The sequence below is a fragment of the Chryseolinea sp. H1M3-3 genome, from assembly GCF_029360725.1.
Classification (GTDB): domain Bacteria; phylum Bacteroidota; class Bacteroidia; order Cytophagales; family Cyclobacteriaceae; genus Chryseolinea.
Genome location: NZ_JARKMY010000009.1, coordinates 288,358 through 346,028, shown reverse-complemented (window position 1 = coordinate 346,028; position 57,671 = coordinate 288,358). Strand labels below are relative to the sequence as shown.

40 protein-coding genes and 1 tRNA gene (2 of these 41 only partly in view) are annotated in these 57,671 nt (G+C 42.4%); 30 read left to right on the top strand and 11 right to left on the bottom strand.

The features are described from left to right. The 11 genes from P2W71_RS16075 to P2W71_RS16025 form a co-directional block, all read left to right on the top strand. Positions 1 to 2,576: the 3' portion of a ThuA domain-containing protein gene (locus tag P2W71_RS16075; protein WP_276372300.1), read on the top strand. 739 nt of this gene lie to the left of the window's left edge; only the last 2,576 of its 3,315 coding nucleotides appear in the window; the start codon falls outside the window, past its left edge; the stop codon is at positions 2,574 to 2,576. 26 nt (positions 2,577 to 2,602) lie between these two features. After that, positions 2,603 to 3,451 carry a TIM barrel protein gene (locus P2W71_RS16070; RefSeq protein ID WP_276372299.1) on the top strand — a complete coding sequence of 283 codons (849 nt, stop codon included), beginning with the start codon at positions 2,603 to 2,605 and terminating at the stop codon, positions 3,449 to 3,451. A gap of 156 nt (positions 3,452 to 3,607) precedes the next feature. Further along, positions 3,608 to 3,976 carry a transmembrane 220 family protein gene (locus P2W71_RS16065; protein ID WP_276372298.1) on the top strand — a complete coding sequence of 123 codons (369 nt, stop codon included), beginning with the start codon at positions 3,608 to 3,610 and terminating at the stop codon, positions 3,974 to 3,976. 76 nt (positions 3,977 to 4,052) lie between these two features. Then, the gene (locus P2W71_RS16060; protein WP_276372297.1) at positions 4,053 to 5,852 is read left to right on the top strand and encodes an alpha-amylase family glycosyl hydrolase; all 1,800 of its coding nucleotides are present in this window, start codon (positions 4,053 to 4,055) and stop codon (positions 5,850 to 5,852) included. 130 nt (positions 5,853 to 5,982) lie between these two features. After that, complete coding sequence (locus P2W71_RS16055; protein ID WP_276372295.1) at positions 5,983 to 7,449, top strand: alpha-amylase family glycosyl hydrolase; 1,467 nt, start codon at positions 5,983 to 5,985, stop codon at positions 7,447 to 7,449. Then, complete coding sequence (locus P2W71_RS16050; protein ID WP_276372294.1) at positions 7,450 to 9,390, top strand: alpha-1,4-glucan--maltose-1-phosphate maltosyltransferase; 1,941 nt, start codon at positions 7,450 to 7,452, stop codon at positions 9,388 to 9,390. It abuts the gene before it with no gap. Next, positions 9,390 to 12,719, top strand: coding sequence for a maltose alpha-D-glucosyltransferase (treS, locus tag P2W71_RS16045; RefSeq protein ID WP_276372293.1), 3,330 nt, complete (start codon positions 9,390 to 9,392; stop codon positions 12,717 to 12,719). The genes P2W71_RS16050 and treS overlap by 1 nt, the downstream gene beginning before the upstream one ends. A 60-nt stretch (positions 12,720 to 12,779) precedes the next feature. Next, positions 12,780 to 14,756 (top strand): 1,4-alpha-glucan branching protein GlgB, encoded by a 1,977-nt coding sequence (glgB, locus tag P2W71_RS16040; RefSeq protein ID WP_276372292.1) that lies wholly within the window; start codon positions 12,780 to 12,782, stop codon positions 14,754 to 14,756. 168 nt (positions 14,757 to 14,924) lie between these two features. Then, positions 14,925 to 17,336: a DUF3536 domain-containing protein gene (locus P2W71_RS16035; protein WP_276372291.1), complete on the top strand. Its 2,412-nt coding sequence runs from the start codon at positions 14,925 to 14,927 to the stop codon at positions 17,334 to 17,336. A gap of 16 nt (positions 17,337 to 17,352) precedes the next feature. Then, the gene (locus P2W71_RS16030) at positions 17,353 to 17,913 is read left to right on the top strand and encodes a hypothetical protein (protein WP_276372290.1); all 561 of its coding nucleotides are present in this window, start codon (positions 17,353 to 17,355) and stop codon (positions 17,911 to 17,913) included. A gap of 88 nt (positions 17,914 to 18,001) precedes the next feature. Next, positions 18,002 to 18,778 carry an HTTM domain-containing protein gene (locus P2W71_RS16025; protein ID WP_276372289.1) on the top strand — a complete coding sequence of 259 codons (777 nt, stop codon included), beginning with the start codon at positions 18,002 to 18,004 and terminating at the stop codon, positions 18,776 to 18,778. Between the two features lie 3 nt (positions 18,779 to 18,781). Here the strand turns inward: P2W71_RS16025 and P2W71_RS16020 are convergent, their stop codons facing one another. The 3 genes from P2W71_RS16020 to pgi are packed head-to-tail and all read right to left on the bottom strand — an operon-like array spanning position 18,782 to position 22,483. Further along, positions 18,782 to 19,780: an ROK family protein gene (locus P2W71_RS16020; protein WP_276372288.1), complete on the bottom strand. Its 999-nt coding sequence runs from the start codon at positions 19,778 to 19,780 to the stop codon at positions 18,782 to 18,784. Positions 19,781 to 19,787: 7 nt separating this feature from the next. Then, positions 19,788 to 20,771 carry a 6-phosphofructokinase gene (gene pfkA, locus P2W71_RS16015; RefSeq protein ID WP_276372287.1) on the bottom strand — a complete coding sequence of 328 codons (984 nt, stop codon included), beginning with the start codon at positions 20,769 to 20,771 and terminating at the stop codon, positions 19,788 to 19,790. A 59-nt stretch (positions 20,772 to 20,830) separates the two neighbouring features. Further along, entirely contained in the window at positions 20,831 to 22,483 is a 1,653-nt protein-coding gene (pgi, locus tag P2W71_RS16010) for a glucose-6-phosphate isomerase (RefSeq protein ID WP_276372286.1), read from the bottom strand. 247 nt (positions 22,484 to 22,730) lie between these two features. On the opposite strand from pgi, the gene P2W71_RS16005 reads away from it, so the two are divergent. Beyond that, entirely contained in the window at positions 22,731 to 26,621 is a 3,891-nt protein-coding gene (locus P2W71_RS16005) for a gliding motility-associated C-terminal domain-containing protein (protein ID WP_276372285.1), read from the top strand. Between the two features lies 1 nt (position 26,622). After that, positions 26,623 to 27,747, top strand: coding sequence for a PorP/SprF family type IX secretion system membrane protein (locus P2W71_RS16000; protein ID WP_276372284.1), 1,125 nt, complete (start codon positions 26,623 to 26,625; stop codon positions 27,745 to 27,747). Positions 27,748 to 27,767: 20 nt separating this feature from the next. Here P2W71_RS16000 and P2W71_RS15995 read toward each other — a convergent pair whose 3' ends face one another. Next, positions 27,768 to 30,077: a Tex family protein gene (locus P2W71_RS15995; RefSeq protein ID WP_276372283.1), complete on the bottom strand. Its 2,310-nt coding sequence runs from the start codon at positions 30,075 to 30,077 to the stop codon at positions 27,768 to 27,770. Between the two features lie 84 nt (positions 30,078 to 30,161). Here P2W71_RS15995 and P2W71_RS15990 point away from each other — a divergent pair, with 84 nt between their 5' ends. Then, positions 30,162 to 30,596, top strand: coding sequence for a methylglyoxal synthase (locus P2W71_RS15990; protein WP_276372282.1), 435 nt, complete (start codon positions 30,162 to 30,164; stop codon positions 30,594 to 30,596). Positions 30,597 to 30,703: 107 nt separating this feature from the next. Next, positions 30,704 to 30,777, top strand: a tRNA-Met gene (locus tag P2W71_RS15985). 19 nt (positions 30,778 to 30,796) lie between these two features. Here P2W71_RS15985 and P2W71_RS15980 read toward each other — a convergent pair. Further along, positions 30,797 to 31,390 carry a hypothetical protein gene (locus P2W71_RS15980; protein WP_276372281.1) on the bottom strand — a complete coding sequence of 198 codons (594 nt, stop codon included), beginning with the start codon at positions 31,388 to 31,390 and terminating at the stop codon, positions 30,797 to 30,799. Positions 31,391 to 31,778: 388 nt separating this feature from the next. Between P2W71_RS15980 and P2W71_RS15975 the strand changes: the two genes are divergently transcribed. The 3 genes from P2W71_RS15975 to P2W71_RS15965 all read left to right on the top strand — a co-directional run bounded on the left by P2W71_RS15975 (position 31,779) and on the right by P2W71_RS15965 (position 36,258). Beyond that, positions 31,779 to 32,477 (top strand): sigma-70 family RNA polymerase sigma factor, encoded by a 699-nt coding sequence (locus P2W71_RS15975; RefSeq protein WP_276372280.1) that lies wholly within the window; start codon positions 31,779 to 31,781, stop codon positions 32,475 to 32,477. 457 nt (positions 32,478 to 32,934) lie between these two features. Next, positions 32,935 to 33,288: a TerB family tellurite resistance protein gene (locus tag P2W71_RS15970; protein WP_276372279.1), complete on the top strand. Its 354-nt coding sequence runs from the start codon at positions 32,935 to 32,937 to the stop codon at positions 33,286 to 33,288. A gap of 327 nt (positions 33,289 to 33,615) precedes the next feature. Then, positions 33,616 to 36,258 carry a DUF5916 domain-containing protein gene (locus P2W71_RS15965; protein WP_276372278.1) on the top strand — a complete coding sequence of 881 codons (2,643 nt, stop codon included), beginning with the start codon at positions 33,616 to 33,618 and terminating at the stop codon, positions 36,256 to 36,258. 146 nt (positions 36,259 to 36,404) lie between these two features. Here P2W71_RS15965 and P2W71_RS15960 read toward each other — a convergent pair whose 3' ends face one another. Both P2W71_RS15960 and proB read right to left on the bottom strand, forming a co-directional pair. Further along, positions 36,405 to 37,658 carry a glutamate-5-semialdehyde dehydrogenase gene (locus tag P2W71_RS15960; RefSeq protein ID WP_276372469.1) on the bottom strand — a complete coding sequence of 418 codons (1,254 nt, stop codon included), beginning with the start codon at positions 37,656 to 37,658 and terminating at the stop codon, positions 36,405 to 36,407. 13 nt (positions 37,659 to 37,671) lie between these two features. Continuing rightward, entirely contained in the window at positions 37,672 to 38,754 is a 1,083-nt protein-coding gene (gene proB, locus P2W71_RS15955) for a glutamate 5-kinase (protein ID WP_276372277.1), read from the bottom strand. A gap of 230 nt (positions 38,755 to 38,984) precedes the next feature. Here proB and P2W71_RS15950 point away from each other — a divergent pair, with 230 nt between their 5' ends. The 3 genes from P2W71_RS15950 (at position 38,985) to P2W71_RS15940 (ending at position 43,856) form a co-directional block, all read left to right on the top strand. Beyond that, positions 38,985 to 41,471, top strand: coding sequence for a PIG-L family deacetylase (locus P2W71_RS15950; protein ID WP_276372276.1), 2,487 nt, complete (start codon positions 38,985 to 38,987; stop codon positions 41,469 to 41,471). A 168-nt stretch (positions 41,472 to 41,639) separates the two neighbouring features. Further along, positions 41,640 to 43,340 carry a sodium:solute symporter gene (locus P2W71_RS15945; protein ID WP_276372275.1) on the top strand — a complete coding sequence of 567 codons (1,701 nt, stop codon included), beginning with the start codon at positions 41,640 to 41,642 and terminating at the stop codon, positions 43,338 to 43,340. Positions 43,341 to 43,577: 237 nt separating this feature from the next. After that, the gene (locus P2W71_RS15940) at positions 43,578 to 43,856 is read left to right on the top strand and encodes a hypothetical protein (protein WP_276372274.1); all 279 of its coding nucleotides are present in this window, start codon (positions 43,578 to 43,580) and stop codon (positions 43,854 to 43,856) included. A 34-nt stretch (positions 43,857 to 43,890) separates the two neighbouring features. Here P2W71_RS15940 and P2W71_RS15935 read toward each other — a convergent pair whose 3' ends face one another. Further along, positions 43,891 to 44,586: an NUDIX domain-containing protein gene (locus P2W71_RS15935; protein WP_276372273.1), complete on the bottom strand. Its 696-nt coding sequence runs from the start codon at positions 44,584 to 44,586 to the stop codon at positions 43,891 to 43,893. A gap of 290 nt (positions 44,587 to 44,876) precedes the next feature. Here P2W71_RS15935 and P2W71_RS15930 point away from each other — a divergent pair, with 290 nt between their 5' ends. The 8 genes from P2W71_RS15930 to P2W71_RS15895 all read left to right on the top strand — a co-directional run bounded on the left by P2W71_RS15930 (position 44,877) and on the right by P2W71_RS15895 (position 53,891). Further along, the gene (locus P2W71_RS15930; protein ID WP_276372272.1) at positions 44,877 to 46,394 is read left to right on the top strand and encodes an FGGY family carbohydrate kinase; all 1,518 of its coding nucleotides are present in this window, start codon (positions 44,877 to 44,879) and stop codon (positions 46,392 to 46,394) included. Positions 46,395 to 46,437: 43 nt separating this feature from the next. Next, entirely contained in the window at positions 46,438 to 47,766 is a 1,329-nt protein-coding gene (gene xylA, locus P2W71_RS15925) for a xylose isomerase (RefSeq protein ID WP_276372271.1), read from the top strand. Positions 47,767 to 47,945: 179 nt separating this feature from the next. Next, entirely contained in the window at positions 47,946 to 48,491 is a 546-nt protein-coding gene (locus P2W71_RS15920; RefSeq protein ID WP_276372270.1) for a hypothetical protein, read from the top strand. A 108-nt stretch (positions 48,492 to 48,599) separates the two neighbouring features. Beyond that, a complete protein-coding gene (locus P2W71_RS15915) occupies positions 48,600 to 49,283 on the top strand; it encodes an HAD family hydrolase (protein WP_276372269.1) in 684 nt (227 codons plus the stop codon). Positions 49,284 to 49,510: 227 nt separating this feature from the next. After that, positions 49,511 to 49,921 (top strand): DoxX family protein, encoded by a 411-nt coding sequence (locus P2W71_RS15910; protein WP_276372268.1) that lies wholly within the window; start codon positions 49,511 to 49,513, stop codon positions 49,919 to 49,921. Between the two features lie 465 nt (positions 49,922 to 50,386). Beyond that, the gene (locus P2W71_RS15905; protein ID WP_276372468.1) at positions 50,387 to 51,712 is read left to right on the top strand and encodes a cytochrome ubiquinol oxidase subunit I; all 1,326 of its coding nucleotides are present in this window, start codon (positions 50,387 to 50,389) and stop codon (positions 51,710 to 51,712) included. A gap of 2 nt (positions 51,713 to 51,714) precedes the next feature. Then, positions 51,715 to 52,722, top strand: a complete 1,008-nt coding sequence (locus tag P2W71_RS15900) for a cytochrome d ubiquinol oxidase subunit II (protein WP_276372267.1) — start codon at positions 51,715 to 51,717, stop codon at positions 52,720 to 52,722. Positions 52,723 to 53,078: 356 nt separating this feature from the next. Then, complete coding sequence (locus P2W71_RS15895) at positions 53,079 to 53,891, top strand: DUF1206 domain-containing protein (protein ID WP_276372266.1); 813 nt, start codon at positions 53,079 to 53,081, stop codon at positions 53,889 to 53,891. Between the two features lie 342 nt (positions 53,892 to 54,233). Here the strand turns inward: P2W71_RS15895 and P2W71_RS15890 are convergent, their stop codons facing one another. Together P2W71_RS15890 and P2W71_RS15885 are read right to left on the bottom strand one after the other, a co-directional pair. After that, positions 54,234 to 54,545: a hypothetical protein gene (locus tag P2W71_RS15890; protein ID WP_276372265.1), complete on the bottom strand. Its 312-nt coding sequence runs from the start codon at positions 54,543 to 54,545 to the stop codon at positions 54,234 to 54,236. A gap of 404 nt (positions 54,546 to 54,949) precedes the next feature. Then, the gene (locus P2W71_RS15885) at positions 54,950 to 56,095 is read right to left on the bottom strand and encodes a phosphatase domain-containing protein (RefSeq protein WP_276372264.1); all 1,146 of its coding nucleotides are present in this window, start codon (positions 56,093 to 56,095) and stop codon (positions 54,950 to 54,952) included. Positions 56,096 to 56,253: 158 nt separating this feature from the next. On the opposite strand from P2W71_RS15885, the gene P2W71_RS15880 reads away from it, so the two are divergent. Further along, positions 56,254 to 57,063, top strand: a complete 810-nt coding sequence (locus tag P2W71_RS15880; RefSeq protein ID WP_276372263.1) for a DUF1206 domain-containing protein — start codon at positions 56,254 to 56,256, stop codon at positions 57,061 to 57,063. A 237-nt stretch (positions 57,064 to 57,300) separates the two neighbouring features. Here P2W71_RS15880 and P2W71_RS15875 read toward each other — a convergent pair whose 3' ends face one another. Then, a protein-coding gene (locus P2W71_RS15875; RefSeq protein WP_276372262.1) for a hypothetical protein crosses the window boundary here: on the bottom strand, positions 57,301 to 57,671 show its 3' end. 385 nt of this gene lie beyond the right edge of the window; 371 of the gene's 756 nt are visible here — the last part of the coding sequence; its start codon lies beyond the right edge, outside the window; its stop codon occupies positions 57,301 to 57,303.

Sequence of the window (57,671 nt, the reverse complement as noted above, 5' to 3'; positions counted from 1 at the left end):
TACGTGCGCCCGAAGAAAACCGCTTTACAAAAACGGTTTTGGATTTTAACCTGGATGAGCCAACAGAAATGGCCATTATGCCAGATGGCAAAATAATCTTCGTCGAGCGAAAAGGCGCTGTCAAACTTTACACACCGTCGGATGGCAAGGTTAATCTCATCAATACCTTTAGTGTAGGAACAAAGTTCGAAGACGGGGTAATTGGTTTAACCTTGGATCCAAACTTCGAGAAAAATAATTGGGTGTACGTTTTCTATTCACATCCACAACGTTCAGCGAACATCGTGTCGCGCTTTGTTTTTAAAGATGGTAAAATCGATCAAAGCTCCGAGAAAGAAATTCTGGAAGTAGCTACCCAACGTGAGACCTGTTGTCATACAGGGGGATCGTTGGCTTTCGGCCCCAACGGTAATCTATTTATTTCAACAGGTGATAACACCAGCCCGTTCGAGTCCGATGGCTATAGTCCTTCTGATGAGACCCCCGGACGTTCACCCTTCGATGCACAGAAATCATCCGGAAACACGAATGACCTTCGGGGAAAAATATTGCGTATCCATCCTGAACCCGATGGAAGTTATACCATTCCCGAGGGAAATCTTTTTCCGAAAGGCGAACCTAACACCAGACCTGAAATTTATGTTATGGGATGTCGTAATCCGTACCGCATTTCCGTTGATCAAAAGACAGGTTTTGTATACTGGGGCGATGTTGGACCCGACGCCGGACAAAATGATTCCCTTCGTGGGCCAAGAGGTTACGACGAACTAAACCAGGCGCAAAAGCCCGGATTTTTTGGATGGCCGTATTTTGTGGGTAATAATTATCCCTATGGAAAATATGATTTCGCTACGAAACAAGTTTCCAAGAAATGGGACGCGAAGGCTCCTCTCAATGAATCACCAAACAATACGGGTAAAAAAGAATTGCCACCTGTCAGTCCACCGTTTATCTTCTATCCTTACGACCGATCAGATGAATTTCCAATGGCGAAAGTCGGTGGAAGAAATGCCATGGCCGGACCAATTTACTATTCTGAAAATTATAAAGGAGTTGAAACAGCCTTCCCCGAATATTTTGATGGCAAGCTGATGTTTTTTGATTGGATGCGGAACTGGATTTACCTCGCAACGATGAATGACAAAGGGGCCATCACCGACATCGAACCGTTCATGCCGAATACAACATTTAACAACATTAGTGATATGGCATACGGCCCTGACGGAAAGCTTTATATGCTTGAGTACGGCACGAAATGGTTTTCCAGAAATCTTGACGCAAGGCTTGTTAGAATTGATTTCAATAAAGGTAATCGTCCTCCGGTAGCTGATTTGAAAGCAGATAAAACTTCCGGTTCAACGCCTGTAGTCGTTAACTTTTCAGCCAAAGGTTCTATTGACCCCGATGGGGATAAAGTAACGTATGAGCTTGAGGCAGGGGGTAAAAAACATTCTTCTGCTGACGGAAATTTCTCGATAACATTTGATAAGCCGGAAGTGATCAACGCCGTACTCACGGTAAAAGATGACAAGGGATCAAGTCATACGGCGTCAGCCAGAGTAGTTGTAGGTAACGAGGCACCTGTAGTTAAAACAGAGATCTCAGAAGGAAATAAAACCTTCTTCTTCCCTGGTACACCGGTAAAATACAAAGTAACGGTAAGCGATAAGGAAGACGGGTCAACAGAACAAGGAAAGATAAAGCCTGAAGAAGTAACTGTCACTTTTGATTACATGAAGGGCTTTGACATGACGCATATTGCACAGGGTCATCAGGCTGCACCTGTAGAATTGCCCGGCAAAGCGCTGATTGAAAAAAGTGATTGCAAATCCTGTCACTTGATCGACCAGAAATCTGCCGGTCCGAGTTACAAGGATGTAGCAGCAAAATACAATACGCAAAAGGGCGCGGTAGAATTGCTGGCGACAAAAGTTATCAAAGGTGGTTCCGGCGTATGGGGCACTACTGAGATGGCGGCGCATCCGCAGATCAGCGATGCCGACGCATCGAAAATGGTAGAATATATTTTGTCCTTAGCTGACTCCAAAGCGGCAAAGAAATTACCGCTAGCTGGTTCAGCTACTCCTGGAAAAGAACAAGATGGCGTGTATGTATTGACCTCTACGTATATGGATAAGGCGGTTAATAATGTTCCGTCTTTAACGTCAACAGATGCCCTTGTTCTAAGGAGTTCATTCTTACGTCCTAATGAAGCTGATGCCATCCGGATAGCAAGAAAGGCAAGCTGGCAGGGTAATCATTCGCTCCAGAACCTGTTAAACGGTGCCTTCGCTATGTATAAAAACCTTGATCTTACCGGCGTTAAAAAAGCAACGCTGATGGCGTTCATTGATCCGAGGGAATTTTCCGGTGGTGGAACTGCTGAAATTCACCTGGATAAAATCGATGGTCCTTTGTTAGGTTCTGCAACGGTTGTTGCGCCTGGAGTATCGGCGATAACAACACCAATCCAGTCAACTACCGGTCATCACGATTTATACATTGTATTTAAAAATTCTGCCGTGAAGGACCGACCTATGTTTACCTTTACGGGGATGCGATTAGAAAATAAATAGCCAGCTAAACCCTAACCACTAGAACCATGAAAAGAAGAGAATTTGTTCAAACTGCATCATTTGCCGCAGTCGGGATGCTCTCATTGCCTTCCTTTTTGGCTGCAGGAAAAGGAATGAAAAATATGGGATTGCAACTTTACACCCTGCGTGATACTGTTGGCAAAGATCCTAAAGGCGTATTAGACAAAGTAGCAAGCTTCGGCTATAAAGAGTTGGAGACTTTCAGTTATGCCGACGGAAAAATATTTGGAATGGATTTCACGGAATTTTGCAAGTATGCAAAAGGGCTGGGAATGAAGGTTACCAGTGGTCACTATGGTTTGGATAAAATCAAAGGTGACACCTGGCAAAAGGCGGTAGAGGATGCGAAAAAGAATGGCCAGAAGTTCATGGTGATGCCATACATCGCAGAACCTCAGCGCAAAACCATTGACGACTATAAAAGAATCTGTGCTGATTTGAATGCGGCCGGTGAGGTCTGTAATAAAAACGGTATCCGTTTTCAATATCACAACCATGCTTTTGAATTCGAGACTCTTGATGGTCAAATTCCATTTGATGTAATGATGAAAGAGCTCGATTCTAAAAAAGTTGGCATTGAACTGGATATTTTTTGGTTGATCAATGCTGGTCACGATCCGATAAAATACTTTGAAAAGTATCCGGGGATGTTCGAACAATGGCACGTAAAAGGAATGGACAAAAATGATCGTAACAAAAATGCAGATATCGGGACTGGTTCAATCGACTACAAACCAATATTTGAAAAAGCAAAACTTTCAGGAATGAAGCATTGGTATGTTGAGTATGACAATTTTCCGGGAACGCCTATTGATAGCGTGGCGGCCAGCGCTAAATTTTTAAAGAGTCTTTAAGATTTTTCTACAGGTTTATTTTCAAAAATGTCGGGTGAAAGCCCGACATTTTTTTTGCTCTACTTTAAGCAATGCCGTCTTCGGACGGTAACCGATAAGCCCTTGCTGCTTCCTATATAGTTTTTTTGCATATTGCAAACACTCAATTTCTCCTCTATGCGAATCGTAAATTTTATCCTGGCCATCATGTTCCTGGCTTTTGCTTTTGTTCAGATCAACGATCCTGATCCAGTGATTTGGATATTGATTTATGGCGCAATGGCAGTATTAAGTGTTATGGCGATCTTCGAATTTTATCCGAAAAAATTCATTATAGGACTTCTTGTGTTATATATCATTTACAGCTTTGTGTTTATGCCGGGCGTCGCCGAGTGGCTAAGGCAAGATGATAAAGCGTTGTTGTTTGATAACATAGCAAAAATGCAATTTCCTTATATCGAGGAAGCGCGGGAATTCTTAGGTCTGCTGATATGCATTATTGTGCTCGTTGTTTTTTTAGTCCGTTCAAGGAGCGCAACCCGCTGAGTCTAAACAGTTGCCGCAAACGATAATGTCTCGGAGCTTAACAAAAAGCTGCCTTTTCTTTTTAAATTCAGCCATTATGAGGAAAATTTTGGTGTTATTCATGGCAGGTTTACTGACTTCTTGTAGTAAGCCAATGGAAAAAATCCCTCCGGTAGCTATGGTGGAAAAATCATCAGGAAAAATTGTGATTTATCAATTGTTGCCAAGACTCTTTGGAAATAAAAAATCAGATAATACTCCTTATGGCACGCGAGACGAAAACGGCGTTGGGAAGTTTAACGACATAAACTCGAAGGCGCTAAAGTCCATTAAGGAGATGGGAGTTTCTCATATCTGGTATACAGGTATCATCGAACATGCCACGCTCACTGATTATACTTCTTACGGAATTCCATTGGACGATGCAGATGTTGTCAAAGGAAGAGCAGGATCTCCTTATGCTATCAAAGACTACTATGATGTAGATCCGGATTTAGCCATGAGTGTCACGGCCCGAATGAAAGAATTTCAACAGCTGATCAGCCGCACCCATGCGGAAGATATGAAGGTCATTATTGATTTTGTGCCCAACCATGTAGCGCGCAAATATAAATCAGATGCCAAACCTGCGGGCATTAAAGATCTTGGAGAAAATGATGACGACTCTTTATCCTTCAGTCCTAACAACAACTTTTATTATTTACTCGGTCAATCATTTCAAGTACCTCGTGGCTATGAATCACTGGGGCGGGGAAATAGTTTTCCAACAAAAGATGGAAAGTTTGAAGAAACTCCCGCGAAGGCTACCGGCAACAACGTCTTTGATGGCAGTCCCAAAATAACAGACTGGTTTGAAACAGTGAAGCTGAACTATGGGGTTGACGTTTTAAACGGGAACAAAAAAAATTTTGATCCTATTCCTGATACCTGGACAAAAATGAAAGACATCCTTGTATTTTGGACAAATAAAAAAGTAGATGGCTTTAGATGCGACATGGCCGAAATGGTGCCCGTTGAGTTTTGGAATTGGGTCATTCCCCAGATAAAAGAAATTAATCCTGAGATTCTTTTTATTGCAGAGATTTATAACCCTGGTGAATATAAGAATTACATCACCAACGGAAAGTTTGATTTTCTGTATGATAAAGTTCAGCTATATGATACACTTCGGTTGTTAATAAATGGTGAACGAAGTACAACGGATATCCATGATATTTATCAAAGCCTTTCCGGCATCAATGACAACATGCTCCATTTCCTGGAGAACCACGATGAGCAACGTATCGCGTCGAAATTCTTTGCAGGCGACATGTGGAAAGCTGCACCCGCCATGGTGATCAGCGCGACGATAGACCGAGGGCCAGTGATGATTTATTGTGGACAGGAAGTGGGTGAGCCAGGCGCTGGAGCTGAAGGGTTTCAAAGTGATGATGGACGTACCACGATCTTCGATTATTGGGGCATGCCGGAACACCAGAAGTGGATGAATGGTGGTGCCTTCAACGGTGATTCCTTGAGCATGGAGCAGAAACAACTTCGCCAGTTTTATAGTGACTTGTTAAATTTAGCAAGTAAAAATCCAGCGATCAATCAGGGAGGTTATCTTGATTTGACCGCATTCAATATTGCCGCAGGTAACTTCGATAATAAAGTACATGCATTCATTCGTTTTGCCGGCGAAGAGCGATTGCTCATTGTCAATAGTTTCAACGCAAAAAACCAGCCTATTAAAGTTCAACTTTCACAGGATGCCATCGCCACCCTGGGCCTCGATCCATCCGGCGCCTATATCGCCCGTGATTTATTATGGAGGGAAGCAGAAGTAGGATTCAACAAGGATTTTTTATTCGAGTTGAATTGCAAACCTTACAGTTCATATATCTTTAAAATCAAATAACCTTGTGCATTTGAAGCCGACAACTTTCATAAGCGCCTTACTGATTTGCGCGGCAACCTTTTCCTGTAAAAGAACAAATCAATCGACTGTAGCAGAATGGCCTTACGGTGTAAAATATGAAATCTTCGTTATGTCTTTTGCAGACGGCGACGGCAATGGCAAAGGAGATTTCCGGGGACTTACAAGCAAGTTGGATTATCTGAAAGAGCTTGGGATAAACGGAATATGGCTGATGCCTATCATGCCTTCAGATACTTATCACAAGTACCACGTTATCGACTATAAAAATATTGACCCTGATTACGGAACGTTGGCAGATTTCAAAATATTTATTGATGAAGCGCATAAGCGTGGTATAAAGGTTATAACTGATTTTGTAATCAATCACACTGGGAATTTGCACCCGTGGTTTCTCGAAGCACAAAAAGGAAAGGACAATCCTTACCGGGATTATTATGTATGGGCAAATAAAGATTCCATCAGAAATCAGATTTTTAAAAAACCTGTTTCATTTGATTCGGATAACATACGCAAGTGGCACCCGGTTAATGGAGATACATTAAGCGAGCATTATTACGGATACTTCAATGGTCTTTGCCCCGATTTGAACCTGGATAATCCGAAGGTGAAAGAAGAAATTCTAGACATCGCAAGATTCTGGCTCAACGATGTTAAGGTTGATGGCTTTCGCATTGATGCTGCCCGCCACATTTTCATGGATGAAAGAGCAAAAGACAATCATGATTTTTGGGTCTGGTTTCAGGAGGAGATGGAAAAAATAAAACCGGATGTGTACCTGGTAGGAGAGGTATGGTCGGATGCGAAGACCGTGGCGCCTTATCTCAAAGGTCTTCCTTCCTTATTCAATTTTGATCTTGGTTACGCTATAACAAATGTGGCAAATGCTCAAAGAGATACCATCGGACTGGTTAAAACTTACAAAGACATCAGCGATTACTACAAATCGATTACCTCAGAATATTTGGACGCCACTTTTGTCAAGAACCATGATCAGACTCGTTTGTTAACTGAGTTGAAGGGTGATCAAAACAAGGCGCGGATGGCTGCTTCGCTTTTACTGACTTTACCTGGAACACCTTATTTGTATTACGGCGAAGAAATTGGCATGCTGGGAGACAAGTTAAAAACATACGAAGATTTTTTTGGCCCTGATGCATACGTGCGAGAGCCTTTTATTTGGGATATGGATCAAAAGGACCCAGCTCAAACCTCGTGGGAGAAACCGGCGTTCAGCACGGATGAAACAGTAGTGCCCGCAAAACTGCAAGAGGATGATCCAAATTCCCTGTTAAATTTTTATAAACGAATGATCCGGTATCGGAATGCAAGTCTGCCGCTGACACGTGGAGACATCGAATATTCCGGAATCGATGTTTCTGAAATTGTAAGTTTTAAAAGAATATTTAACGACCAGACAGAATTTGTAATGCACAATGTTTCTGATGTTGAAGTAACGATTAATCTCAAAGAAAAGAACATCGATCTCAAAGAGGTTGCTTTTGCCACCAGCGAGAACTACATATTAAAGGAGGGAATATTAGAACTTCCTGCTCACACTACAGTAATTTTAAAATAGATGGAGTTAAAAGGACAATCACGTGTAATCATAGAAAATGTTCAACCGCAGGTAGACGAGGGGTTATATCCAGCAAAAAGGACGATAGGAGAACGTGTTGATGTCTCAGCGGATATTTTTACAGACGGGCATGATCACATTCGTGCCCGACTGTTGTACAAAAAAGAAGGCGAGGCGAAATGGCACGAAAAGGAAATGCAACACGTCATGAATGATGAATGGCGTGCGTCTTTTTATGTAGAAGAAAAAGGTTTGTACCGATTCACCCTGCAAGCCTGGATTGATCACTTTGATACGTGGTACGACGGATTCAAGAAGAAGGTAAATGCACACGTAGACGTTCACCTTGAGTTAGAGGAAGGTGCGCATTTTTTGCAAAACCTTGCCAATAATAATGCTGGCCTCAAGACTATTTCAAAAAAACTCAAAGCTGAGTATGCTTCGGCGGTCGACTATGTGATGACTCAGGAGTTTGCTGCAGTTGTTCATAACAATCCACTAATACAACATGCGCATACCTATCATAAGCAGTTAAAAGTAATTGCTGAACATGATAAAGCAAATTTCAGCGCATGGTATGAACTTTTTCCGAGATCAGCCTCTCTCCATGGTGAACATGGGAATTTCAATGATGTAATCCGGCTACTACCACGGGTGGCTTCCATGGGGTTTGATGTGCTGTATCTTCCGCCTATTCATCCCATCGGAAAAGTGAATCGTAAAGGAAAGAATAACAACGTGACGGCTGAAGCTGGCGAGCCTGGATCTCCCTGGGCGATTGGAAGTGATGAGGGGGGCCATGAATCTGTTCTCCCGGCGCTGGGCACCCTTGATGATTACCGGCGGTTGATTTTGGAAGCTAAGAAACACAACATCGATATAGCACTTGATATCGCTTTCCAGTGCGCACCCGATCATCCTTATGTAAAGGATCATCCGGAATGGTTTAAACAACGCCCCGATGGATCGATCCAGTACGCAGAAAACCCACCCAAGAAGTATCAGGACATTTATCCTTTTAATTTTGAAACAGAGAATTGGCTTTCTCTATGGAATGAATTAAAATCCGTGATCACTTTTTGGATTGAACAAGGCGTTAAGATTTTTCGCGTCGATAATCCACATACTAAACCTATTCCTTTTTGGGAGTGGGCAATACATGAGGTGAACAAAGAATATCCCGATATAATTTTTTTGGCAGAAGCTTTTACGCGTCCTAAAGTTATGGCATCGCTGGCCAAGATCGGGTTCACGCAATCGTATACTTATTTCACGTGGCGTGTAACAAAACAAGAGCTGACAGAATACATGAATGAATTGGTGTTCGGTCCGTCACGAAATTATTTCAGGCCAAATTTCTGGCCAAATACGCCTGATATTCTGCCATATCATTTACAATATCAGGGAGAAAATATTTTTATCATTCGACTGGCGCTGGCGGCAACGCTTGCTTCCAATTATGGAATCTATGGACCTGCGTATGAATGGCATGATAACATTCCCGTGCAGGGTAAAGAAGAATATTATAATTCAGAGAAATACGAAGTCAAACACCATGATTGGAAAAAGACCAATCGGATGACTGACATCATCGCCCTTGTTAATGCGGCAAGAAAAAATAATAAGGCATTGCAGTCAACCTGGAATCTTCAGTTTTGTTTTATAGAGAATGAGAATCTGCTGGCTTATCTTAAAGCAACCGATGATTTATCAAATATCATGTTGGTTGTTGTCAACCTCGACCCCAATACAAGACAATCCGGATACCTGCAGCTTCCATTAGGCACGCTGCGAATTAATGGTGGAGTTAATGTAAAAGTTCATGATGTTATTACCGATGAACAATACACCTGGACTCAGGAATGGAATTATATTGAGCTTGATCCCTATAAGATGCCATTCCACCTATTTAAATTAGAAGTACACGAATCATTCATGTGATGACTACACCACCTAAAAGCAACGACGCACTTTGGTTTAAAGATGCTATTATCTATGAAGTATCGGTGCGGGCTTTTTTTGACAGCAACGCTGATGGAATTGGAGATTTTCAGGGCTTGATTCAGAAACTCGACTACCTGGAAGACCTGGGCATCAACACTATTTGGCTGCTGCCTTTTTACCCATCGCCCTTAAAAGATGACGGCTTTGATGTTGTGGATCATATGGATGTTCATCCTGATTACGGCACATTATCGGATCTAAAGCAATTCTTGAAAGAGGCTCATCGCAGGGGCCTGCGCGTTATTACCGAATTGATTTTAAATCACACGTCTGATCAACATCCATGGTTTAAGCGATCTCGCAAAGCAAAACCAGGAACCCGTTATCGCGATTTTTATGTTTGGAGTGATACGCCTGAAAAATACAAAGAAGCACGCGTCATTTTCACATCTGAAGAAAATAGCAATTGGACATGGGATGCAGATGCGAAAGCTTATTACTGGCACAGGTTTTTCCGTCACCAGCCTGAATTGAATTTCGACAACGCCGAAGTTCAACTGGAACTGATCAAAGTTGTTGATTTCTGGATGAAGCTCGGAGTCGACGGCTTTCGGCTTTCTTCTGTGCCCTACCTGTATGAAGCGGAGGGAACGAGTTGTGAAAATCTTCCTCAGACACACGTGTTCCTGAAACGGCTGCGTGCCCACATCGATAAAAATTATAAAAACAGAATACTCATTGCAGAGGCAAATTTATGGCCGGAAGACGCTGCCGATTATTTTGGTGAAGGACATGAATGCCACATGAACTTTAACTATCCTTTAATGCCGCGTATGTTCCTGGCGTTGCGTACAGAAGATAGTTATCCAATCATCGACATCATGGAGCAGACGCCGGAAACGCCTCCGAATAGTCAGTGGGCACTCTTCTTACGCAATCATGATGAGCTTGGTCTTGAAATGGTAACGGAAGAGGAAAAGGACTACCTCTTTAAAGCCTATGCCAATGATGCCAATACAAAATTCAACATGGGTATTCGCCGCCGGCTGGCACCATTGATGAACAATGACAGGAGAAAAGCAGAGTTGCTCCATGCGATCCTTTTTTCATTGCCCGGCTCTCCGGTGTTATACTATGGCGATGAAATCGGAATGGGAGACAATGTGTACCTCGGCGACAGATATGGCGTGCGTACACCCATGCAGTGGGATATGAATTTAAATGCAGGATTCTCAACAGCGAATCCGCAGCGCCTGTATTTACCCATCATTACAGATCCAGCCTATCGACATGAAACTGTAAACGTCGCTGCCCAGGAGGAAAACCCCTCTTCATTTTTATGGTGGATGAAGAACATCATTTCAATGCGCAACCGACTAAACATATTTGGGCGCGGAGAGATGAAGTTTTTAGAAAGTACAAACGCCAAAGTACTGGCGTTTGTAAGAACCTATGAAAAGCAACGCATCATTGTTGTTGCTAACTTATCTCAGTTTTCTCAATCTACCATCATCAATCTTTCGGAATACAAGGGATGCGACATTACTGAAGTTTTTAGCCAAAACCGTTTCCTGAATGTCGAGAATGGAGATTACCCGATAACCATCGGACCTTATGGATACTTCTGGTTCCAGGCCGATGTGCCTGAGAAAAAAGAAAAAGAAGCCAGTGGGGAATTACATTTATTAAAAACTGAAGTATCGTGGGAAAAATTATTTGACAACTACAATGAACTGCGTTTTCTCGAAAGAAAAATTCTGGTGCCATTCATGAAGAAATGCCGCTGGTTTGGAGGAAAGGCAAAAGTGGTAAGTAAAGTAAGTATCCAGAAAGCCGTTTCCCTTAAGGTCGACGGTGATACACACTTCCTTTCCGTCATTGAAGTGCACTATGCACAAGGCTTGCCGGAGTTATATTTTCTCCCCCTTGCTTTTCTTCCATCCGACAGCATCATGGAGCGTGTAGAGTATACGGTACAAAGTGTGGTCTGCCGCGCAGAAATTCAAGGCAAGGCCGGGTTTATCATGGATAGCAGTTATGATAAACATTTCCGTGACTTCCTGTTTATAAGTATGGGTAAGGAGTTGAAATTGAGAGATGATGAAGGCGGCACGTTGTTATTTAATAGTGGTGTATTTGCCAAGATTGATGTTAATAAAATAATCGACTCTAAAATTCTAAAGGCAGATCAGAGTAATACGGCTATCATATTCAACGATCAATACTTTTTCAAATTCTATAGGAAACTGGAGCATGAAATCAATCCTGAACTTGAGATTGTTAGATTTTTGTCTGAGCATACGACCTTCAGAAACTCGCCCCGGTATGCGGGCAGTGTGGAATACCATCAGGACGGCAAGGTTATCGTTTTTGGTCTTTTGCAGGAGCGTGTTGAAAACCAAGGTGAAGCATGGACCATGTCTGTGGATTCTGTTGGAAGATTCTACGAACGTGTAATGGCTAAGGCAAAGACAATTAAACTCCCTAAGCTGATCAACAAAGCATCTATCAGGTTTGAAGACGCGCCGGATGTCATCCAGGAATTCATTGGCCGCGGGTTTTATGAACGAATGGTACGCCTGGGTACCCGTACCGCAGAAATGCATTTAGCATTAGCATCCAATTCAGCAGATCCGTCATTTGCGCCCGAAAACTTTACAGCGAACTACCAGCGTTCACTATACTCATCGTTGCGAAGATTGGTGAAGGACAGATTTAATTTGTTGAACAGTACCCTATCTAAGCTTCCACCCGAAGTGCAGGAGTTTGCTAAAAAAGTTCTGGACCTCGAGGATGATATTCTGGAGTGTTTCAGTGAAGTATACCAATTGAAGATCAAAGCTAGTAAGATCAGAATTCACGGCGATTACCATCTCGGACAAGTTTTGTTTACTGGAAAAGATTTTGTTATCATCGATTTTGAAGGCGAACCAGGCTTATCTTTTAGCGAAAGAAGGTTGAAGAAAAGTGCACTTAAAGACGTGGCCGGAATGATGCGTTCAATTCATTATGCCGCCTTCGGTAAAATTTTACTGAATGAAAATTACCGCGAACGTGATCGCGAATTCTTAGAAAATTGGGCCGAACAATGGCAACATTATGTAAGCCGTTTTTACCTGGGCGCCTACATGGAGCGAATGAATATGGGTGTGTCATTGTCGGCGGAGGATGACGTGCTCATTCGTACCTTCCTGCTTGAAAAAGCAATCTATGAATTGGGATATGAACTTAATGGAAGGCCTGACTGGACAATCATTCCTTTAAGGGGAATTCATTATATTATGAAACGGTATCACGAGGAGAAAGAGGAGCGAAAGAAAAAATAACGTTTTAAATAGCGTGGCATGAAATTTAAACACGCTATGTGTACCATCAACTACTGAACTATGGCAAAGAAAGCATCTTCAACATCCACACCATCAATTTCTGAAGGCTTCAGTTTGCTAACAGAGTTTGATATTTATTTATTCAAATCGGGCAAGCATTATAAGCTCTATGAAAAACTTGGTGCCCACGTAATCAATACCAATGAGTATGCGGGTACATATTTTGCGGTATGGGCGCCAAATGCCAAAGAAATTTCTATCCTGGGTAATTTCAATCACTGGCAAGACAAGCAACATCGGTTAAATCCCCGATGGGATGGCTCTGGAATTTGGGAAGGTTTCTTCTCCGACATAAACCATGGAGAAGTATATAAATATGCCATTCATTCGAACACGGGTGAATACATGGTTAAATCAGATCCTTTTGCTTCCTATTGCGAAACACCTCCTAAAACCGCTTCCATTGTGTGGGATTCAAAGTATGATTGGAAAGACGACGCATGGCTTGAAGAAAGGAAAAAAGTCAGTGGGAAGCCCAAACCATATTCTGTTTACGAAGTGCATTATGGCTCATGGAAACGAAAACTGGAAGATGGAAATCGTTCACTGACATATCCGGAAATGGCCAACGAGTTGGTGCAATATGTTAGCGATATGGGTTTTACGCATGTAGAATTTCTTCCGTTAATGGAGCATCCGTTCTACGGCTCATGGGGATATCAGCTCACGGGATATTTCGCGCCTACCAGCAGATATGGAAGCCCGGAAGACTTTAAATATTTAATAGATTGTTTTCATCGAGCCGGAATTGGTGTACTGTTAGATTGGGTGCCCTCGCATTTTCCAGGCGATGAGCACGGCCTTTTCAAATTCGATGGGACATACTTATATGAACATGAGGATTCCCGTAAAGGATTTCATCCTGATTGGAAGAGCTATATTTTTAATTATGGGCGTAATGAGGTAAGATCATTTCTTATTAGCAATGCTTTATTCTGGTTAGAAAAATATCACATCGACGGTTTGCGTGTAGACGCCGTTGCATCTATGCTTTACCTGGATTATTCCCGCAACGCTGGCGAATGGATTCCAAATGAATATGGTGGCAACGAAAACATCGAGGCGATCACCTTCCTGAAAGAAATGAATGAGGTAGTGTATAAACAATTTCCCGATGCAATTACGATCGCAGAAGAATCGACATCCTGGAGTGGTGTCTCCCGGCCGACGTACCTCGGTGGACTCGGGTTTGGACAAAAATGGATGATGGGTTGGATGCACGATACGCTGAAATATTTTAAGCTGGATCCGGTATTCAGGAAGTATCACCAAAATGCAATCACCTTCAGCATTATGTACGCCTTTACCGAAAACTTCATGCTCCCGTTATCTCACGATGAAGTCGTGCATGGCAAAGGATCACTGCTGGGACGAATGCCTGGCGATGAGTGGCGCAAGTTTGCCAATCTGAGGCTTATGTTCGGCTATATGTTCATGCATCCGGGATCCAAACTTTTGTTTATGGGAGGTGAATTCGGCCAATCCTCCGAATGGAATCACGATGGAAGCCTGGAATGGCATTTACTTCAATATAACTATCATTCCGGGGTTCAAAAATTGGTAAGGGATCTAAACACCTTCTATAAGTCGCACCCCGCGTTATATAAGCACCAGTTCGAACACCGGGGTTTTGAATGGATTGACTATGCCGATCATGAAAATAGTGTCATCGCCTTCCAACGTCAAGGAGAAACAAAAGATGATCTGCTCATTGTCGTGTGCAATTTTACCCCTGAAACCCGCCAACACTATCGCATAGGTGTTCCGTACCGGGGCACCTGGATGGAAGTATTTAATTCAGATGACCAAAAGTACGGTGGCAGCGGACTCGTGAATATGGCGTCGGTCATGACGTCTCCCGTAAAATATCATGGCAGGGATTTCTCCATTTCATTAACTTTACCGCCGTTAGGAATATCCGTATTTAAACTCGAGAAAGAGATCAATGAATTTGACTTAAATGAATTAAGCACATAGAAGTGATTATCAGTTATCCATTAACCGTATCCGTAGGCGTAGCTGATAATGAAATGTAAAATTCTTATTGGTCACAGTTAAAAGGTATGGAGCGATAAGCAACATTGAATATAACTGAGGCCTTTAGGAACTGCGGATTGCGGACCACGAACAACGGCAAAAGCTACTTTGGAAAAATATATTTGTATTCATGGGCATTTTTATCAGCCCCCACGTGAAAATGCCTGGCTTGAAGTGATAGAAGTCCAGGATTCAGCACATCCCTATCACGATTGGAACGAACGAATTTCCGCTGAATGCTACGCGCCCAATACGGCCTCCCGCATTTTGAATGAGAAGTCCGTCATAAAAAACATCATCAGCAATTACACAAAAATCAGTTTTAATTTCGGGCCAACACTTCTTTCATGGATGGAAGGGCACGACCCGGAAACCTATCAGGCTATCCTTCAGGCAGACGTTGAAAGTGTAAAAAATTTTAACGGCCACGGTTCGGCTATGGCACAGGTATACAATCACATGATTATGCCTTTGGCCAACGCCCGTGATAAGGAGACGCAGATCATCTGGGGCATTGCTGACTTTGAAAGCAGGTTTAAGCGAAAGCCAGAGGGCATGTGGCTTTCCGAAACAGCAGTCGACGTGGAGTCACTTGAATTGTTGGCGAAGCATGGAATTAAATTTACAGTTTTAGCACCACGCCAGGCAAAGGCATTCCGTTTAAAAGGTAGCGCTGCATGGACACCAGTAAATACTGAAACGTTAGAAACCAGAAGGCCATATCTCTATAATTTGAAATCAGGAAAAACCATCGCATTATTTTTTTACGATGGTGATATTTCTCAGGGGGTGGCATTCGATGGGTTATTAAATGACGGAAAGAAGTTTGCCCATCGCTTGTTGGATGGATTTGACAATCAATCCGTGGAGCCTCAGTTAGTTCATATTGCAACAGACGGCGAGACCTACGGCCATCATCATAAACACGGTGATATGGCATTGGCATATGCCCTCGACTACATAGAACGCCATAATCACTCACATCTTACCAACTATGCGGAATTTCTCTCCAAGTTTCCGCCGACATATGAAGTGGAAATTCATGAGAGCAGTTCATGGAGTTGTGTACACGGCGTCGAGCGTTGGAGAGACAACTGCGGCTGTAATTCAGGGAAACCTAACTGGCATCAATTGTGGCGAAAACCACTAAGGGAGACGTTGGATTGGTTGAGAGATGAACTGATATCAATTTATGTAAAGGAAACGTCAAATTTCCTTAAAGATCCATGGCGCGCAAGGGAAGAATATATTCATGTGATCTTGAATAGAAGTGAAGAAAACATCACTAAGTTTCTGAAAGAACATTGTTTCATTGAAGTAGAACATAACCGGGTTTTGCGAATGATGGAGGTTCAGCGAAATGCGATGTTAATGTATACCAGCTGCGGTTGGTTCTTTGATGACTTATCCGGAATAGAGACAACGCAAATCATGCAATATGCGTGTCGCGCCATGCAGCTTGTAAGTCAGGTGAGTGAAATTCGACTGGAAGAGGAATTCTTAAAACGCATAGAATTGGCGCCTAGTAATGTGCCTTCTCTCGGCAATGGAAAGGAGGTTTATCGGAAATATGTGATTCCATCGAAAACTAACTTGCAACGTGTGGGTATGCACTACGCTGTGGCGTCAATCTTTGAGGAAGATCCTGAATCATTTCCAGTCTTTAACTACACGACACAAAACGAAATTTTCATTCGCAAGGAAGCCGGTGAGCAGAAGTTGGTAATTGGAATTACGCGCGTTAAGTCGAATGTTACACGGTCGGAGCAAAAATTTACCTTTGCGGTAATTTATATGGGCCAGCACAATATCATTGGAAACATTTCCATTGATATGGCCCTGGAGAAATTTAATGTAATGCAATCTTTGATTGTAAAGGCATTTGACGAAGCCCGCCTGGGTGATATCATTGGATTAATGCAAATGTACTTTGGTCCTGATAAGTATACAATCTGGCAATTATTCCAGGATGAGAAACGAAAGGTATTTGATTTAATTACCTACCAGAGTATGCGTGACCTTGAAAATTCGCTGCGCAGAATTTACAACCGTGATTACCCGTTGGTGATGGCGCTGGCTAATAATGATGCCCCCATTCCTAATGCTTATAAAACCACGTTTGAATATATTCTCAATGCTGATTTAACACGGTCGTTTCTGTTGGAAAGGCTCAATATCCGGCAAATAGAACGCATAGCAAATGAGCTTGTCAAATGGCGTTTGAATATTGAGGATGCGGACCGGCTCGAGCGTTTAGTAGGGGAGACTATTATCCGGGAATTAAAACGCTTCACCCAGGAAGGGGACAACTATCTGAGAATTGAACGTTTGAACAGACTGTTCCCTTTGTTGTCTAAATTGAATTTGTCTCCCAATCTTTACAAAAGTCAGAATTTATATTTTGAGATATCAAAGGCAAACCCGACGTATGAAGGGCATTCTGCCGAATGGATTAGAGAATTTACGTTACTGGGCGAAAACCTAAGGGTAAAGATTGAATTGTCGCCAATAGGCGATTAATTTTATTTATTCACGCATGATCAGTAAGTCAAAACAATTTCGCATTGGCTTCATTGCATTGGTAATTGTGGCCATTCACATTTTTTTGTCTGTGATTGTTTTTTTTGCCCCCGAACAGATTCTTCCTCACAATAGGGTTGTAAATCTTTATCGCCAGCTTGTTTTGTTAGGCCCCTTCTTTACAGAGTCCAGAATTAAGTATTCTCACCGCCTTGCCATACAATATAAACATGATAACGTCTGGTCTCAGCCCAGGGAATTTGGAAAGGAGCGTTTTGCCGCATACATTGATCAGCCCTGGAAAGTACAACATCTCGCCTATATCGGCTATGAAAAAATGTTAGCAGCAGAAATCGCGCAGGTTACTGAAAAGCATACCATGGAACTGGTTCTGAAGAGTTCATCTTTTCGGGAAATGAATTCTTTTCTCACCAATGAGCTGATAAAATTTCCTGTAGATTCCATTCGGATTTTGTATGGGCTAGACCATTACCATCTGCAACAAAAATCATTTTCGTTCGACACCCTTTTTATGTTTACTTATAATCCTAATACGGTTGGAAAAATTAAGGAATAGGATCATTGAGTTAAGTTTTTCTTTTGTCCGGAATTTTAACAATCCGAGAGCGACAGGCATTTTTTTTAGATCGCTTGTTCTTCTCACCATGATCAAAGTAGTCATGCTTTGGTCATTTAGCCAGCAGGTTATGGACCATCATGATATTACGCTTCCGAAATCATGGTTTGGTAAAATTATGCTCGCACCAGCTTTTTTAGCAGACCATAATATCAGCGTTTTTAATACGGCTGTTGTCGCACTAATGATTTTCATTTTCTTTTTCAAAAGGCATTATATCACAACATCCATTTTCTTCTGGCTTGCGCTGAATTTATATGTTGTTTATCTGCCATTTGCTAACGGTGCGGATATGCTACTGCTCATTCTTGCCTTTTGGTGTATTCCGATGGCAAAACACCCTAAGTTCAAATCCAATACCGGCTCAGTAATTCAGAAAGCAGCTTACAATAGCGGCTTGTTTTTGTGTCAGCTCCAGGTTGTAATCATTTATTTTGTTTCTGGCTGGGATAAATTGGTTACCAGATCCTGGCAGTCTGGTCAGGCCTTTGACTATGTTGTTCATTTCAATTCAATGTTCAACCCTGCATTCAATGGAATGTTTGAAAATCCAACGATACAATTTATACTGTCATGGATGACCATCATTTTTGAGTTGGCGTTTGTGATCTTGGTATGGTGGGAACAAACAAGGATTCCGATCCTGATAATAGGATTGTTCTTTCACCTGTTTATATGGATCGTGGTCAGCCTCCCGGATTTTGCCAGCACGATGATGGTGTCTTATATTCTTTTCTTGAAAGATGCTGACTTGAAATATTTGAAATCTTTTTTCAGCCGTCAACAGACCAGCTTACAGCAGTAGCATTTAAGCAATCGCTTCTTGCGGGTGCTTGTTATCAAGGTAATTCCAAACCAAACTGCTAGCACCTAAAATTGGCGCCGCCTGATTTTGAAGTCCGGATGGTAGTACTTTAATTTTACCTCTGAACAATGGCATCAGGTTGGCTTCCATATGTTTGATGGTAGGTTTGAAAATCAGGTCACCTGCCAATGAAAGTCCGCCGAACAAAAAGATTGCTTCCGGGTCTGTATGGACAATAGTCTCCGCCAATTTCATCCCAAGGATTCGGCCGGTATATTCAAAAGCCGCCAATGCAACGATGTCACCACGAACTGCTGATTCGGTGATCATCTTTGTGGTCAGATTGTCAAAACTGATACCTCTAAGTTCACTTGGTTCTAAATGGTCTGCCAAAAGCTTGTAAACGGTTCTCTTAATTCCGGTTGCAGAAACGTATGTTTCAAGACAGCCACGTTTGCCGCAGTTGCAAAAACGGCCAGCGGGATTTACGGACGTATGACCAACTTCACCTGCAATTCCATGTTTGCCATTGAGTAGTTGACCATTCGTAACAAACCCACTGCCAAGCCCTGTACCCAAGGTAATGACAACAAAATCTTTCATGCCTTTTGCTGCACCATAAACCATCTCGCCTACGGCCGCCGCGTTGGCATCATTGGTAATAATAGCAGGAAGATCAAATTCTTGTTTGATCATATCTGCCAATGGAATAATTCCTTTCCACTTTAAGTTCGTTGCCCGTTCAATGGTACCTTTATAATAGTTACCATTGGCAGCACCAACACCAACGCCCATTAGTTTATGCTCACCCGGAACAGTTTTTATTGCTTCTCTTAACGCGGCAGAAAGCCCGTTAAAGTAATCCTGAAATTCTTCATACTGCGCGGTAGAAATACTCCCTTGATAGACCACATTTCCGTCGCGATCCACAATTCCATATTTTGTATTGGTTCCTCCAATATCAATCCCGATAGTTAATTCTCTCATATTACTTTCTTTCATTGGTGGTTTAGATGGATAGGATCTTTGCGATTCTTAGCGATTCACTGTCGATAACGTGATGTCTGTTCATGATATCATTAAAGGCATTGTATACCATTTTTTTATCATTGACACCTACCATTACGTCGGTTTTCCCTGCCAGCAGACCTTCGACGGCAGCTACTCCCATACGCGATGCCAATACCCGATCGAAATACGTCGGAGAGCCACCCCGTTGTAAGTGGCCCAATACGGTAACTTTAATGTCAAAATAGTTGGAACGGGAAGCGACCTGCTTTGCCAGCGTATGTGCATCACCAATTTTCGAACCTTCGGCAACGACAATCAGGTTTGAGCTTTTACTGGTTTTTCCTCCTTCACCAAGCACTGCATAGAGCTGCTCGAAGGTGAGATCCTCTTCCGGAATTACAATCGCTGCTGCGCCTCCTGCAATGCCACTGTTGATGGCAATGTAACCGGAGTTTCTTCCCATTACTTCAATAAAAAACAATCGGTTGTGCGAAAGCGCTGTATCTCGGATCCTGTCTATGGCTTCCACGGCTATGTTCGTGGCCGTGTCATAACCGATGGTATAATCTGTTCCGGCTAAATCGTTGTCTATCGTGCCGGGAATACAGACTGAGGGCAATTGAAACTGCTCATAAAGCTTGTGTAATCCCGTAAAGGTTCCGTCCCCGCCAATAGCAATCAATGCATTGATTCCTTCGTCCTTTAAGTTTTTAAATGCCTTAGCACGACCTTCCTCAGTGCGGAATTCTTCACTGCGGGCTGTCTTCAAAATGGTACCGCCACGTTGAAGTATATTCCCTACGGAACGGGCACCAAGTTTCACGATATCACCCTCAATCATCCCCTCATAACCACGCATGATTCCAAAGCACTCTTTCTTGTAGTAAGCGCAAGCGCGCACCACGGCACGGATAGCTGCATTCATTCCTGGGGCGTCACCTCCGGAAGTAAAGACCCCAATTCTCGAAATTTTATTGTCCATTAATATCTAAAATCCATCAAAAATAATGGACGTAGCGTACTTTGCAACACACTAATTAATCAATTGAATTTCAAACGTTTGAAATAATTGATTAGGCCATTAGTGGATGAATCGTGCGAGGTGATGTTTTCAGGAGATTTCAATTCTGGCAGAATTTTCTTCGCTAGCACCTTTCCCAATTCAACGCCCCACTGATCAAAACTGAAGATGTTCCAGATCACACCTTGTACAAAAATTTTATGTTCATACAAAGCAATCAGGCTACCCAATGTTCTTGGCGTGAGTAGTTTAAACATGACGCTGTTACTGGGCTTGTTGCCATCAAAAACACGAAACGGGGCATGCCACTTCACCGCCTCCTTATCCATTCCCAAGGCAAACAATTCCTGCTCAACTTCATCTTGCGTTTTTCCTTGCATCAGGGCTTCAGTCTGGGCAAAGAAATTGGAGAGTAGTTTATCGTGGTGATCGCCAACAGCGTTTTGACTCAGCACCGGCGCTATGAAATCACACGGTATCAGTTTGGTTCCCTGGTGAATCAGTTGATAGAACGCATGTTGCCCATTAGTGCCGGGTTCGCCCCAAATAATGGGTCCTGTCTGATACATCACTGGATTACCTTCACGATCTACAGACTTTCCGTTGCTCTCCATATTTCCTTGTTGGAAGTATGCAGCAAACCGGTGCAGCGATTGGTCGTAGGGCAGGATGGCTTCGGATGCAGCGCCAAAGAAGTTATTATACCAAATTCCAATGAGCGCCAGAATAACTGGTATATTTTTCTCAAAAGGTTCTTCCTTGAAATGCGTGTCCATCGCATGCGCACCTTCCAAAAGTTTCTCAAAATTTTCAAAGCCGATGGTACAGACAATTGACAATCCGATGGATGACCATAATGAATAACGTCCGCCTACCCAGTCCCAAAAGACAAACATGTTTTGGGCATCAATTCCAAACTTCGTTACCTCCGCCTGGTTTGTTGATACCGCCACAAAGTGTTTTGCAACCTCGCCTTTACCATTTGTTTTTTCAAGAAACCATGCCCGCGCAGATGCTGCATTGGTCATGGTTTCCTGGGTGGTAAAAGTTTTGGATGCGATAATGAATAATGTTGTCTCAGGGTCTAAGTGTTTGAGCGTTTCAACAATATGCGTAGCATCCACGTTCGATACGAAGTGAGGCGTTATGGATTGCCAATAAGGCTTCAGTGCTTCCGTTACCATATAAGGGCCCAAGTCAGAACCACCGATACCGATGTTTACAATATCGGTAATGGCCTTTCCCGTAAACCCCTTCCACGTGCCGCGAATTAAATTATCAGAAAAGGTCTTCATCTGGCTGAGAACCTTGTTCACCTCAGGCATGATATCCTCTCCGTTAACGAGAATGGGATGGTTAGATCTGTTGCGTAAGGCGGTATGGAGAACGGATCTGTTTTCAGTCTGATTAATTCTATCGCCTCGGAACATTGCCCTGATGCCATCTTTCAGTTCAACTTCATTGGCTAGAGCGACCAAGTCTTTTAAAGTTTCATCAACAATTAAGTTCTTAGAATAGTCAACCAATATATCTTCGAAAGTCAAATGCATTCTGGAGAAGCGCTCATGATCTTCCAAGAATAGCTCCCGCATTGATGTTGCCTGCATGGTGAGGAACTGAACTTCGAGCCGTTTCCAGGCGGAGGTTTCTGTTGGGTTGTGGGTTGGTAGCACGCTGTTAGGTTTTTTAAAAATGCGAAGATAGGTTTTAGAAAAGAAAGTTGTAAAAACCGGTTGTGATTACCACAAAATTATGATGACATGTGTCTTCGGATGGTTTTATTTTTTGATGTATGTTTTTATCAAATAAAGGTGATTCATTCAACGGTTTGCTGGGAACTAATTATACCAAACCTTTAGCAAATTGATTACTTTCGCTACGATAACCGTATAAAAACGTATTGTTTTATCCTCCAATACAATGCTCAAACTTAAGATTCTAATTACCATACTGTTGTGTGTATACCTTGGTAATGTAGGCTTGGCCCAAAAACTCTTTTTTTCGGAGAACGATGTAATTAAAACCATCAATTTTAATGGAACTGGCTTACAGGCGCTGCCTGGAAGTGGGGGCAGGTACCTTTCGGTTGATGCCGGAGAGGGGTATTTGTTTTATTCCAATACACAAGAAATTTATCGTTCGGCTTTAGACGGTTCGGGTGAAACGCAGATTGGTCAGTTTTACGTCTTTGCGGGATATGCACAAATGGATCTTGTTCCTGATGATCAACAGATCATTTATGTCGGTGTTAACGATGATCAGGATGACCTTTGGCTCGGTAGCTTTTACGACACGCCCAGCGATCCGCAAACGAATATCAAACCTGCGCCGATTCCCGAAGAGGATTTTACCGACGTTTCATTTAATCGAAATACATACAACCTATATTTCTCCGATGTCAATGGAAATATTTATGAGTCCGATTTAGGAGCTACATTCTACCAGCCGCTTGTTTCAAACTTTGCAACGGGACCATTATCTGTGGACTACAAAAACAATGTTTTGTACTACGTGCAGCGGCTCACCACCAATTATGAGATCGTAAGGTTAAATCTTACCACGTTCGCATCAGCGGTGGTATGGAATAATGGTAACAATGAGATCATAAGTCTGGATGTTTATCCAGAACTGAACACAATATTTTTTGCACAATATGATGGTCTCTTCAAAGTAAGTTATACTGGTACGGGTCATACAAACATATATAGTGGTTCAAATCTGGGAGACATGGCGTTGGCCTATGATATCACAAGTCCGGTCTTCACTGCGCTATCACCGGCCAATGGAGCGACTGATGTTTTTGTCAATTCAGATCTTTCGATGACCTTCAGTGAAAATGTCAAGGTTTCAACAACATCTGGGACAGCTAACGAAACCTCTATACGAATCTTTCAAACAACGGGAAATGTGTTGGTGCAAACCATTCCCCGAGCGTCAACGGATATAAGCATCACTAACAATGTTGTGACGATTTCCGGCCTCACTACGCCATTGTATAACACGGATTACTACGTGTTGGTCGGTAACAAAGTCTTTAGCGATGACGTGTCCAATGATTTTATTGGAATTGTATTTACAACCGGCTGGACATTTAAGACACAAATTGATGAGAGTAAATTCTATTCCCGACAAAGTGGTAATTGGGACAGTCCTGCAACATGGTCACACCTAAGTCATACGGGACCAGCCGCTACGCTCACGCCCGGAACTGGCAGCGATGTAGTTATTGGCAACGGACACACCGTTACTTTGACCAGCACCACCGGCGTCGTTGCCAATACCACAGGAACAACCATTGCAAGTGGCGGCATCCTAGATGCGGCATCCTATGAACTCGAAGTGTGGGGAGCTCTTACGATCGATGGGCAGCTAATCAATGGTGGCGTGTTATCCGGTGTGTTCGATCTTTATGCAACGAGTGGCATACCTGTTTTTAATGAAATACACTACGGCATTTCCGAAGTTCCGGGTTCTGAGGCCAATATTCATACACATGTAGTTGCGCTCAATGGGATTCAGTCGGTATCAGGTGGCACGATAAACACCAACGGATTTCAAATCTGTGTACCACCTACGCCATCTCCAACCGTTCCCGTTTTTTCCAACATCACGCAAACAAGCATTACACTTTCGTGGACTGCCGGTGGCGGTCAGGCTTTTGTAGTTGGACGTGCCGGATCAACAGCGTTTAAGCCGCAGTTCGGTCAGGCGTATACTGCAAATGCCGCTTTCGGAACCGGCTCGGCAATAGGTACAGGAAATTTTTTAGTGTATAGCGGCTCGGGTAATACAGTAACTATCACTGGCCTCACAGCTGGTACGTACTATGAATTTGATTTGTATAGTTATAGCACCAGCATTGGCGGTTGTTACAGCGTCCAGAATTATCAATTATCCTCAGCAACGTCTTGTATCGTTCTTCCTGCACCTTCTGGTGCAGTAAATGCACAATATTGTACGGGCGATGCAAAACCAACGCTCAATGTCAATAGCCCTGGTGTGGGAAAGAAAATACGATGGTATGATGCGCCAACGGGTGGTAATATTGCACCAGGAAATTCCAGCGGCGGAGACGGATTAGGAGGTGTATTTCTACCCAATGCACCTTCAGGAACTTTTTATGCTGAAACTTACGACGAAACTTTGCTTTGCTCAAGTGCAACCAGAACAGCAGTAACGCTAACGTTGCACCCACCGCTGCTGGCAGGCACACCTTCAGCCAATCAGAACATATGCAGCGGGGGAGATCCCACGGCTATCGATGGTGGTACTGCTTCGGGTGGTACGGGCGCATATACTTACCATTGGGAGTCGGCCAGCGCATCTGCCGGTCCGTACTCTTCCGTTCCAGGAGCTTTGGGTACGACTTATGATCCTCCGTCAGGCATTACACAGACGACTTATTACCGTAGAGTAACCCGATCGGCAACCTGTCTGCAACCTGGCAATCCGGTTATGATAAATGTGATTACAACCCCTGTAATAACGGCTCAACCAACGCCTCAACAAGCCTGTGATGGGCTTGGTGCGACATTCTCCATCAATGCAACCGGTACATCGTTAAATTACCAATGGCAAGCAGACTTGGGAGCAGGTTATGTCAGTCTTTCTAATGGAGGGGTGTACTCGGGTGCTACAACAAATCAGCTTCAGATCTCCAATTCCTCAGGGCTAAATAATGTGCGTTATCAATGTATCGTAACCACTGCATCAGCTTGTCCCGTGACCTCCGCCGCAGTTCCGATAATTGTGAATACAAGGCCGGTGGCTAACAACCAGGCGCAATCTTTTTGTGAGAATGTTGCTGGGTCCGGTTTGGCTTCAATCGATCTGACTTCTCTAAACCCTGGCATAACGGGGGGCGCAGGCGGTGTTACTGTGGCATGGTTTACAAACAGTGGGCTGACAACTCCGGTTGCGAACGCCACAAATGTTGCTGCCAGTAATAATACAATTTTTTATGCGAGGGTTACAAATACCTCAACGGGATGTGTTAATTCTGCAACGGCTGGGATAACTGTAAATGTCAAACCGAGCGGTTCGGGAATAATATCCGGAGCGCTGGCTTTGTGTAGCAACAGCTCGTCCACGTATACGATAACCGGAATATCCAATGCGTTGCGTTATCAATGGCAAGTTAGTTCCGGGCTTCAGATCGAATCACAAAGCAACACATCCGCTGTTATCAAGGCAGTATCAGGAACGTCAGAGACCATTACCGTTACGGGCGAAAATAGCTGCAGCACCGGCGGTAATGCAAACCTGACAATTCAAGTGCTGCCCACACCTGTAATAAATATCGTTGCCCCTGTCGAACTCGGGATAGACGAGCCTGCAAGCTTTTCGTTTGAGCCCTCAAACACATCGTTCAAATCTGTTCTCTGGGATTTTGGGGATAATGCAACATCCAATGAAGCGTCAACTCAGCATCAATACGCGGCCTCGGGAGATTTTCAAGTAACGTTGACCCTTCAAGATGATTCTAATTGTGAAGCCACCGATGCAGTTACGATTAAAATTTTGCCGCTACCAGAATTAAGTGACTTCAATATTAAGAATGTGATCACCGCCAATGGCGACAGTCAGAATGGTTTCTTATATATTGAAAATATTGAAAAATATCCTTCTAACGAAGTTGTATTGTTGGACCGGTGGGGAGTACAGGTTTTTAGAAAAGATAATTATGTAAATGATTGGGACGCTCGTAACAATGGAGAATTTTTACCTGCTGGGCAATATGTATGCGTCGTAAAAATAAATGACACAGGCAAAGTACTTTCCAGAACGGTATCCATCATTAAACGAAAATAGAGTGAAAATACTTTTACAGTCGCTTATTTTTTACATCCTATTTTTTCAGCTTGCAAAAGCCCAGGATGTTCCTGTTTACAGCCAAAAGCTTACGAACTCATTTTTGTATAACCCTTCCGTTGCAGGTAATACGTTAGGCTCGGCTACTTTATCATACCGGCAACAGTGGGCAGGTGTTGAAGGCTCGCCGCGAACGGTTTTTATGAGCCTGCATACACCTTTTGCGCGCCACCGGTTTGGAACCGGCTTCAATGTGTATCAGGAAAAATCAGGCGTTAACGAAAATATTTTTGCGTCAGGAGCATTTGCTTATCATCTCCGCTTCACAGATCGAAACATGATTTCGATGGGTGTATCGGTAGAATACATTAACACCAAAATAAATTATGGTGCCATTGACGTGATTGATACCGATGACGATCTGCTGAATGGAAATCAACCCAATGCCAATCAGATTGACTTCTCCTTTGGGCTCAGCTATTCATCAAAATATCTAAAGATAGGAGCGTCGGCCAATCGTTTAAGCAGCCTCGTTGGGTTGAGTGATGTGACTTCGCAGTTTTCACAATTTTATTCAGCTTTTGCCAACTTTACATTACCGTTGGCTGGCGAACGAGACGTACTCGAACCCATCGTTTATTTTAGAAAATTCGAAAATGGAACGCAGCAAATAGATGGAGGATTATACTATACCTATAAAGACATTGCTACACTGGGAGGCTCCTATAGGACGGGCGGCGCCATAGGGCTTACGGCGGCGTTGCGTATTAACAAAAGTTTCCTCATCGGTTATAGCAGGGAAGTACTTTCGGGTGATTTTTCGAAGAGCCTCGGTGCATCCAATGAGTTTACCATTCGCTTAGATTTTCGCGACCATAATTATTATACAAAAAAGAAAAACGCTCGTGAAATCAGCACGAAAGCACTTGCATTAAGAAGAAAAACTTTGTCTAAGCCGTCGAAAGGTTCTTCTTTTAGCAGAAGCCAGAAATACAAAAAGACGATCAAACGCAATTACATTAAATCACCGAACTACCGCATGGATGCGAGCAAAAAACTGAATACAAAGAAGGTAACGAAAAAACGAACAAGCTCACGCCATAAGCCAAACAGAAAGCCGAGATAAAAATGGAATTGTTAGTTAAACTATTTTTTAAACTTGTTAACCAACATCGCTAGCTTTTCCTCCATCGTCATTTCCTTTTGTTGTGGTTTAGAGGATGGATTTGGCCGGGAAGGTCCAGGCTTCTTCGGCTGATTTTTGGGACTCTTGTCACGTGCAGGTGCCTGCTGTGGAATGGTATCAGCAAAAGGATCGCTCTTCATTGATAATCCAATTCGTTTTCGTGGCACGTCTACTTCAACAACGGTGACTTTTACCTTTTGCTGAACGGTAACAACCTCTTTTGGATCCTTCACAAATTTATCGGCCAGATGACTTATATGAACCAATCCATCCTGGTGAACACCAACGTCCACAAAAGCACCAAAAGCGGTTACATTTGTTACAATGCCCGGCAACGACATGCCTATCTTAAGATCGTTGATGGTATTCACACCTTCGGTGAAACTGAAGAATTCAAACTCCTTTCGCGGATCTCGTCCAGGTTTTTCAAGTTCAATCAGGATATCGGTCAGAGTAGGCAGTCCGACTTTATCAGAAACATACTTCTTCAAATCGAGTTGTTTTCTGAGTTCAGCGCTTGTCATCAGGTCTTTAACAGAACAACCTAAATCTGAAGCCATTTGCTGGACGATCGGATAACTCTCGGGGTGCACAGCACTGGCATCCAACGGATTCGCTGCTTCTTGTATGCGTAAAAAACCTGCAGCCTGAACAAAAACTTTTTCTCCAAGCCTGGCGACTTTCATTAACGAATCGCGGTCTTTAAACGGCCCATTTTGATTTCTAAATTCTACGATATTTTTTGCGAGTGACGGACTCAGTCCTGATACATAGGAGAGGAGTTCCTTGCTGGCTGTATTTACTTCAACACCTACAGAGTTAACGCAACGCATCACCACATCATCCAAACCTTGTTTAAGTTTCGTCTGATCTACGTCATGTTGATACTGACCAACACCAATTGATTTCGCGTCAATCTTAACGAGTTCCGCCAACGGATCCATCAGTCTTCTACCAATAGAAACAGCACCTCTTACTGTTACATCCTGATCAGGGAATTCTTCACGGGCAACATCCGATGCAGAATAAACAGATGCACCGCTTTCATTGACCATCACGATAAGAATTTTGTGCGGAAGGCCGAGAGCCTTCACAAAGGCTTCCGTTTCACGCCCAGCCGTCCCGTTACCTATGGATATGGCTTCGATGTCGAACTTTTCGCAAAGAGATTTGATCAGGGCTCCTGCTTTCATGGTCTCCCGCTGCGGCTCATGGGGATAAATGACATCGTTATGCAGCAATTTTCCCTGACGGTTCAGACAAACAACTTTGCATCCGGTTCTGAAACCTGGATCTAATGCAAGAACATTTTTCTGTCCAAGTGGTGCTGCTAAAAGAAGTTCTTTTAGATTGTCTGCAAAAACATGAATCGCTTCTTCATCTGCTTTCATTTTGGACTCCATCCTGACCTCAGTCTCCAACGATGGCTTTAACAATCGTTTATAGCAATCCTTGATCGCAAGTCTTAGTTGATCGGCGCATACACCTTCATTTTTAATGTATTGGCGTTCCATGGTGCTGATGACCAATTCTTCCGGCGGATAAATGTCCAGTGAAAGAATTCCTTCCTTCTCGCCTCGCCGCATCGCGAGTAACCGGTGCGATGGAGTTTTCGAGATCGGTTCAGTCCATTCAAAATAATCTTTATACTTCTGTCCTTCAGCTTCTTTACCCTTCAGCAAACGAGATTCGATGATCCCTTCACGCCAGAATAATTCACGAACATTTTTTCTGGTGTCCTGGTTTTCATTTACCCATTCTGCAATTATGTCGCGTGCGCCATCTAATGCTTCTTCACTGCTGGATACACCTTTGTCGGAGTCGATAAATGTTGATGCGGTTTCTTGCAGATTAAAATTTTCCTGGTTGAATATTTTTTGCGCAAGGGGCTCAAGACCTTTTTCTTTAGCAACGCTCGCCCGCGTTTTCCGCTTCGGTTTAAAGGGCAAATAAATGTCTTCCAATTCCGCCAGTGTTGCAGCCATAACTATGGTCTGCATCAATTCCGGTGTGAGCTTATCTTGCTTTTCTATTGATGCAATGATGGCTTCACGGCGTTTATCCAGTTCACTTAATTGTTCAATACGATCACGTATCTTACTGATCATCACCTCATCCATGCTTCCAGTCATTTCCTTTCGATATCTCGATATAAAAGGAATGGTGGCATCTTCGGAAAGGAGGGTGGCTACCGCTTTAACATTCTTTAAGGGCAAAGAAAACTCTCTGGCAATCTGCTCAACCCAACGCGCTATATTGTCTTGATCCATAATTTAAACAGGCAGGCAAAATTAGAATAAGGATTAAGGAATACAATCAGCAATACTGTATTTTTAAAAGCTGATAAAAAAGATATGACCAAAAAAAGGATTGCATTAATTGCGCATGATAATAAAAAGCGCGAGCTCGTAGAATGGGTAAAATATAATGAGTCAAGTATGTTAAAAAGTGTAGTTTATGCCACCGGTACAACGGGGCGTATGTTAGAGCAGGAGGTGGGCATATCGGTTACATGTTTACAAAGCGGCCCACTAGGAGGTGATCAACAAATTGGAGCCTTGATTGCGGAGGGAAATGTCGATATACTCATATTTTTTTGGGATCCGCTGGAGCCATTGCCTCATGATCCGGATATAAAGGCGTTGCTAAGGTTAGCCGTCGTTTGGAATATACCCATTGCGTGCAACAGGGCCACAGCCGACTTTCTTTTTTCTTCGCCACTGCTTTTCAGTGATTACAAGCGGAAATTACCGGACTTTTATGCCTACAACACCAGAAAAATCGAATAGAATTTTAGGAAATTTGTGAAAATTAAACACAACGTGTTAAGTTTGCGCTCCCAAATCGAAATGACGATTCAGAAATAAGATTGGGAGATTGTTAAAAGAAAGTAAATGGCGCGGTAGCTCAGGTGGTTAGAGCGTTGGATTCATAACCCAAAGGTCGGGGGTTCAACTCTCCCCCGCGCTACGAATTTTTAAACTAGAAGCTACAAAGTAATTTTGTACTGGTAGAGATTTTCTTTTGTTCCCACCCTTACAATAAAATCACCTTTTTCAGCCTTATTCAGTTTAAGGACTTTTTTCACAATTTCGCCTCCCTGACCAAGATCTTCACTGCTGAGCAAAGCGTTCTCCTTGTATACTTTCAGGGATACGTTTTTATCTAATTTATTTTGCACGATAACATCAATGGAATTGTCTGCTTTCAGTTTAGAAAAGCCTACTACCAATCCCTTGCCATTCTCAGGGTGGACCATTTTGTCAAGACCATCAATCTTAATGTTAGCGGTTTTGGTTTCCACGCCGTTGAATACTTCTACTATATAAGGCCCTGGGGGCAGACTCCCGAGAAAAAGAACTTTCTTAATTTTCTCCACGAACATAAAAGATTCCTGGAATACCGCTTTTCCATCTTTGTCTTTGATGTGAACCGTGAGTTTGACAGCAACGGGATTATTAATGCTCACAATAAAATTGTCGGTAGTTTTAAAGCGGTCAACTTCGAGCGAATAAGATTGGGCGTAACAGCTAATTGAAAAACAAATCAGCAACGGTCCGAAAAGCATGGGTAGGATTTTCATGACCCAAAATTAGCGCGGTGAATAAGAGTTTTTAGAGGTAAAATATCCTATAAAAAACCAGGGTCAGTTCTGATTTTGAAATTTAGTTTTTTTAAAACGATTCACGCGGCAACGGCTTTTATTGCGGTTCGTGCCCTTACAAATGACATAAGGACAATATGAGAACTCACTAGAACATGCTGTCTTACAAGATACCCATGTCACAACATGTTCTTTTGGCCATCAAGGAAACATCAAGGTTTATTTCGGGTAGGCGTAAGATTTCGCAAGGATCAGGTAATTAAGCGCCCCAAATCCTGGTCTGCCGGAACTTTCTCGCGCAATTAAATTTTCTTCTAGGAAATGTAACCGTTTAGTCGCATTGCTATCTAATAAAAAACACATTGTTATGCTGAATAACGTGGCATTGCTTGCAGCCGATGATAGTCTGACAGATGATTTTATAATCAACAAAATCTTGCTGGGCAAACGTGAGTACTATGAAATTTTAGTAAGAAGGTATAACAGTTTGTTCTACAAAACTGCACGTGGAATTCTTTCTGATGAAGAAGACATTGAAGATGTTATGCAGGAAGCTTATATAAGAGGTTTTGAAAAGCTTCATCAGTTTAGAAGCGAAGCCAGGTTTTCCACATGGCTTAGTCGTATACTCATCAATTGCGCTTTGCAACATTTGAATAAAGCGAAAAGAAAGTCCTATGTGAGTCTTGATGCGTTGGCAAGCGATGAAATGGATCACCTCCAGGAAATAAGCGAAGAGAGTAATCCAGAGGTTGGAGAAAATTTAAAGAAGGCCATTGAGTCGGCGATAAGTCAACTTTCGCCGAAGTATAGAGTTGTATTTGTGCTCCGGGAAATGGAACAAGTTTCAGTAGCTGACACGGCATTGATATTGGACATCTCAGAAGAGAACGTCAAGATTCGCCTCCATCGCGCTAAAATAATGCTGAAGGAGATGCTACGGTCAGAACTTAACTCGCTTGATTTATTTCCTTTCCATGCATCCCGGTGCACCCTTATTGCAGAAAGAGTGATGGAACATATTAACTCCAGGATCAACTATCCTTTCGGGAACCTGAGCGAGTAACCATACCGTTGCTTAACCGCGGCCTTTATTTTTCCAGTGTTAAATCTCGGGGCAGCTATGCGGCCGCACGTTCATCGATTGATAACGATTTCTTCTAACATGGTTCACCATGTTACACAAGTTCATTTGCCGTCATTAGTAGCTCTATGTTTCATTTCTGAGGCTGCTTCGCTTACGCTTTACTTGTTTAATAAGTTAGGTGTTATTGAACGTAAAATGTCCAAGAATTGATATGAGCCGTGTTATCCTCTCCAATGGAATTGGTTCCGCTCCAAACAGTCCTCAATTCAAACTTGCCAAGTTTATAGGGAAGTCCAACGGCATTTTACGCCTGATTCCTGGCGGAATAAGGTCGTTCAAAGGAAACGTGTGCACCGTGTGATTGTTTTTCTAAGCATTTCTACTATTTTCACTAAGTAAACCGAACCGCATTTTTTAAACTTAAACCCGTCTACCCTTGAATACCGTTAAACTCGAACACTTTAGGAACCTCGTATCGCTTTCGGCCATCGATGGAAAAATTGAAGATGTTGAAAGAGTTGCACTTTCTAAAATTGCTTTTGAACAAGGCTTGCCATTGGACCGCTTAAATCTTATGCTCAACCGTGCCAATGAGTACATTTATTTAATCCCTCAAAACACTGAAGAAAGAGAAAAGCAGCTAGAGGAAATGATTAAGCTCGCTCTGGTCGATGACGATTTTGCGCCTGCCGAGCTAGAACTTATCGAAATGGTGGCTGAAAAACTTGGGTTTACCAAAAAAGAACTTGACCTCATTTTAGAAACTCACTGCGGATATAAAAGGCGATAAAAATTTCGCTCTTGCAGTCGTTAAACCCACGCTTCTCTTGGTCATGGGTTCATGAAAATCAATCAAGTAACATGTGCGCGCGTGTTGGCATGAACGGTTGCCGATTGACTTTATATTTTTTTCTTCCAACGATTTCTTCATCGTATAAAACCATTTAACACTTCTTTCTGGTAAAATCGTTAATAACCATTGTAATTTGCGCCTTTAATGTAGTGATCGCATTAAAGTAAGATCTTGCAGGAATTTTAGAATATTTTTTGCTGTTGAAATAACAATTTGCCAGCTTAATAAAATTCGAACAAAAAGCTTAGACCCCGGACCGCGACCATGAAGTGTTTCTTAATTATTTTTAGTCTGATATGCATAACTACAAGCAGCATATGGGCTCAAAATGATTCAATAAAATTTTATACAACGGCACGCGTTACCGGTGAACCACCAAAAATTGATGGGCACGCTGAGGATGCGGCGTGGAATGAGGTGCCGTGGGGAGGAGGAAATTTTAAGCAACGTTCTCCTGATGCTGGCCGTTTGGCATCCGTACAAACACAATTCAAAATTTTATACGACGATAAAAATCTCTATATCCTTTTGAAGAATTTTGACCCGGACCCGAGCAAAATAGTAAGCCGTATGTCGCGGCGCGATGGATTTGAAGGTGACCAGGTAGAAATAAATATTGATAGTTATAACGATAAAAGGACTGCGTTTTCCTTTTCGGCTTCAGTAGCAGGCGTTAAAGGAGATGAATATGTGTCTAACAACGGCGGAAACTGGGACGCCAACTGGGACCCTATCTGGTACCTGCATACGCAGATCGATCACGAAGGTTGGATAGCTGAAATGCGAATCCCTTTAAGTCAATTACGGTTTGCAGATAAACAAGAACATACCTGGGGCTTGCAAATTAGCAGGCAGTTTTTTAGGAATCAGGAACAGTCGCTCTGGCAATACATTCCACCAGATGCAACAGGCTGGGTACATTTATTTGGTGAGCTGAGAGGAATCACAGGCATACGACCTCAGAAGCAAGTGGAAATTCAACCTTATATCGTAGCGAAGGCTGAACGGTTTCAGGAAGAGGAGGGTAATCCATTTGTCACCGGTAAATCGTCATCGGTAGATGTCGGTCTTGATGCTAAGATTGGTATTACCAGTGACATAACGCTTGACCTAACAGTCAATCCGGATTTTGGACAAGTAGAAGCTGATCCGTCTCAAGTTAACTTAAGTGCGTTTCGAGTTTTCTTTCAGGAAAGAAGACCATTTTTTATTGAAGGAAATAATACACTTAATTTTCCCGTTACCGGATTTAACAGCAACAATCTCTTTTACTCACGCCGGATTGGTAGAGCTCCGCAAGGCGAAGTATTGACCGATGAGGAGGATGAAGATGACGGTGTCGAAGAGTATGTAAAATCTGATAACAACACCACCATTCTTGGCGCCGCAAAACTTACCGGCAAAAACAAAAAAGGTTTTTCCTGGGGCGTGTTGGAATCAGTAACCTCGCCTGAAAGGGCAAAGATCGACAGCATGGGTGTGCGAAGGTCACAAATGATTGAACCGTTGACAAACTATTTAGTGGCACGGACACAACAGGATATCAATAAGGGGAACACCGTAATCGGGGCCATGTTTACCAGCACCAACCGCCAGTTGAATGACAAAGAACTGGAGTGGCTTCACAAGGATGCCTATAGCGGTGGGGTTGATGTGGTACATAACTGGAACAACCGAAAATATTTTATCAGTGCAAAGACGCTTGTCAGTAGCGTAAAAGGAACACCTGAAGCGATAACGGTCACGCAAGAAGCCCCGGAGCGATATTTTCAGCGTCCAGACAACGATCACGCCGATGTCGACACCACGCGCACTTCCTTGACCGGAACAGCAGGAACATTTATGTATGGTAAACGTGGTGGAAAATTTGTGTATGAGGCTGGATATACGTGGCTTTCCCCTGAACTGGAATTGAATGATATCGGGTTCTTAAACCAAACCGATGTAATGACGCAATGGACGTGGTTTCAATATCGCATATTAAATCCTGTTGGTATTTTCAGATCATTAAGATTCAACGGTGGTCAATCACTGGGTTGGGATTTTGACAGGCGTAATACATCGAAAGGGTTCAACGCGAATACTTCTTTACAATTTAAAAACTTCTGGTCCGTCAGCGCCGGTGCCTCCTACTCAACCCACTTTTTATCGAACGCGAACCTCCGCGGGGGACCTGCTTTGCGATATCCTGGCAGTTATAGCTACTGGCTATGGATTGGAACTGATCAACGCAAAAAATTGAACTTGGTTTTCAGTCCTCATGGAAATCGCGGACTGGAAAGCTACTCCAGAAGTGGGGGTTTCGATATTGTACTGAACTATAAGCCAGTTAATGCGCTGAGCATTTCGTTGGCGCCAAGCTTCAGCCATAACAAGAACAAAATGCAATACGTAAATACCGGCTCTGTCGGCAATGATGACCGGTATATTGTGGGTGAAATTAATCAGACAACGGCCAGGCTATCCCTGCGCATGACTTATATGATTACACCAAACTTATCTGTGCAGGCATGGGGGCAGCCTTTCGGAACGACTGGAAAATATTCTAACTTCAAATACATTACCGATGCAAAAGCAGCAGCATTCAATGCGAGATTCACAGAGATACCCGCTGAAGCAATAAGTCTTAATGATCAGGAAGAGGAGTATGCCGTAGACGAAAACAATGATGGTGTCACCGATTATAAATTCGAGAAACCGGATTTCAACGTTGGGCAATTCCGCTCCAACATGGTATTACGATGGGAGTATATTCCAGGATCCACTTTTTTCCTGGTATGGACCCAGGAAATGAACGGCGACTTCTATGATCAATCCGGACCGCTTCATGAAAAATATAAATTCCAGTTCAGCGACAAGGCGCATAATATTTTTATGCTGAAATACACCTACCGGTTCGTTTTATAGTAGTGTTGGAGTGTTGGAGTTCGAGGTGTTGAAGTTCAGTTTACAAACATCCTTGGTTTTCAATTCGTGAGTTGTTAATGAAATATCCAGACACCAGTAATTAAATGCTCGCAACTTCAACACTTAGAACTTCAACACTCCAACACTTAAGGAATTCTCACGGTGCCATTGCCACGCACAAGCCATTTATATGAAGTCATTTCTCGCAACGCCATCGGTCCGCGTGCATGCAATTTTTGAGTACTGATACCAATTTCGGCTCCAAGTCCAAATTGTGCACCGTCTGTAAAGGCTGTAGAAGCATTCGCATAGACTGCTGCGGCATCAACGTTCTTGAGGAAGGTGGTAATGACGTTTTCGTTTTCTGCAACAATTGCTTCACTGTGCTTTGACCCATAGCTAAAAATATGATCCAACGCCTCGTCTAGTGTGTCAACGGTTTTTATACTCATCTTATAATCCAAAAACTCAGTACCAAAGTGTTTTTCTTCTGCACGTTGCAATAGTGCATCTGGGTACTTGTCTTTTAACGTGCTGTAGGCTTTTTCGTCGGCATAAATACAGACATTTTTATCGGCCAACTTTTTCACCAGCGCAGGGAGGTCTTGTAGCCGCGCGTGGTGAATGATCAGACAATCCAATGCATTGCAAACGCTGACTCTCCTTGTCTTGGCATTGTAAATAATGTCCGCTCCTTTTTTAACGTCACCGCTTTCGTCAAAATAGGTGTGTACAATGCCAGCACCAGTTTCAATAACGGGTACTTTGGAATTGTCTCTCACGTAATCAATGAGACTTTGGCTGCCGCGTGGAATGATGATGTCGACAAATCCCACAGCATTTAATAATGCATGGGTGGCAGCACGATCGGAGGGAAGGAGTTCAATAATTTGTGGATCAAGGTTGTGACTTTGAAGCACTTCCTTAATAAGATTTACGATGTACTTGTTTGAATATTCCGCATCGCTTCCGCCTTTTAGAATGGAGGCGTTTCCGGACTTTAAGCATAACGAAAAAACATCGAACGTAACATTCGGACGGGCTTCATAAATAATCCCAATGACCCCCAGGGGAACAGTGATCTTTTCCAGTGAAAGACCGCTTTTTAAGGTTCTTTTTTCTATTACAATATCGAGGGGCGACGGCAGCGTGGCAACACTCCGAAGGTCGCTTGCAATATCCTTGATACGTTGTTCGGTTAATTTCAAACGGTCATACTTCGGATCACTTTCCGGCATGCGTTCAAGATCTTTCTTGTTTTCTTCTAATATTTTAATGCTGTTCTTTTCGGTCTTATCAGCCAGCGCAAGTAAAATATGATTTACTTTTTCTTCCGGAAACAAAGCCAATTTACGGCTTGCTCCTTGGACCGATTTGAAAATATTTTCTAACACGTTGATAAAGTCTAATTAATCAGTGTAAATATAAATGATCATAGTGGATTAATGGCGGCTGGTTTTTTAATCCCAGGACTTCTTTCGCTTTCTTATAACCATACTTTGCTAACCCAAGGCCCACTTCTTTATCTTTTTCGTCCACTATACGAATAATGTCACCTTTTTTAAATGTGCCTATCACCTTAACTATTCCAACAGGCAACAGGCTATGCGCCTTGGAAGAAGAGAGTAGTACTTCTCTCGCGCCCTGATTGATAACAACCTTGCCCTTTGGTTCCTCATAGGCATGGGCCATATATTTTTTAAAGCTGGAGGTTATTTTCTTTGCCGGAAACCGTGTACCGATTTCGTCACCTTGTAACACTTTAAGGATAATATCCCCGGTCCTCCCATTTGCAATATGGACCGGAATTCCCATGCTGGCGATTTTTTCAGAAGTCTGGCACTTTGTTAATATTCCTCCACGGCCGAAACCGGATTTCTTTCCCGTTGCAATCTGTTCGAGATTAATTTTTTTTGCATCGTAAGTAGAAAGAATGCTCGTCCCGGGAAGATCAGGATCTCCGTTATAGATTCCATCAACGTTGGTAAGAATGATCAGCATATCTGCATTCATCATAGCGCTTACCAAACCCGCCAGTTCATCGTTATCAGTAAACATTAATTCTGTAACGGAAACTACATCATTCTCATTTATAATAGGTACAATCTTGTTGCTCAATAATGCCGATAAACAGTTTTGCATGTTCAGATAATGCGTTCGGCTTTTAAAATCTTCCTTTGTCACCAGCACCTGGGAGCATAACATATTTTGCTTGTCGAAGACATCTTTGTATAAAGAGATAAGTTTAACCTGACCTATAGACGCCAACACTTGACGCTGTATCACCGTATCGGCTTTCTTTTGGAATTGATATAAACTCTTACCAGCGGCCACGGCTCCGGAAGAAATCAAAAGCACCTGATAACCCTGATCTTTTAAGTTTTTGATCTGGCGGGAGATATTAATGATCACCTCTTCATCAGGTAAACCTTGCTTATTGGTGATAACGTTTGAACCAACCTTTATAGCTACAATCTTCTTTTTAGATGCACTCATTTGAAAAGCCATTATAATCGATCCTTCAAAAAATGGCCTCCAATTATACGGCTTTCGCATCAGCTAGACAAAAATCTATAACGGACATGTTCGTTATACCTTCACGAATCTTTTTTGCACCAACGATTAACATGACCAACGATTGTAAGCATTTACCGGAGCCCGTTCATAACATAGTCATTCATATAATTGGACTTTTCTATGTTAATTCGCAGAAAACCCATAAACGAATGCGGAGATTACTTTTTTCTATACCCTTATTATTTGTCTCATTCATCTCATCGGGACAGCAACAGCCTGACGCTGCGCAAATAAAACAAAAGCTAAAGAAGCTGAATGTCCTTGGTTCGGTCTTGTATGTTGCTGCGCACCCGGACGATGAGAACACTCGGGTGATTTCTTTTATGGCAAACGACAAATTAATGGAGACTGCCTACTTGGCAATGACCAGGGGTGATGGAGGACAAAATTTAATAGGCCCTGAAATACGTGATTTGCTTGGATTGATCCGCACACAGGAACTGCTGGCAGCAAGGCGCATTGATGGTGGGCAACAATTTTTTACGCGTGCAATTGATTTTGGTTTTTCAAAATCGGCCGATGAGGCTTTTAAGATTTGGAACAAGGATGAAATATTATCGGATGTGGTAAAAGTATTTCGTCAATATCAGCCTGATGTAATCATTACCCGCTTTCCACCCGATGCGCGCGCAGGACACGGTCATCATACCGGATCAGCGATGCTGGCCCTGGAGGCTTTTGACATCGCCGCACAAAGTAACGTCTATCCTGATCAAGTAAAAGAGTTCGGCACCTGGCAAGTCAAACGACTTTATACCAACACGGGCCGCTGGTGGAATAATTCGATTAATGAAAATACGCCCGGCATCGTGGCGCTCAACGTCGGAACATATAATCCATTATTGGGTAAATCCATTACCGAAATAGCCGCATTAAGTAGTAGCCAACATAAAAGTCAGGGCTGGGGTCGGCCAGGCCAACGTGGCAACGATCACGAATTTTTTGAATATGCAAAAGGGGAGAAAGCAAACAAAGATCTTTTTGAAGGAATCAATACCACATGGGCCAGGGTGAAGGGCGGTTCAAAAGTTCAGACCGTTGTAACGAAAGCCATCCAAAGTTTCGATGACGAACATCCGGAGGCTAGTGTACCAATCTTATTCCAGATTCGAAAAGAGATTTTGAATTTGGAAAACGGGGTGTGGAAAAGCCGTAAACTAAAAGAAGTTGAACAGTTGATCCAGGATTGTTTAGGGTTACATCTGGAAGTGAAAGCATCGGAATATTGGATTTCTCCAGGTGAGGAAATTCAAATAAATGTTGAAGCCATCAACCGGTCGAAAGTCGTAGTAGATTTACTGCAACTGAAGTCGCAGGATCTTTCCATGGATTCGACATTTTTGCTGCAGATGAAGGACAATGTATCCAACGTCCTCAAAAGTAAAAAAAACTTGCTAGCCTCTAAATCGTATTCCGATCCATACTGGTTGCAAAAATCACATGAGCCGGGAATTTTTAATGTAACTGACAAATCTTTAATCGGAAAGTCGCAAAACGACCCGGCCGTTATGATGGAGTTCAAAATAAAAGTCGGAGAGGAGTCTATGGTCGTGATAAAACCTGTCATTTATAAATGGACAGATCCCGTAAAAGGTGAGCTGTGGAGACCTGTGGAAATTGTACCGCCGTTGTCCGTTGACCTGGCAGAAAACGTTTTGATATTCAATGATGATCAACCCCGCCATGTTATCGTAAGAATGAAGTCGGCCAGTGCAAACGCAATGAAGGGGGAACTGAAACTACAGCTACCCACAGATTGGAGTTCAGAACCAGCGACGATTCCCTTCGAATTAAAATCAAGGGGCGAAGAAATGACTTTCGATTTTAATATTCATCCAGCGAAAACGGAAATCACATCCGTGCTTCGTGCGGTTGCAGAAGTTAATGGCAAAAAATACGATCGGGCAATTAAAACACTAGCCTACGATCATATTCCAACACAAACATTTTTACCTCCTGCTGAAGCAAAGCTCGCAAGGATCAATCTAAAAAAGGAGGGCAATCTTGTTGGGTACATCGCAGGAGCAGGCGATGAAATTCCCAAAGCGTTGCGTACGATTGGATATGAGGTTTGGGAAATGAAAGCTGAAGAAATTACGCAAGATAATCTTAAACGTGTTGATGCCGTCGTTTTGGGAATTCGCGCCTTAAATGTTCATGAACGTATTCGATATTTCATGCCAGCACTAATGGAGTATGTTCGGCTAGGCGGTACGTTGGTTGTTCAGTATAATACCGATGGCCGTTTGCAAACAAGCAATTTTGCTCCCTTTCCGATAACACTTTCAAGGGACCGTGTGACCGACGAAAATGCCGGGGTGCGAATTTTAAAACCTGATCATCCTTTGCTCTCATTGCCGAACAAAATATCTGCCCGGGACTTTGAAGGTTGGGTACAAGAACGTGGACTTTATTTTCCGAATAAATGGGATCCTAACTATGAAGCGTTGCTTTCTATGAACGATAACGGTGAACCCGCAAAAGATGGCGGTTTGCTGATCGCTAAATATGGTGAAGGCCATTACGTGTACACGGGATTATCATTTTTCCGCCAACTGCCTGAAGGCGTTTCAGGGGCCTATAAATTATTTACCAACATCATCTCGTTGGGTAAAGCAAAAAAGCCAAAGAGCTGATCTTAACCATTCCACATCAAATATCCACCGACTACACAGTCTTATGAGTAAAACGCATCTTGATGAAAAGCCTCCCGTGTTTAAATCCTGGAGCCGGTGGTATTGGCTTGTATTGGGTGTGCTTCTCATTCAAATTGTTCTTTATTATCTGTTAACGAATTCGTTCTCATGAATTATTTCGATTGGGCTGTATTGTTCGGTACTATATTGTTCATCGTATCCTATGGCGTTTGGAGAACGCGCGGAAACAAAACAGTTGAAGGATTTCTCAAAGGGGATAATTCGATGCGCTGGTGGATGATCGGCGTGTCGATCATGGCTACACAGGCAAGTGCAATTACATTTTTGTCAACACCCGGACAAGCGATTGAAGACGGGATGCGATTCCTGCAGTTCTATTTTGGACTTCCGATCGCCATGGTGATTATTTCGATAACAATGGTGCCGATCTATTATCGTTTAAAAGTTTTTACCGCCTACGAATTTCTTGAATCTCGATTTGACATAAAGACGCGGTCGCTGGCGGCATTGCTTTTTTTAGTGCTACGTGGACTCTCAGCGGGCATTACGTTGTTTGCGCCTGCGCTCGTGTTATCTACAATATTGGGATGGTCTGTTACTTTTACAACAGTTATCATCGGTACACTCGTGATCATTTATGTTGTCAGCGGCGGAACGAAAGCCGTGAGTCTTACACAGCGTCAACAAATGACGGTGATTATGAGCGGAATGATTCTGGCAGGTTTCCTGGCGTTGTATATGTTGCCAGACCACGTCTCATTTGGTGACAGCGTGCAGATAGCGGGAGAGTTGGGTAAAATGAATCTGGTGAACCTGGAGTTCAATCCCAATGATCGATACAACATTTGGTCGGGGTTGATAGCCGGCACATTTTTGTTTTTAAGCTACTTTGGGACAGACCAATCGCAGGTAGCACGTTATCTTGGTGGGACTTCTATCGCCGAGAGCAGGTTAGGATTGATTTTTAATGGATTGCTGAAGATTCCAATGCAATTTATTATTCTGTTCATTGGTGTATTGGTCTACGTGTTTTATTTATTTAATCAACCACCGGTTTTTCACAACCGCGTGCTAAAAGAACGCGCCATGGAGACTTCCAGCGCACCGGTGTTGAATAGTTTGGAAGCGGATTACAATTCTTTATATCAGGAAAAAAGAAAGGCTGTGGATGGATTGGTAAAAGCTATTCATGAAGAAGATGCGGCAAACATTGAAACACATAGTGAAGCTGTAAAAGAATTACAGAAGCAGGAAGTTATAATAAGGGATTCTGTGAAAGCAACCATCGGTACTGCGATTCCCAACGCAAAGACGCAGGACCGGGATTATATATTTTTGAATTTCGTGCTTAGCAATTTACCGCACGGTGTCATTGGATTGCTGTTGGCCGTGATGTTTTCGGCGGCAATGTCTTCCATGGCCGGAGAGTTGAATGCACTGGCATCAACAACAACAATAGATATTTACAGGCGTTCTGTCAATGCCAGTGCGAGTCCTATGCATTATCTGAAAGCTTCCAGGTGGTTTACAATAATGTGGGCGCTTATAGCGATGGTATTCTCCATGCTTGCAAGCTTTGCGGAAAATTTAATTCAATTTGTAAACATCATTGGCTCTTTGTTTTACGGCACCATACTCGGAATATTTTTGACTGCTTTTTATATCAAGTGGGTAAAAGGCACGGCGGTATTTTGGGCTGCAGTTGTGGCCGAGTGCATCGTGCTTTATTGTTATGCTTATACAGACATTGCATTTTTACTTTATAATATTATAGGATGTGCTGCCGTGATCGGGCTTTCCATAGTTCTTCAAGCATTTATGCCCAGCGACAGTTTAAGAAAAAAGTGATTTCTACATTAATCACGTACGCAATTCACTTTTATATTCTTGCCGAATGTTAAAGATATAGTTCAACTCTCATTGGCCATCTGACTGAAACCTGCCTCTACAGCACTTCTGGTATTGATTTGCATAAGCTGCTAATCTCGAAACCTTATTTAAAATTTCCTGCGACAAAAAAACCGGTCTCCTTCTTAAAACTAATAAAATGAGTTTGTATATTTGAATAACTAATTAAATTAGTATATGGTGAGGCTGCCACGGGATGTAGAGAATAGTTTTGAAGAAGTTCATATTCAAAAAATATGGGATGTATTGGAGGAAAAATTTTCGTTTAATATTAAAGGCTGGAAAGAAGATTTTAATAAATATTTGCTCAACCAGTCGCGGGAAATATCCGAACGTCAGGCATTCATTGAATTTGGTATGAAGAAAATTCAACCCCTCCTAAATGGAATTTTAAAACGTACCGACTATCATCCTACATGGATTAATCTCATGCGATGGGTGGTGAAGAGTAAGTGATTGTTAAACAGCTTTTTTTCGTACGCCACTTCTCTCACAACTCAAACGTAAAACCTTTCTCCGCGAGCTTATCATAAATCTTTTTGTCAAATCGGTAAAGGTTGGCCGCGCGATGTGATACATCAGTTTGTTTTTCCTTGCAGGGAACAAGCAGATTCATTTTCATCAATTTCCTCCGGAAATTAGGTTTGTCCAATTTTTTATTCAGCAAGGCTTCATACAATTCCTGCAACTGAAGCAGTGTGAATTTTTTCGGAAGGAGATTAAATCCGATTGGCTCGTGTCTCAATTTGTGTTTGAGATATTCTAAACCTTGTCTTAGAATTTTTGCGTGATCATAAGGAAGTTCGGGTATGCCATTCACCCTAAACCATTTTGCATCAGCGGCTGTGAAGCCCGCCTGCAGCGTATAGTCCTCGGGTTTAACCAGTGCATAATAAGCAATGGTGATCACGCGCTTGGTAGGATACCGGTCAACATTTCCAAATGCTTCAAGCTGCTCCAGATAGATGTTGGACACACCGGTAAGATCTCTTAATATGCGTGTGGCGGCATCATCAATTCCTTCATTGTATTTAATCCAGCCTCCCGGAAGCGCCCACTTGCCTTTGCTAATACCTTCTCCATGCTGGACAAGAAGAATATCCAACTTATTTTCTTTAAATCCGAAAATCAAGCAGTCGATAGACAACGCTTCAATAATGATGTCAGTGGCGGGTATCTGTTTCATGGATAAAGTTTACAGCGTACAACATACAGTGTTGAACTGTGTCTGCAAAAAATATATTTTATGGCAGGCAAAAATAAGTTGAGCTTTTTCGTACCCCAACAGGAAGACGAGGCTCAAGAGTAAAAAATTCATTTTTTTTAGACCCCCTAAAACCTATCTATTGCGTCCATTTGTAGCCGGTTGAGGGTATGTAAGCTTTTCAGCATAACAATCGTTGCCAAATATAAAAATTTAATTACCTTGTAGTCAAATTTACTATAAGTTATTATTGAACATTACGGACAGGGTTTATGGCTCGTTACTTATTGGGTTATGATTTAGGGAGTTCTTCTGTTAAAGCTTCATTGGTTAATTCAGAAACGGGTCAATCAGTTGCATCAGCGCAGTCGCCGTCAGAAGAAATGCCCATGTTAGCAGTAAAACCGGGCTGGGCTGAACAAGATCCTGAAATGTGGTGGGACCATGTAATAAAAAGCACCAAAAGTTGCCTTCAGAAGGGTAATGTACAGGCTTCGGATATTGCTGCGATTGGAATTTCATATCAGATGCATGGGCTAGTATGTGTTGATAAAAATCAGAAGGCGCTTAGGCCGTCAATCATTTGGTGCGACAGTCGCGCTGTTGAAATTGGAAATGAAGCTTTCAGAAAGCTGGGTGAAAAATACTGCCTGGAGCGGTTATTAAATTCGCCTGGAAATTTTACAGCATCTAAATTAAAGTGGGTAAAAGAAAATGAGCCCGAGGTTTACGCGAAAATATATAAAGTAATGCTTCCAGGCGATTTTATTGCCATGCGATTAACGGGCGAGATTGTTACCACCGCGTCAGGACTATCAGAGGGCATGCTTTGGGATTATGAAAAAAATACTTCTCCGGAACGATTGCTGAGTTTTTATGGAATAGACCCTGCGTTGCTCGCTACTGTGGTTCCTACTTTTTCAGTGCAGGGTAAATTAACAAAATCTGCGGCCGATACGCTCGGTCTTAAAGAAGGGACGGCCATTGCATATCGCGCAGGCGATCAACCTAACAATGCTTTTTCATTAAACGTGTTGAATCCTGGAGAAACTGCAGCAACAGCAGGAACTTCCGGTGTGATTTATAGCGTCACAGAAAAAAATGCTTATGATCCGAAGTCCAGGGTAAACACTTTTATTCATGTAAATAATCAAGCAGCGGTAGGCGCCACTAAAAACAAGCCTGAACACCGTAATGGAGTTTTGCTCTGTATTAACGGCACCGGTATACTCAACAGTTGGCTACGAAAAAATACAAGTACCGGTGTTCCATATGACTATGACAGGATGAATAAGATCTCTGCAGAAGCACCAATCGGCTCCGACGGGCTAGTGGTACTTCCGTTCGGCAATGGAGCAGAACGTGTATTGGAAAACAAAAATATTAATAGCTCATTTCACGGCTTAAATTTTAATAGACATCAGCAATCACATTTATTCAGGGCTGCACAGGAAGGAATTGTGTTTGCATTGAAGTATGGTTTTGACGTATTGCAGCAAATGGGATTAAAAACCAATGTAATCCGTGCAGGAAATGCGAATATGTTTTTAAGTCCTTTGTTCCGGGAAGCTTTCGTTAATACCATCGATGCACGTTTGGAATTATATGATACGGACGGAGCGAAGGGTGCAGCATTGGGTGCCGGTGTGGGAGCTGGAGTCTATAACTCATTTGAAGAAGCCTTTAAAGGATTAAAAGTAATCCGGTCGGAAGAACCAAGTGACAAATTAAAATCGCCCTATGCAGAAGCATATCAGCATTGGATGAAACATTTACAATCAAGTATTTAATACGCTTAATTTTTTAATCAAATACAATACAAAACCGGTAACTATGAAAGCTACACTTGGAGACAAGACCTACTTTAAAGGCATTAAGCCTATTAAGTTTGAAGGCGTTGAGTCAGATAATCCTCTTGCGTTTAAATTTTATAACCCGAAACGCAGAGTTGGTAAAAAAACAATGGAGGAACATTTTCGCTTTGCAATTGCATATTGGCATACCTTCTGTGGAACCGGTGGTGATCCTTTTGGACCTGGCACAAAAAATTTCCCGTGGAATGAGGGTGCTGATCCGATGCAACGCGCTTACGATAAAATGGATGCAGCGTTTGAGTTTATTACCAAAATAGGCGCACCCTTTTATTGCTTTCATGATTACGATCTGGTTGAAGAAGCCGAGACATTGAAAGAATCCGAATCCAGACTTGAAAAAATAGTTGACTACGCGAAACAAAAACAGAAAGCATCTGGTGTAAAATTACTTTGGGGAACAGCCAATTTATTTTCTCATCCGCGCTATATGAACGGCGCTTCTACCAACCCTGACTTTAACGTTGTATGCTGGGCTGGCGCACAAGTAAAAAATGCCATCGATGCAACGATTGCTCTAGGCGGATCTAATTATGTGTTCTGGGGTGGAAGAGAGGGATATGTTTCATTATTAAATACTGATATGAAACGTGAGCAAGAACACCTTGCTAATTTTCTTCATGCAGCTCGTGATTATGGACGGAAGAATGGATTTAAAGGAACATTTCTCATCGAGCCAAAGCCGATGGAACCTACTAAGCATCAGTATGATTTTGACGCAGCAACCGTAACTGCTTTCCTTCGTCAACATGATTTGATGGACGACTTTAAACTAAACATTGAAGTAAACCACGCTACATTAGCACATCATACGTTCCAACACGAATTGCAGGTATCTGCAGATGCTGGATTGCTGGGTAGCATTGACGCAAATCGTGGTGATTACCAGAATGGATGGGATACTGACCAGTTTCCTAACAACTTGTACGAGTTGACAGAAGCTATGTTGGTTATTTTGCAAGCGGGCGGTTTCAAAAACGGAGGGGTAAACTTCGATGCTAAAACCAGACGTAGCTCAACTGACCTGGTAGATATATTTTACGCACACATCGGTGGTATGGACTCTTTTGCCCGTGCGTTACTTACAGCCCAGGCAATCCTCGATGATGGAGAATACCTGAATCTTCGTAAAGAACGTTACAGTTCTTTTGATTCTGGAAAAGGGAAGCAATTTGACCAAGGTAGATTATCACTTGAAAGCTTAAGACAACTTGCCCGTCAAAATGGCGAGCCTCAGCAAATCAGCGGCCGACAAGAATATTTTGAAAATCTGATCAATAAATTCATTTAAGATAGTACCCAGTTAACCTGAACCGTCTGCTTTTCAAAAGGCAGGCGGTTAACTTTTTTGTGCTTTTTCAGACGCACTAAACCCCGATTTTCCTCTGCGCCACGACTTATCCCGCGCCTTACCGTGCCTTCTTCTCTGTCCTGCTGGTTACTGCATATATTTAGTAAAAATCACTTGTTATGCGACTGCTAATCTTCTTTCTTTTAGTAACCACTGTTCTTTATAGTCAGCCAACTTCGTACGGCAATTTCAAAGTTTCCGAACAAGAAATCATCTACCAGAAGATTGTACCCCTCGACTCGGTGACTGCTGAAAAAATGGAAACGTTTTACAAATCACTTCCTTATGTTAGCAACCTAAAGCTGAAGGAAGGAGGGGTGACGTTTGATGTTAATGATCTTACGGTCGATTATAAGAAGTTTCAATTTACGCAGGTTGCCACACCTCCCATCATCCAAACAGGAAAGTACAGTGGAAGTGTAGACGTAAGCGTTAAAGACGGCAAGTATAGAATTACTTTTCATACCATCATGCTTACAGGCGATATCGGATACAAAAAAATTACAGTAAAAGATGAACTGACCAGCTATGCGTGCAAGAATAATGGCACTGTGTTAGCACAGGATTGGTGCCGCCCGAACATGTTGGGTTTACTAGATCAAGCTTTTACAGACAAGCTTCAATATGTAGAACTCGCCCAGAAAAAAATCAACGACGACTGGTAATTTATTTTGATGAATTTTGAATTATTGTTAATTGTTTCGCGTACGTTATATTAGCATGTAAGCGGTAAGCTGTACATAAACACTCTAACATCCAAATACATAAACACTTTGAACATAAAAGTAATTGCCTTTGACGCCGACGATACCTTGTGGGAAAACGAAAATTACTTTCAGGAAATTGAGAAGAAATTTTGCGAACTTATGGAGGCGTACTTGCCTCAACATAGTTCAGCTAGAGAATTGTTGCGAATTGAAATTAAAAATTTACCACTATATGGCTACGGTATAAAGGCATTTATGCTGTCGATGATTGAAGCTGCCATGGAGATCTCCAACAAGACAATCCATGTGAGCGTGATCGAAAAAATTATTGAATATGGCCAGGAACTATTACAAAAGCCCATTCAGAAAATTGACGGGGTTGATGAAGTACTTCAAACTTTGAAGGGCCGGTATAGATTGGTTGTGGCTACCAAGGGAGACCTTCTTGACCAGGAAAGAAAATTGAAAAAGTCCGGGATAGAACATTATTTCCATCACACAGAAATTATGTCTGAAAAAGGTGAAGCTGATTTTCGGAAGTTAATCAAGCATCTTGATATTCAACCCGAAAATTTTTTAATGATAGGCAATTCTTTAAAATCAGATATACTACCGGTATTGAACATCGGAGGACATGCATTTCATATTCCCTATCATGTCACCTGGGGCCACGAAAAAATTGAATATGAAGTCAACCATACGAACTTCAAACAATTCACGCACCTAAAGGAGATCCTTTCTCATTTGTAGTCACAGTCATTCACCGTGAATGGCAGCTATGAGCCACTGCTCCAAAACTGTTTCGATCATTACTAATTGCTTCACAGCTTGCCATCGGTTTATAAATCAATGCCCCAATTAAAATTTCACCCTTGCATCACTTTTGTGATTTATGAAAACAAATCGACCTCACACGCCAACACGCTATTTGCATCACACTTCAACACGCAGAACTTCAACACTTGAACACTTTAGCTATGAAAATATTCAGTACCTCCTTCTCCGAATCACTTGCTCATTTATGCCTTCTGGTAGTACGGATTGCTACAGGTGCATTCATGTTAACGCATGGGCTGCCTAAACTCAACAGGCTCACTTCCGGTGAGGAAATAAAATTTGCGGATCCTTTTGGCTTCGGGCCGGCGATCTCCCTTGTACTCGTCGTTTTCGCTGAAGTAATCTGCTCGATACTGATTATTCTTGGATTAGGTACACGCCTGGCGTCACTGCCCCTGATCATAGCAATGGGGGTAGCTGCATTCCATGCGCACGCAAACGATCCGTTTTCCACGAAGGAAAAACCGTTATTATTTCTATTAATCTTCATAGTACTTTTTGTATTTGGAAGCGGTAAATATTCCGTCGACAGACTGCTGAATAGAAAATAAAAGTCACCTCTAGTTTTTTTTAAATGCAAGATACTCGATCCACCCATTCGTGTTCTTACATCAGCGGTGCTAGAGCGGGCATCCATGTTTTGTTGTTCGTCTTTACAGCGCTGATTTTTTTCTTCAGGCCTGGCGTGATTCGGCAGTAAATTTCTTGTGACGTTTCGTTCACCACCACACTCATCCGATTCAATGCTTTCTTTTAGCTTGGCGATCGTACCTACAGGCTACTGCACATTTTGAAACAGCGTCCGAAATCAAAAAGCCAAGAATAATATTAGACGCATTTTAATAGATGAGATTACAAGCAATTGTGACAGGATGAGATTTAGCTTTTACGCGTTAAAGCGCGCATGGCACATTCATGCTGGTTACAATGAACATTTGATTTTTTTATCAGCGCCGGTTAAACTATGAAATATGCAATCCGTGATTACTTTTGTTAAGCAATGTAACGCTACGCATATGGATGATTTTCTGGCAGCCAGATCGCAAATGGCTTTATCGCTTGGCTTCCATATTATCTATGCTTGTATTGGCATGGTTATGCCTTTTTTTATGGCCGTTTCCCATTATCAGTGGATCAGAACAAAAGATGAAGTTTATAAAAACATAACCAAGGCGTGGAGTAAAGGTGTCGCAATTTTTTTTGCTACGGGAGCTGTATCGGGTACCGTTCTTTCGTTCGAACTGGGGTTGCTATGGCCATCTTTTATGAAGCACGCAGGTCCAATATTTGGAATGCCATTTTCCCTGGAGGGCACTGCATTTTTCATCGAAGCGATCGCCCTAGGTTTTTTTCTTTATGGATGGGGTCGTTTTAACGTTTGGTTTCATTGGATAACGGGTGTCGTGGTTGGGGCTAGTGGATTAGCCTCCGGCATACTGGTCGTTTCCGCAAATGCATGGATGAATAGTCCTTCTGGTTTCGACTACGTTAATGGTGAATACTTAAATATCGACCCAATACAAGCCATGTTCAACCAAGCCTGGTTTTCTCAGGCATTACATATGAGCCTGGCAGCATTCGTGGCAACCGGATTCGCCGTGGCAGGGGTTCACGCCATCATGATTCTGAAAAAGAAGAATGTAGTATTCCATTCAAGGGCATTTAAGATTGCTGCAATCTTTGCGGCCGTCGCCGCCATTCTCCAGCCAATAAGTGGCGATTTTTCTGCAAAGGATATAGCGAGCCGACAGCCAGCAAAACTTGCTGCTATGGAAGCGCATTTTCATACGCAGAAATCCGCCCCACTGATCATCGGCGGTATTCCTGACGTAAAAAACAAGAAGGTCGATTACGCTATTGAACTGCCAGGTATGTTAAGTTTTCTAGCACACGGCGATTTCACATCAGAAGTCAAAGGATTAGATTCAATTCCGGAACCAGATCAGCCGCCAGTGTCAATTGTCCATTATGCCTTTCAGGTGATGGTCGGATGTGGTGTGATCATGATGTTGATTTCGATTGTATTTTTTGTGACGCTATTTAAAAGAAAATGGTTTTATTCGGCGTGGTTGCCAAAGCTGTTTGTATTAGCCATGCCGTTGGGATTCATCGCGGTAGAGGCCGGCTGGACAGTTACTGAAGTGGGTCGCCAGCCGTGGATAATACAAGGCATTATGCGCACTGCCGACGCTGTTACTCCCATGCCCGGAATACAGTGGTCTTTCTATTTGTTTACCCTTGTTTATTTTTTGCTGAGCATAGCCGTTATTTATTTGCTCTATAGACAGATTAAAATGGTACCGGTTTTATATGGTAAGTCGGAAAACAACATAATAAGTTGAACATGGAATATGTTGTTATTTCATACCTGTATCTCTCAATTCTCCTGTACCTGGTGTTGGGGGGAGCAGATTTTGGCGCCGGAATTATCGAGATGTTTACTTCGCAAAAAAACATCCGGCACACGCGCAGCACGTTATATCACGCCATAGGTCCTATATGGGAAGCTAATCACATGTGGCTTATAATTGCTATCGTGATTCTGTTTGTCGGATTTCCGATGGTATACAGTACGCTATCGGTTTACCTACACATTCCGTTGCTTATTATGCTGATGGGTATTGTCGCGCGGGGCACTGCATTTGTGTTTCGACATTATGATGCTGTCCGGGATGAAATGCAGGAACTTTATAATAATGTTTTTATATGGTCCAGTTTTTTAACGCCCTTTTTCCTCGGCGTCATTGCCGGAAGCACCATCTCGGGACATATAAACCAAGCTGCGACTACATTTGCTGAAGCCTACGTTTTCTCCTGGTTCAATGTGTTTTCACTGTCGGTCGGATTATTTACTGTTTTCTTATGTGGATTTATGGCTTCAATCTATTTAATAGGAGAGGCTCAAAATCAAAATGACCGTCGGCGTTTTGTTAGCAAGGCGAAACGGATGAATATAGCAGCCGTGGGTACCGGGGCGCTGGTATTCCTTGCGGCCGTCTTAGATGAAATACCTTTATTAAACTGGGTGTTTGGTCACCCTGTTGGTCTAATGGCCGTGATTGTTGCCACGCTTTCCCTATTGTTCATGTGGCGATGGATTGATACACCGCGGGTAATGCTTCCTCGTATCCTGGTAGGTTTGCAGGTTGCCATGATTCTACTGGCAGTCAGTTACGCCCATTTTCCGAACTTGGTAATATTGCAGGGTGATGCCAAAATTTCTTTGCTCGAGAACATAGCGCCTGCTAAAACCATGCAGGCTCTGGGTTGGGCGTTATTAATTGGAAGCGTTTTTATTCTACCTGCATTGTTTTACTTATACTATAGTTTTCAAAAGAAAGAGAATGTATGACGGGTAACGATCCCCGCTCATTTTTCTGGTCCTTAGAATTGATTGCCAGGTAGGACCTTTTTAAAACACGCTTAACCAGATGAACAAAAGAGGCCTACGGAGGTGGAATAACCAAATATTATATGGTTATATGACTTAAGTAAAACTTTTGTAATAAGCTCTAATGAATTGACTTAAAAGATGTTAACATCACCTATATTGTATTTTACTTGATACAATGATGTGGAAAGAGTTTTATTTGGTGTGCTTTTAAATGGTCGGTATCACGTTAAACATCTCATTGATCGTCGAGCAAATCTATAACCTGAGTGTTCAAGGCTTGTTATACTGCCGCGACAAATTCTATTGATTGATTCATGCCAGGCACGAAGCTCCGCTCTTATGTTCGATACCTTCCGTTGTATGGATGCATCTCTACGGCAATGATATATTTTGGAATTGGTACCGTTGCCATTCTGTCTTTTTTTAAGTTGAAAGACGGTGGCGCAGATGAAACCAGCCTTCTTGCATTTTTGAATGAATACATCTTAGGTAAACTATTTGTATGGGCAATTCTCATAGGCACGGTTGCCTATATCATCTGGCGAGTTTATGAAGCTATTACAGATCCTTATGATTATGGCAGCACAGCAGTGGGTTTATCGAAACGTATTGGAATAGCTGCAAGTACGGTGGCCGATATCTTAATTGCCTATTCTGCGATTCTCATTTTACTTGGGGCAAGCAACGTACGCGTGGATGGAAACCCCGAACAGGACCGCCAAATGGTACGGGATCTTTTGGGCCATTCCTGGGGTAGTGCCGTCGTTGTGCTGCTTGGCGGAATCATTTTCATCAGTGCGGGTGTTCAACTTCTTTATGGCACTACACGGGGTTATAAAGAGCGTCTAGATATCGCACATTTTAGCGTGACGATGAAGCACCTGATTCATTTTTTCGGCTTGACTGGATACGTAGCAAGAGGTATTATTTTAGGGATCGTCGGTTTCTTTTTTGTCAAGGCCGGTGTTCTGAAAGATCATAACTATGTTGTAAATACCGACAAAGCGTTTGATTTTATTGGAGATAATGTTGGACACGCATCATTTATTCTTGTAGCAGCTGGCACAATCTGCTACGCTCTTTTCATGGTCGCGCTGGGATTAACTTACGATGCCAATAAAGATTGAACTTGAGCCAGTTATCCTAATAGGCGACCTCATTGTGTCAAAAAAATGAGGCTATTAAAACTTTTCTTCCCACTATTTTTCGTACCTTATAACGCCTTGACCATTAATGGTTTAAATTTATTTAAGAAGTAAATAAAACCTGGCTTGGTTCCACTGCTGCTCCACTCTTTCTCCACACTGTCTGCACTCTAGACGGCGTGACGATTGTGATGCACCGTGGTTATCGGAGGAAGGGTTCCACGATGAACGCAATCGCCTTCTTTGTTGGCTTGCTAGTACTTTATAAAAAATCGGGTAGTCGCCGCCCGCTCTTTTTAGTTGGGCGTTATAAATGCAACCAGATTAACGTAAATTCTGTAACAGGATAATAAATCCAAAGATGCTGAAGATGATTCCCCAGTATTGAAGTTTTATCCAGAATAAACTGTGGTTTGCTTTAAAGACAATTTCTTGTCCCGTGGATTTGTCAATGAATGTCCGCGCGTCTTGTTCATTCCATTTCTTTCCCATAAACCAGCTGAATGCAGCTGTGGCAAAAAATGCTAATATGAAAGCATAATCTGACTGTTCTTTCGGAAAAAGATTTACTGAGACTGCGAATGAAGCAATGAGTACTATTACGGCTAAAAAACCTTTACCTGACCAAACTATCATGATCATTAATTTTAGTTTGCCTACTTCGATTTAAAGTGTCATTTGGCATATTCCCACTTTGCTTGAAAACTGTAAAAAAGCAGTTTAAGAGGGTTTTGAATGCTCTCTTTATGCCTTATTTTTCAAGGAACCATATTTAATTCTATTGTAGCCAGTCCCGTAACCAGATTTGACTAGGTCAAGTAAGATTTATCGTGTAATTAAACCCTTTTGGTATTTAAGAGTGCTGGCAGCGTACGTCGATGTACTGTTATTCACAAGCATTAAGTCCTATGTGTTAAAACTTAAAGATGTGGGCTGCATATAGTCTACGTTGTGTTCGTCTCGGGCCTAGGAAGAATTATGTTTTAACGTCCGAACCAACGGGTGATAATTATGTATTGCGTCTAAGTTTTGAATGCTGGTCACTCCAGCTTTCCTGGGAGCTCTCCTTTGTCCTGCATTTTATCTTTGACAATTTCTTGAATATGCGTGGTGTAAATGAGACCCCTCGCGGCAGCATGTTTAGCGGCTTGGACTGTATTATCGACAATGATCATCTCAACACTTTCCTGCATCAATTCTTTTGAAATCTCAATAGCGATCTTTTCACGCTGTGACAGTTTTACATCGCGGATGTAAATTGCAAGAATACGGCCAGGAAACCTTGAAACAATGAGCCGATAGATCTTCGGGTCTTCCTGTCCTGAGTCTCCGATCAAAATAAAATTAAGATGCGGATAGGCCAACAGTATGTTTTGAATCTCACGCAGTTTATGGCCCATATGATTTGAGCTTTCCTTGTTCTCGTCAAGTCCGAAATCACGCAGTAATAAAGGTCCCTCCGGGATATTGTTGATGTCTAGAAAGTCGACCAATAAGTCATATAAATTCCAGGGGCTGCTTGAGACATAAAAAAACGGATTGTTTCGTTTTCCATTTCGGCCAAGCTGAAGCGCGCGATAAAATTCTGAAACGCCTGCAAAAGGGAGCCTGCTATGCGCATTGTGAAAGAAAGTATTTCTTGCCATTGCGATTAAACTTGTTGCTGTTGTTTTAACAACTGTATCATCAATGTCACTAATAATGCCATATTCCGCATCGGATGTTGGGATAAGAATGGATGCCGAAGTTTTTAAACCCGGCCTAAAGCCAAAAGGGGCTGCGATAAGTTCAACTTCCACTTCCAGCCACATGCTTTGTTGTTCGATCGGATTTTCCGGGTGAATGTCCAAGGTGAAGTATCCTTCCGCGTTTGTAGTGACCACATGTGATTTACCCTGGAATTCTATTTTCAATTGTGCGAATGGAGCTTCTGCACTTTGAAACCGCTTATACATCTCTACCAGGTTCTTCCACACGCTATCTTTTCCGATAGACTTACGAATACCCTTGTCTCTAAGTACGCGACCGGTAAGATACAACCTGTTTACTGTCCCATAGCTGCGGTAGGTAATAATTTGGAGCGGCCTATCCATGTGAAGTCTCTTACGCAACGAGAGGGCTAGCCCGTCGAGGCGGTCTTCAAGTCTAAATACAAGTTTTGAAAAATGGCTCTTCAATTCACCCATAAATTCATAAGAATGCGGCTTTTCCTGTTCGAACTTAATTATTTTTTTGTTCTAATCGGAAGTTGCCCGGACACGTTCCGGTAAAGATAATATCTGACTTTCTTTTGAACAGTCATATATAACACGTCGTTACTTATTTATCAACTTAACAAATAGGTATGGAACTAGCAGCTTCAGCAAGTAAAGAAAAATGGATTGAGTATTTTGCGCGAACAGGGATAATTGCAAAGGGAATTGTATACTGTCTAATAGGGTTACTTACGCTCCTCGCCGCTCTCGGCTTTCGGGGCCAAAAGATGGATAAAGCCGATGCTTTTAAAGTAATTTATGAGCAACCTTTTGGGAAAACACTGTTGATTATCATTGCGATTGGTTTATTCGGATATGTAACCTGGCGCTTGTTCCAATCCATACGTGATATTGATAATAAAGGGAATGATTCGAAAGCCATCATGATTAGAATTGGATACGCCTTTAGTGCATTTATTTATTTATCATTGGGTATTTATGCATTCAAGTTGGCGCTCGAGGGGTCTTCGTCCGGCGAAGGCGATGCACAAAAAACTCTGATAAGCAAACTTCTCGACTATCCGGGTGGCGCTTGGATGCTGGGAATTGTTGCTATCATCATTATTATAAATGGATTCCGCCAGATATATAAAGGGTCGTTAAAACGATTTATGAAGAATGTGAACTTCTATCAAAGTAAACACGCTTCCATCTTTGAAAGAGCAGGGATAATTGGTTATGTCAGCAGGGGAGTGGTATTGCTTATCATCGGTTACTTTTTCCTTCGAGCGGCGCTGAATAAAAATGCAAGCGAAGCACAAGGCACTAAAGGTGTGTTCGATTTCCTTGAGAATAATTTTGGAAGCCTGTTGATGGGAGCGGTAGCGTTCGGTTTATTGGGGTATGGAATTTTTATGTTTGTGAAAGCTCGGTACCAGAAGATTGACATTCATTTTTAAGTGGCCTCAGCCATTCGGTCGTAGCTAGATGATGTCAAAGTAGTGGTATCCCTAGTTCTTTAACCAAGCCAATACTTAATGCATAAACTCGCGACACTGATAGTCAGCCGTTGGTGGTCTTTGGTTTGGTAGCGCTCACGCGCTTCGGCTCCGCGCAATACTAACAACGGCAAAGAAGATTGACATTCACTAACTCAAATAATTGGCCACGCTCCAGATCACTGTTGAAAAAGGGGTCTAGTTCATTAGCCAGGCGAACACTTCATGCATAAACTCGCGGCACTGATAGTCATTGATATTCTTCCAACTGGTCATGTATAAAGAGACCATGCCGTCACCCATAGCGACAATCTTGCCGCCACCTTTTAGCTTGGTAAAAGCTCCAAAGGGATATTTTTCGGACTGGTTATCGTAGCAAAAGGGAGTTCCTCCTGTGACGATTCTCCCACCGTGATACGTCACTTTTAATTTTTTATCAGTAAGTGCGCTTGGCTTGGTATAACCTCCCGAAAGCGTATCAGGGTTGTTATTTCCAAACTTTATATTTGAAATACTAAGGATGTCATTCACATTGGTTAGATCTAACGTCGTCCAGTAATCCTCGTCCA

Coding starts and splice junctions, on each gene's coding strand:
- P2W71_RS16070 (WP_276372299.1), top strand. CDS start 2,603: ATGAAAAGAAGAGAATTTGTTCAAACTGCATCATTTGCCGCAGTCGGG.
- P2W71_RS16065 (WP_276372298.1), top strand. CDS start 3,608: ATGCGAATCGTAAATTTTATCCTGGCCATCATGTTCCTGGCTTTTGCT.
- P2W71_RS16060 (WP_276372297.1), top strand. CDS start 4,053: ATGAGGAAAATTTTGGTGTTATTCATGGCAGGTTTACTGACTTCTTGT.
- P2W71_RS16055 (WP_276372295.1), top strand. CDS start 5,983: ATGTCTTTTGCAGACGGCGACGGCAATGGCAAAGGAGATTTCCGGGGA.
- P2W71_RS16050 (WP_276372294.1), top strand. CDS start 7,450: ATGGAGTTAAAAGGACAATCACGTGTAATCATAGAAAATGTTCAACCG.
- treS (WP_276372293.1), top strand. CDS start 9,390: ATGACTACACCACCTAAAAGCAACGACGCACTTTGGTTTAAAGATGCT.
- glgB (WP_276372292.1), top strand. CDS start 12,780: ATGGCAAAGAAAGCATCTTCAACATCCACACCATCAATTTCTGAAGGC.
- P2W71_RS16030 (WP_276372290.1), top strand. CDS start 17,353: ATGATCAGTAAGTCAAAACAATTTCGCATTGGCTTCATTGCATTGGTA.
- P2W71_RS16025 (WP_276372289.1), top strand. CDS start 18,002: ATGATCAAAGTAGTCATGCTTTGGTCATTTAGCCAGCAGGTTATGGAC.
- P2W71_RS16020 (WP_276372288.1), bottom strand. CDS start 19,780: ATGAAAGAAAGTAATATGAGAGAATTAACTATCGGGATTGATATTGGA.
- pfkA (WP_276372287.1), bottom strand. CDS start 20,771: ATGGACAATAAAATTTCGAGAATTGGGGTCTTTACTTCCGGAGGTGAC.
- P2W71_RS16005 (WP_276372285.1), top strand. CDS start 22,731: ATGCTCAAACTTAAGATTCTAATTACCATACTGTTGTGTGTATACCTT.
- P2W71_RS15995 (WP_276372283.1), bottom strand. CDS start 30,077: ATGGATCAAGACAATATAGCGCGTTGGGTTGAGCAGATTGCCAGAGAG.
- P2W71_RS15990 (WP_276372282.1), top strand. CDS start 30,162: ATGACCAAAAAAAGGATTGCATTAATTGCGCATGATAATAAAAAGCGC.
- P2W71_RS15980 (WP_276372281.1), bottom strand. CDS start 31,390: ATGAAAATCCTACCCATGCTTTTCGGACCGTTGCTGATTTGTTTTTCA.
- P2W71_RS15975 (WP_276372280.1), top strand. CDS start 31,779: ATGCTGAATAACGTGGCATTGCTTGCAGCCGATGATAGTCTGACAGAT.
- P2W71_RS15965 (WP_276372278.1), top strand. CDS start 33,616: ATGAAGTGTTTCTTAATTATTTTTAGTCTGATATGCATAACTACAAGC.
- proB (WP_276372277.1), bottom strand. CDS start 38,754: ATGAGTGCATCTAAAAAGAAGATTGTAGCTATAAAGGTTGGTTCAAAC.
- P2W71_RS15950 (WP_276372276.1), top strand. CDS start 38,985: ATGCGGAGATTACTTTTTTCTATACCCTTATTATTTGTCTCATTCATC.
- P2W71_RS15945 (WP_276372275.1), top strand. CDS start 41,640: ATGAATTATTTCGATTGGGCTGTATTGTTCGGTACTATATTGTTCATC.
- P2W71_RS15940 (WP_276372274.1), top strand. CDS start 43,578: ATGGTGAGGCTGCCACGGGATGTAGAGAATAGTTTTGAAGAAGTTCAT.
- P2W71_RS15935 (WP_276372273.1), bottom strand. CDS start 44,586: ATGAAACAGATACCCGCCACTGACATCATTATTGAAGCGTTGTCTATC.
- P2W71_RS15930 (WP_276372272.1), top strand. CDS start 44,877: ATGGCTCGTTACTTATTGGGTTATGATTTAGGGAGTTCTTCTGTTAAA.
- xylA (WP_276372271.1), top strand. CDS start 46,438: ATGAAAGCTACACTTGGAGACAAGACCTACTTTAAAGGCATTAAGCCT.
- P2W71_RS15920 (WP_276372270.1), top strand. CDS start 47,946: ATGCGACTGCTAATCTTCTTTCTTTTAGTAACCACTGTTCTTTATAGT.
- P2W71_RS15910 (WP_276372268.1), top strand. CDS start 49,511: ATGAAAATATTCAGTACCTCCTTCTCCGAATCACTTGCTCATTTATGC.
- P2W71_RS15905 (WP_276372468.1), top strand. CDS start 50,387: ATGGATGATTTTCTGGCAGCCAGATCGCAAATGGCTTTATCGCTTGGC.
- P2W71_RS15900 (WP_276372267.1), top strand. CDS start 51,715: ATGGAATATGTTGTTATTTCATACCTGTATCTCTCAATTCTCCTGTAC.
- P2W71_RS15895 (WP_276372266.1), top strand. CDS start 53,079: ATGCCAGGCACGAAGCTCCGCTCTTATGTTCGATACCTTCCGTTGTAT.
- P2W71_RS15890 (WP_276372265.1), bottom strand. CDS start 54,545: ATGATAGTTTGGTCAGGTAAAGGTTTTTTAGCCGTAATAGTACTCATT.
- P2W71_RS15885 (WP_276372264.1), bottom strand. CDS start 56,095: ATGGGTGAATTGAAGAGCCATTTTTCAAAACTTGTATTTAGACTTGAA.
- P2W71_RS15880 (WP_276372263.1), top strand. CDS start 56,254: ATGGAACTAGCAGCTTCAGCAAGTAAAGAAAAATGGATTGAGTATTTT.